The 57,671-nt window shown below is 61.0% G+C and carries 51 protein-coding genes and 3 pseudogenes (1 of these 54 running past the window's edge); 45 read left to right on the forward strand and 9 right to left on the reverse strand.

The window, feature by feature from the left end; translation table 11 throughout:
• Positions 1-82: 82 nt before the first annotated feature.
• From KJA79_RS10250 to KJA79_RS10280, 4 genes and pseudogenes are all read right to left on the reverse strand, one after another.
• Positions 83-895 carry a restriction endonuclease subunit S gene (locus tag KJA79_RS10250; protein ID WP_213041950.1) on the reverse strand — a complete coding sequence of 271 codons (813 nt, stop codon included), beginning with the start codon at positions 893-895 and terminating at the stop codon, positions 83-85.
• Positions 892-2,502: a class I SAM-dependent DNA methyltransferase gene (locus KJA79_RS10255; RefSeq protein WP_213041951.1), complete on the reverse strand. Its 1,611-nt coding sequence runs from the start codon at positions 2,500-2,502 to the stop codon at positions 892-894. The genes KJA79_RS10250 and KJA79_RS10255 overlap by 4 nt, the downstream gene beginning before the upstream one ends.
• A 638-nt stretch (positions 2,503-3,140) precedes the next feature.
• Positions 3,141-4,296 (reverse strand): annotated as a pseudogene (locus tag KJA79_RS23155) (IS3 family transposase).
• 136 nt (positions 4,297-4,432) lie between these two features.
• Entirely contained in the window at positions 4,433-4,753 is a 321-nt protein-coding gene (locus tag KJA79_RS10280) for a Na-translocating system protein MpsC family protein (RefSeq protein ID WP_213041956.1), read from the reverse strand.
• Between the two features lie 680 nt (positions 4,754-5,433).
• Here KJA79_RS10280 and KJA79_RS10285 point away from each other — a divergent pair.
• The 17 genes from KJA79_RS10285 (at position 5,434) to KJA79_RS10365 (ending at position 22,967) form a co-directional block, all read left to right on the forward strand.
• Positions 5,434-6,576, forward strand: a complete 1,143-nt coding sequence (locus KJA79_RS10285; protein WP_213041957.1) for a 4Fe-4S dicluster domain-containing protein — start codon at positions 5,434-5,436, stop codon at positions 6,574-6,576.
• On the forward strand, positions 6,573-7,775 hold the full coding sequence (locus tag KJA79_RS10290; RefSeq protein WP_213041958.1) for a Re/Si-specific NAD(P)(+) transhydrogenase subunit alpha: 1,203 nt from the start codon (positions 6,573-6,575) through the stop codon (positions 7,773-7,775). The genes KJA79_RS10285 and KJA79_RS10290 overlap by 4 nt, the downstream gene beginning before the upstream one ends.
• Positions 7,775-8,068 (forward strand): NAD(P) transhydrogenase subunit alpha part 2, encoded by a 294-nt coding sequence (locus KJA79_RS10295; protein WP_213041959.1) that lies wholly within the window; start codon positions 7,775-7,777, stop codon positions 8,066-8,068. Before KJA79_RS10290 ends, KJA79_RS10295 begins: the two co-directional genes overlap by 1 nt.
• Positions 8,065-9,453 (forward strand): NAD(P)(+) transhydrogenase (Re/Si-specific) subunit beta, encoded by a 1,389-nt coding sequence (locus tag KJA79_RS10300; protein ID WP_213041960.1) that lies wholly within the window; start codon positions 8,065-8,067, stop codon positions 9,451-9,453. The genes KJA79_RS10295 and KJA79_RS10300 overlap by 4 nt, the downstream gene beginning before the upstream one ends.
• A gap of 28 nt (positions 9,454-9,481) precedes the next feature.
• The gene (locus KJA79_RS10305) at positions 9,482-10,348 is read left to right on the forward strand and encodes an FAD/NAD(P)-binding protein (protein ID WP_213041961.1); all 867 of its coding nucleotides are present in this window, start codon (positions 9,482-9,484) and stop codon (positions 10,346-10,348) included.
• Between the two features lie 100 nt (positions 10,349-10,448).
• Entirely contained in the window at positions 10,449-11,294 is an 846-nt protein-coding gene (locus KJA79_RS10310) for an NADH-quinone oxidoreductase subunit B family protein (RefSeq protein ID WP_213041962.1), read from the forward strand.
• Positions 11,295-11,336: 42 nt separating this feature from the next.
• Positions 11,337-12,644 carry a Ni/Fe hydrogenase subunit alpha gene (locus tag KJA79_RS10315; RefSeq protein WP_213041963.1) on the forward strand — a complete coding sequence of 436 codons (1,308 nt, stop codon included), beginning with the start codon at positions 11,337-11,339 and terminating at the stop codon, positions 12,642-12,644.
• A gap of 3 nt (positions 12,645-12,647) precedes the next feature.
• Positions 12,648-13,139 carry a hydrogenase maturation protease gene (locus tag KJA79_RS10320; RefSeq protein ID WP_213041964.1) on the forward strand — a complete coding sequence of 164 codons (492 nt, stop codon included), beginning with the start codon at positions 12,648-12,650 and terminating at the stop codon, positions 13,137-13,139.
• Entirely contained in the window at positions 13,139-13,474 is a 336-nt protein-coding gene (locus KJA79_RS10325; RefSeq protein ID WP_213041965.1) for a hydrogenase maturation nickel metallochaperone HypA, read from the forward strand. The genes KJA79_RS10320 and KJA79_RS10325 overlap by 1 nt, the downstream gene beginning before the upstream one ends.
• Positions 13,471-15,801, forward strand: a complete 2,331-nt coding sequence (gene hypF / locus KJA79_RS10330; RefSeq protein ID WP_213041966.1) for a carbamoyltransferase HypF — start codon at positions 13,471-13,473, stop codon at positions 15,799-15,801. The genes KJA79_RS10325 and hypF overlap by 4 nt, the downstream gene beginning before the upstream one ends.
• A gap of 61 nt (positions 15,802-15,862) precedes the next feature.
• A complete protein-coding gene (locus KJA79_RS10335) occupies positions 15,863-17,593 on the forward strand; it encodes an HAD-IIB family hydrolase (RefSeq protein ID WP_213041967.1) in 1,731 nt (576 codons plus the stop codon).
• A gap of 144 nt (positions 17,594-17,737) precedes the next feature.
• Positions 17,738-17,962, forward strand: a complete 225-nt coding sequence (locus tag KJA79_RS10340; protein WP_213041968.1) for a HypC/HybG/HupF family hydrogenase formation chaperone — start codon at positions 17,738-17,740, stop codon at positions 17,960-17,962.
• A gap of 15 nt (positions 17,963-17,977) precedes the next feature.
• Entirely contained in the window at positions 17,978-19,102 is a 1,125-nt protein-coding gene (hypD, locus tag KJA79_RS10345; protein ID WP_213041969.1) for a hydrogenase formation protein HypD, read from the forward strand.
• 35 nt (positions 19,103-19,137) lie between these two features.
• Positions 19,138-20,190 carry a hydrogenase expression/formation protein HypE gene (gene hypE, locus KJA79_RS10350; RefSeq protein WP_213041970.1) on the forward strand — a complete coding sequence of 351 codons (1,053 nt, stop codon included), beginning with the start codon at positions 19,138-19,140 and terminating at the stop codon, positions 20,188-20,190.
• Positions 20,191-20,591: 401 nt separating this feature from the next.
• On the forward strand, positions 20,592-21,044 hold the full coding sequence (locus KJA79_RS10355) for a cupredoxin domain-containing protein (RefSeq protein WP_213041971.1): 453 nt from the start codon (positions 20,592-20,594) through the stop codon (positions 21,042-21,044).
• Positions 21,045-21,064: 20 nt separating this feature from the next.
• The gene (locus tag KJA79_RS10360) at positions 21,065-22,345 is read left to right on the forward strand and encodes an MgtC/SapB family protein (protein ID WP_213041972.1); all 1,281 of its coding nucleotides are present in this window, start codon (positions 21,065-21,067) and stop codon (positions 22,343-22,345) included.
• A 76-nt stretch (positions 22,346-22,421) separates the two neighbouring features.
• Entirely contained in the window at positions 22,422-22,967 is a 546-nt protein-coding gene (locus tag KJA79_RS10365; RefSeq protein ID WP_213041973.1) for a hypothetical protein, read from the forward strand.
• A gap of 458 nt (positions 22,968-23,425) precedes the next feature.
• On the opposite strand, the gene nhaR is transcribed toward KJA79_RS10365, so the two are convergent.
• The gene (nhaR, locus tag KJA79_RS10370; RefSeq protein ID WP_213041974.1) at positions 23,426-24,325 is read right to left on the reverse strand and encodes a transcriptional activator NhaR; all 900 of its coding nucleotides are present in this window, start codon (positions 24,323-24,325) and stop codon (positions 23,426-23,428) included.
• 988 nt (positions 24,326-25,313) lie between these two features.
• On the opposite strand from nhaR, the gene KJA79_RS10375 reads away from it, so the two are divergent.
• From KJA79_RS10375 to KJA79_RS10455, 17 genes and pseudogenes are all read left to right on the forward strand, one after another.
• Positions 25,314-26,312: a sugar phosphate nucleotidyltransferase gene (locus KJA79_RS10375; RefSeq protein ID WP_213041975.1), complete on the forward strand. Its 999-nt coding sequence runs from the start codon at positions 25,314-25,316 to the stop codon at positions 26,310-26,312.
• A gap of 215 nt (positions 26,313-26,527) precedes the next feature.
• Positions 26,528-26,748: pseudogene (locus tag KJA79_RS23160) on the forward strand (Si-specific NAD(P)(+) transhydrogenase); the annotation flags it as partial.
• A gap of 451 nt (positions 26,749-27,199) precedes the next feature.
• Positions 27,200-27,667 carry a cytochrome c nitrite reductase small subunit gene (gene nrfH, locus KJA79_RS10385; protein ID WP_213041977.1) on the forward strand — a complete coding sequence of 156 codons (468 nt, stop codon included), beginning with the start codon at positions 27,200-27,202 and terminating at the stop codon, positions 27,665-27,667.
• A gap of 14 nt (positions 27,668-27,681) precedes the next feature.
• Positions 27,682-29,058, forward strand: coding sequence for an ammonia-forming cytochrome c nitrite reductase subunit c552 (locus KJA79_RS10390; RefSeq protein WP_213041978.1), 1,377 nt, complete (start codon positions 27,682-27,684; stop codon positions 29,056-29,058).
• A 46-nt stretch (positions 29,059-29,104) separates the two neighbouring features.
• Positions 29,105-29,554 (forward strand): annotated as a pseudogene (locus KJA79_RS23165) (hypothetical protein); the annotation flags it as partial.
• Positions 29,518-30,399 (forward strand): hypothetical protein, encoded by an 882-nt coding sequence (locus tag KJA79_RS10400; protein WP_213041979.1) that lies wholly within the window; start codon positions 29,518-29,520, stop codon positions 30,397-30,399. The pseudogene KJA79_RS23165 and the gene KJA79_RS10400, both read left to right, overlap by 37 nt.
• A complete protein-coding gene (locus KJA79_RS10405; RefSeq protein ID WP_213041980.1) occupies positions 30,396-32,885 on the forward strand; it encodes a phosphoketolase family protein in 2,490 nt (829 codons plus the stop codon). Before KJA79_RS10400 ends, KJA79_RS10405 begins: the two co-directional genes overlap by 4 nt.
• Before the next feature lie 155 nt (positions 32,886-33,040).
• A complete protein-coding gene (locus tag KJA79_RS10410) occupies positions 33,041-33,925 on the forward strand; it encodes a YihY/virulence factor BrkB family protein (RefSeq protein ID WP_213041981.1) in 885 nt (294 codons plus the stop codon).
• Positions 33,922-36,342 carry a phosphoenolpyruvate synthase gene (gene ppsA / locus KJA79_RS10415; protein WP_246507569.1) on the forward strand — a complete coding sequence of 807 codons (2,421 nt, stop codon included), beginning with the start codon at positions 33,922-33,924 and terminating at the stop codon, positions 36,340-36,342. The genes KJA79_RS10410 and ppsA overlap by 4 nt, the downstream gene beginning before the upstream one ends.
• A gap of 91 nt (positions 36,343-36,433) precedes the next feature.
• On the forward strand, positions 36,434-37,315 hold the full coding sequence (locus KJA79_RS10420) for a universal stress protein (protein ID WP_213041982.1): 882 nt from the start codon (positions 36,434-36,436) through the stop codon (positions 37,313-37,315).
• Positions 37,312-38,820 (forward strand): potassium/proton antiporter, encoded by a 1,509-nt coding sequence (locus KJA79_RS10425; protein WP_213041983.1) that lies wholly within the window; start codon positions 37,312-37,314, stop codon positions 38,818-38,820. The genes KJA79_RS10420 and KJA79_RS10425 overlap by 4 nt, the downstream gene beginning before the upstream one ends.
• A gap of 41 nt (positions 38,821-38,861) precedes the next feature.
• Positions 38,862-41,735 (forward strand): cation-transporting P-type ATPase, encoded by a 2,874-nt coding sequence (locus KJA79_RS10430; protein ID WP_213041984.1) that lies wholly within the window; start codon positions 38,862-38,864, stop codon positions 41,733-41,735.
• A gap of 341 nt (positions 41,736-42,076) precedes the next feature.
• Positions 42,077-42,505 carry a cupredoxin domain-containing protein gene (locus KJA79_RS10435; RefSeq protein WP_213041985.1) on the forward strand — a complete coding sequence of 143 codons (429 nt, stop codon included), beginning with the start codon at positions 42,077-42,079 and terminating at the stop codon, positions 42,503-42,505.
• A 54-nt stretch (positions 42,506-42,559) separates the two neighbouring features.
• Positions 42,560-43,744, forward strand: a complete 1,185-nt coding sequence (locus KJA79_RS10440) for a site-2 protease family protein (RefSeq protein WP_213041986.1) — start codon at positions 42,560-42,562, stop codon at positions 43,742-43,744.
• A 2-nt stretch (positions 43,745-43,746) separates the two neighbouring features.
• A complete protein-coding gene (locus tag KJA79_RS10445) occupies positions 43,747-44,655 on the forward strand; it encodes a universal stress protein (protein WP_213041987.1) in 909 nt (302 codons plus the stop codon).
• Positions 44,656-44,825: 170 nt separating this feature from the next.
• Positions 44,826-47,501, forward strand: a complete 2,676-nt coding sequence (locus tag KJA79_RS10450; protein WP_213041988.1) for a calcium-translocating P-type ATPase, PMCA-type — start codon at positions 44,826-44,828, stop codon at positions 47,499-47,501.
• On the forward strand, positions 47,498-48,154 hold the full coding sequence (locus KJA79_RS10455) for a DUF2459 domain-containing protein (RefSeq protein WP_213041989.1): 657 nt from the start codon (positions 47,498-47,500) through the stop codon (positions 48,152-48,154). The genes KJA79_RS10450 and KJA79_RS10455 overlap by 4 nt, the downstream gene beginning before the upstream one ends.
• A gap of 135 nt (positions 48,155-48,289) precedes the next feature.
• Here KJA79_RS10455 and KJA79_RS10460 read toward each other — a convergent pair whose 3' ends face one another.
• A complete protein-coding gene (locus KJA79_RS10460; protein ID WP_213041990.1) occupies positions 48,290-48,754 on the reverse strand; it encodes a hypothetical protein in 465 nt (154 codons plus the stop codon).
• Between the two features lie 262 nt (positions 48,755-49,016).
• The gene (locus KJA79_RS10465) at positions 49,017-49,511 is read right to left on the reverse strand and encodes a hypothetical protein (RefSeq protein ID WP_213041991.1); all 495 of its coding nucleotides are present in this window, start codon (positions 49,509-49,511) and stop codon (positions 49,017-49,019) included.
• A 336-nt stretch (positions 49,512-49,847) separates the two neighbouring features.
• Here KJA79_RS10465 and KJA79_RS10470 point away from each other — a divergent pair, with 336 nt between their 5' ends.
• Positions 49,848-49,988 (forward strand): hypothetical protein, encoded by a 141-nt coding sequence (locus tag KJA79_RS10470; protein WP_213041992.1) that lies wholly within the window; start codon positions 49,848-49,850, stop codon positions 49,986-49,988.
• Between the two features lie 119 nt (positions 49,989-50,107).
• Here KJA79_RS10470 and KJA79_RS10475 read toward each other — a convergent pair whose 3' ends face one another.
• Together KJA79_RS10475 and KJA79_RS10480 are read right to left on the reverse strand one after the other, a co-directional pair.
• Entirely contained in the window at positions 50,108-50,245 is a 138-nt protein-coding gene (locus tag KJA79_RS10475) for a hypothetical protein (RefSeq protein WP_213041993.1), read from the reverse strand.
• A 600-nt stretch (positions 50,246-50,845) separates the two neighbouring features.
• On the reverse strand, positions 50,846-51,163 hold the full coding sequence (locus KJA79_RS10480) for an RNA-binding protein (protein WP_213041994.1): 318 nt from the start codon (positions 51,161-51,163) through the stop codon (positions 50,846-50,848).
• A 692-nt stretch (positions 51,164-51,855) separates the two neighbouring features.
• On the opposite strand from KJA79_RS10480, the gene KJA79_RS10485 reads away from it, so the two are divergent.
• From KJA79_RS10485 to KJA79_RS10530, 10 genes are all read left to right on the forward strand, one after another.
• Positions 51,856-52,077 carry a hypothetical protein gene (locus tag KJA79_RS10485; RefSeq protein ID WP_213041995.1) on the forward strand — a complete coding sequence of 74 codons (222 nt, stop codon included), beginning with the start codon at positions 51,856-51,858 and terminating at the stop codon, positions 52,075-52,077.
• Positions 52,078-52,091: 14 nt separating this feature from the next.
• Positions 52,092-52,718, forward strand: a complete 627-nt coding sequence (locus KJA79_RS10490) for a hypothetical protein (RefSeq protein WP_213041996.1) — start codon at positions 52,092-52,094, stop codon at positions 52,716-52,718.
• A 66-nt stretch (positions 52,719-52,784) separates the two neighbouring features.
• Positions 52,785-53,672, forward strand: coding sequence for a universal stress protein (locus KJA79_RS10495; protein ID WP_213041997.1), 888 nt, complete (start codon positions 52,785-52,787; stop codon positions 53,670-53,672).
• A 47-nt stretch (positions 53,673-53,719) separates the two neighbouring features.
• On the forward strand, positions 53,720-53,980 hold the full coding sequence (locus tag KJA79_RS10500) for a DUF2934 domain-containing protein (RefSeq protein WP_213041998.1): 261 nt from the start codon (positions 53,720-53,722) through the stop codon (positions 53,978-53,980).
• A gap of 77 nt (positions 53,981-54,057) precedes the next feature.
• Positions 54,058-54,294 carry a YgaP family membrane protein gene (locus KJA79_RS10505; protein ID WP_281412677.1) on the forward strand — a complete coding sequence of 79 codons (237 nt, stop codon included), beginning with the start codon at positions 54,058-54,060 and terminating at the stop codon, positions 54,292-54,294.
• 69 nt (positions 54,295-54,363) lie between these two features.
• Entirely contained in the window at positions 54,364-54,729 is a 366-nt protein-coding gene (locus KJA79_RS10510) for a c-type cytochrome (RefSeq protein ID WP_213042000.1), read from the forward strand.
• 61 nt (positions 54,730-54,790) lie between these two features.
• Entirely contained in the window at positions 54,791-56,185 is a 1,395-nt protein-coding gene (locus KJA79_RS10515) for an NfeD family protein (protein WP_213042001.1), read from the forward strand.
• A complete protein-coding gene (floA, locus tag KJA79_RS10520) occupies positions 56,182-57,174 on the forward strand; it encodes a flotillin-like protein FloA (protein WP_213042002.1) in 993 nt (330 codons plus the stop codon). The genes KJA79_RS10515 and floA overlap by 4 nt, the downstream gene beginning before the upstream one ends.
• Positions 57,171-57,515, forward strand: a complete 345-nt coding sequence (locus KJA79_RS10525) for a hypothetical protein (RefSeq protein WP_213042003.1) — start codon at positions 57,171-57,173, stop codon at positions 57,513-57,515. The genes floA and KJA79_RS10525 overlap by 4 nt, the downstream gene beginning before the upstream one ends.
• A 15-nt stretch (positions 57,516-57,530) precedes the next feature.
• Positions 57,531-57,671, forward strand: the beginning of a protein-coding gene (locus tag KJA79_RS10530; protein WP_213042004.1) for a hypothetical protein. 219 nt of this gene lie beyond the right edge of the window; 141 of the gene's 360 nt are visible here — the first part of the coding sequence; the start codon lies at positions 57,531-57,533; its stop codon lies beyond the right edge, outside the window.

Genomic DNA, 57,671 nt, shown 5'->3' on the forward strand with positions numbered 1-57,671 from the left:
TAACAAACGGGGGAAGGTCACAGGAAAGTGCAATCAGGACTGTATTTCTCGGGAAAATCTTCGCTGATGACTCCCTGAGTGCTTACTCGGTAATTCGTTCCTCAGTCGACAAGATGAATCGATCGAGCAATTCCTGGCTCTTTACCCAATCAATTGTTCCATACTCGAAGTAGTCAGGCCGCGTGCGGCTAGGGGTTCCGCCAGAACCGGTATTGTAAAGTTCTCCAAATGTTGTCACCTCCCAGCATTGGGGGATTGGGCCGAGGGAAGAGGGAACCATTTTGACTTTCTCGTGGCCTGGAAAACGGAAGTGAACGAACCACTCGCGGTAGAGGGATCGGGCCATCTCTTCTAGAATCTTGATGCGTCGCTGGTTGTTCTCGATCAGGTCGTCATAGGCCGACAGGATGCCCGCGATTCGGCGTTGCAGAGAAATCGGTGGAACGCGGAAGTCGAACGTCAGCAACTTGTCTACACTCAGGTTATCTTGTGTAGTGCCGCGCGAGACACTCTGCATCTGAAGCTTGAGGGTGTCGATGTAGTATTTAACAAATGCGACATCAGCTTTATCGGGGTCTGGGATAAAGCCGACGATGCTATCTGGGAAGCATCCAGGAATACCGAGAATTGCGGTCTCTGCAATGTTTGCGGCTATGGTGATGCAGAGGGTGCCAGGCTTCCAAATTTTGCTCTGAGCGAGACCTTTCTCATTGTAGGTCTGTGAGTATTCAGTCAGGTGAAAGTTGGCAGCCTTGATGTCTCCGGTCTGGAAGAATGGATAGATTCCACCGTATAGCGACTCGTCATTTCGCGGACGATGTTTTGACTTTCCACGGCCAACGGAGCCGAGCTCGTCCAGCTTACATGCACGCCATTTTGTTGCGGCCTTCGTCACAGCTCTAATATCTCCGCCACATTACGAGCGATGATTTGTTCGAGTTCGCGGGCCTGCGCGTTCAACGTTTCGAGTTCTTCATTCAGCGTTTCGAGCTGTTCCTTGAAATCCTCATCGCTCACAGCTTCACCGGGAGCCACTCCGACGTAGCGGCCAGGATTCAGGCTCCAACCCTGCGCTTCGATTTCTTTGATCGTGGCGGCCTTGCAGAGTCCAGGCACATCGGAGAACTTCAGCTTCTTACCGAAGACTTCTTTCAACTTGGCTTCTGCATCAGGCCCACCAAGGGTGAAGTCTGGCTCTTCGCTTCGATAGAGCCGCACGACGTTCGCCAAGAAGCCAATCTGGCCTTCGGTCCAGTCACGGTGCGCCCGATCCACCTGCCGGTAGATATGCCGCGCATCAAGAAAGAGAACTTTGTCCATACGAGGCGTTTGCTGCTTTCCCTTATCGAAGAACCAGAGCGTGCAAGGCAGCGTGACGGTGTAGAACATGTTTGGTCCGACGGCGACCATGACATCGACGGCACGCGCTTCGATGAGCTGCTTACGGATATCCTGCTCAGATGATCGTGCATCGGAGGCGGAATTGGCCATAACGAATCCGGCCCTACCATTTGCGCTCAGCGTCGAATAGAAGAGCTGAATCCAGAGATAGTTTGCATTGTCCGTGCGCGGCAGGCCGAAGGGATAGCGGCGGCCTTTGCCGACCTCTGCTTCCAGCCGTTCTTTGTCGACCGCGTTCACGTTGAACGGGGGATTGGCCAGGACGAAATCGAACCGGCCGGTGCTGTTGTGCAGATCGTCGTAGTAGGTGATGGCTTCTTTAATATCCCCTTCGAGGCCGTGCATGGCCAGGTTCATGCGGCAGAGGGCGACGGTGGCCGCGACTTTCTCCTGTCCGTGAATGGCGAGTTCCGAGGACGGGTTCTTCTTATGTTCAGCCACGAAGCGGCCGCTCTGAACGAACATGCCGCCGGAGCCGCAGGCGGGATCGAGAATGCGGCCGTGATAGGGCTCCAAGACTTCGACCAGCAGACGCACGATGCCGGACGGCGTGTAGAACTCCCCGCCCTTTTGCCCTTCCGTTCTGGCGAACTCGCCGAGGAAGTATTCGTAGATGCGGCCGAAGGCGTCGTAGTCGATGGTGGCCGGAATTTCGGAGACACGCTTGAGGAGTTCTTTCAGCAGCGTGCTGTTAAAGATTTCGTAGGTCTTGGGCAGCACCCCGGCAAGCTGGGGATTGTGCTTTTCAATCTCGCGCATGGCTTCATTGATCGCCTTGCCGGCATTGCTTCCCTCTGGGAGATGCAAAAGTTTCTCGAAACGGGCGTTCGGCGTGAGATAGAGCACCCCTTCGGCATGGTAGGCGGCTGGCTCGTCCACACGAGAGCCGCGCCGTGACGAGGACGCCATCTTCTCCAGGCCAGAGCGGATCTTTGCAAAGCGGACATCGGCAAAGCGGAGGAAGATGAGACCCAGGACCGGGGTGGAATATTGCGCGGCATTGAGACCGCTGTTGGCTCGCAGTTGGTCGGCAGCATCCCAGAGACGCTTTTCCAGCGCGTCCGTCGCAGTGTCTTTTTCCGATGGGGCAATCCACTGCATGCAGTCACCTCGGTATCCAAGCCTTCAGGCCACGGCAGTGTACCTGAAAACGATCTTTAGCTCGACCCCTTCGGAGGAGGGAAGTTGCAGCACTTTATGGAATTTTAGACGGCGATCGGGAGCTACGGCATGTTGTGCTGGTGATTAGGGGTAGCGACGAGGAGAGGAGTGGACTGAAAAGATGAATCGGGGTTTGAAACGGGGTTCTTCTTGAGTAGAAAAATGACTGGATATGAGCCTCTGATGCCGTTTTACTGCGGTTGGTTTTGGACAACTACTTGGACAACCAATCGGGCGAAACAGGCTGAAAAATGCTGAAATCGTGGTTTTTGGAAGGGGCCGAATGAAGCTGGATTTCAGTAATATTATGAAGGGGATGTGGTGCCGAGGGACAGAATCGAACTGTCGACACCAGCCTTTTCAGGACATGGTTGGTTTTTGTAATGAACTGAAATTGTTGGTCTGTTTCTGTTGTAGTGAGCGTGGACAACCAAATGGACAACCGAGTGGGGAGCTGAGGGACCAATCTTCCATGTGCTTCCTATTACGGTGGAGTATGCGAAGCGCCCGTCAGCGCCGTCTTCTGGCCGTCTATCGAGCCCGTGTGATGACCTTCCCCCAACTCCGTGGACACCGGGTTAGGCGACGGCCGCCCTCGCTTCGTACTCAGCCGGGGAGTGATAGCCGAGCGTCGAATGTCGTCGGTGGCGATTATAGAACACCTCGATGTATTCAAAGATATCCTGCCTTGCCTCTTCACGGGTCACATAGCGCCGTTGGGATACCAGCTCACGCGTGAGTGTCCCGAAGAAGCTTTCGACACCGGCATTGTCCCAGCAATTGCCTTTGCGACTCATGCTGGGAATGAGACCGTATTCATCAAGGCCACGCTGGTAGCTCGTGGCGGCCTACTGACTCCCACGGTCCGAATGGTGGAGAAGCCCTGCCGTGGGAGCCCGCTTCGCCAGCGCCATGGTGAGCGCCTGCTCGGTCAGCTCGACAGTGATCCGCTGGCTCATTGCCCAGCCGACCACTCGGCGTGAGTACAGATCCAGCAGGACAGCCAGAGACAGCCAGCCTTCCAGAGGCCAGACGGACGTGATATCACCCGCCCACACCCGGTTGGGCGCCTCGACGGTGAAGGCCCGCTCAAGGGTATTCGCGGCTACGGGGAACCGATGCTGGGATGGGGTGGTGGCCCTCCACTTCTTCACCGTCTTGGCTCGAATACCGTCTGGCGCATCAGCCGGGCCACGCGATGCTCACCAATGCGGTGGCCCTGTTTAACGAGGGCGTCCCAGATGCGGGGACTACCGTAGGTCTCGCGGCATTCTCGATGGATCACCCGGATGACTGAGAGGGGCGTCCGGTCCGACACCGACCGGGCACTCTCTGGCCGTACACGCCATGCATAATAGCCCGCTGCCGAGACGGCCAAGGCCCGGCACATCAATCGGATCGGATAGCGACGGTCGTGTTCCTGAATGACTCGGTATCTCATCGCGACTCCTTCGCGAAGAACGCCGCCGCACGTTTTACAAAATCCCGTTCCTGCTTTAAGACAGCGTTTTCACGTCGCAGCCGGACGAGTTCCGCCTGTTCGGCCCGTGCCGATTGGCGTGTTTGGCCCTGCCCCTCCGCGTGCGGCTGCTCGGCCCGCCAGCGGTAGAGCAGGTGATCGGCAATCCCCAGATCCCGCGCCACGTGGGTCACAGGCTGTCCTGATTCGCGCACCAGGCGCACCGCCTCCTCTTTAAACGTCTCCGTATACGATCGGCGTGTCTTCGTGCTCATGTGGTCCTCCGATTTCAGAATTCTCCCACGTATGGAGGCGTCTGTGAAATCGGGGGAAGGTCAGTGATGCCTTTTGAGGACAAGATCGACAGGTTCTCCATTATCGAGAAAAGATGGAAAAGGCAGGAGCCATTCATTATATTAAGCTTTCGCTCGCTTCAACGAGCCTGATGACCATCATGCTTTTTCCCGTAAGCGGATCCAGGTCGGTGCGCATTTCATAAATGTGTCCGCCAAGTATTTCAGTGAGCTCTTTAAGCAAACGGTCTTGTCCCGTAGCGAACAGCGCCTGGTGCGTCTGTCTAAGTTGAACGCACCCTTCCTGGGTTTGAGCGAGCCGCACGTCCGCCGGAATCGGCGAGCTTCTGGTCAGGTCCACCTCGATCACATTCTTAAGAAGCCGAACCTGGATGTGCGAATAGTGCGATTGCACGAACTCTTTTTGGAAGTTCAGCACGGCAGCATAATCGCATATTCGACATTAGCCTTGTTCCGAGTCGTGTGTGTCATGGGAGCCTCCAGAGATCATTCAACGAACCCTGCGACCGGTGTGTGGGTCTTCAAGCTTCGTGCTGAACCAGTGCGGTGTTCTGCCCCCGTACAGTTTCTTCGCTGGGGCTAAATGTCCCTCTTGTCTCATGGTGAGCACACCGAGTTACATGAAACATCAGGAAAGTCTCCTCCCGGTTGCTGCGGAGCCAGTAAGGCATTGCTTTTGCTGCTGATGATTGTGCATATCTGCCGGCGCGGCGTTCATGTAATGGCCTCAGATCAAAATGAAGCGGTTGCGGCGGCAAGGTGTCGTGTACGAGGGTCGACAGCTCGGATGATTGTGCAAGCCAGGCGCCGAATGGCCGACCGCTCCGCGCTATCTCGTGAACGCGCGGTCCATTATCGTGTTGCAGCGGCCCACGGTGTACCCGTCATCGTCTTGACTTCAGGAGGGGAGCAGCATGACGAATGGCACACCGTTCTCTGCGGCATGATCTTCCTGGCTCCTGTGGTATGCGTGGCTCGTCACGCTGGGTCGGATGACAGGGACACATGTCAGCGACAGACGCACGTGAGCCGCTGCCGTGATCGTGTCGCCCGACACGATTGTGTTGGATGCGGAGGAGATCGTGATGAAGGAGATGCATGAAGTCCGGGAGTGAGCAGGCCCTAGCGCTTTTGCCGACAGCCTCGTTGCAGCGCCTGATCGATCTGTTGCAGGCCAGGGGCTATCGCGTCGTCGCTCCGACGGTCCGCGACGGGGCGGTCCTGTGGGACACGATCCGGCAGGTTTCGGATCTGCCGATCGGCTGGCGTGATGTGCAGGAACCGGGACACTATCGGCTGGAGAACACCGGCTCAGGCCAAATGTTCGGGGTCGTGCATGGGCCGCAATCCCTCAAGCCCTTCAGCTTTCCCCCGCGCGAGCTGCTCCTCCAAATCGAACGGACCACGAACGGATTCTCCGCTCGCCCGACGCTTCCTCTGCAAGAGAAAGTTGCCATCGTAGGGGCTCGCGCCTGTGACCTCGCCGGGCTGGCCATCCAGGATCAGATTTTTCTGAAAGATGCCTACCGAGACCCCTACTATGAGGCCCGTCGTGAAGGTCTCTTTCTGGTCGCGGTGAACTGCACTCGCGCGCTGGCCACCTGTTTCTGCGCCTCGATGGACACTGGTCCCCAAGCACGAGCGGGCTTCGATCTGGTACTGACTGAATTGGATGAGGTGTTTGTGGTGGAGGTAGGCAGTGCGGCGGGCGAGGAGGTGCTGGGTCAGCTGTCGCTCGCGTCGGCTTCGACGACGCTGGTTCGTCAGACCGAACATCAGATCGAGGCGTGCGCCCGCAGCCAGACGCGGCAGTTGGACCGATCGCATCTCCCACAGGCCCTGTATGACGCCCATGAGCATCCCCGCTGGGACGACGTGGCGAGCCGCTGTCTGGCCTGCGGGAATTGCACGATGGTCTGCCCGACCTGCTTCTGTCATACCGTTGAGGAGACGCCGGATCTCACGCACCAACGAGCCGAGCACACCAGGTTGTGGGATTCCTGTTTCACGCAGGACCACGGCTATATCCATGGAAAAAATATTCGCCCGACGATCAAGGACCGCTATCGCATGTGGCTCACGCACAAACTCGCGTCGTGGATTGATCAGTTCGGGACCTCCGGCTGTGTCGGCTGTGGCCGGTGCATCACCTGGTGCCCAGTCGGGATCGACCTGACCGAAGAGCTGCCGGCTTTGCTGGGGCGTTCGACCCATACCAAGGGGAAGCCGAGCCAAGCATGACGCATACGAAGCAGACCGTCGTCGGAGTGCCGAAGGAGACGTATCCGGGGGAAACGCTGGTGGCGCTGACTCCCGCTCACGTGCCGCTGCTCACCAAGATCGGCTTGCACGTGCTGGTTGAATCCGGAGCGGGAGAGGCAGCGGGATTCGAGGATGAGGAGTATCGGATAAAAGGCGCGCGAGTGGCGAGTGATCGCTCTGAGCTGTTCGCCTCGGCAGAGATCCTGCTCCAGGTCAGAACGCTGGGCGCCAATCCCGACACAGGCCGTCACGATCTGCCCCTCCTGCGCGCGGACCACGTGCTGATCGGGCTGGCCGATCCATTAGGGCGGCCTGAGGCGGCGACGGAGTTAGCCCACCTGGGCGTAACCGTATTTGCCATGGAACTGATGCCCCGGATCGCCCGCGCGCAAAGCATGGACATGCTCTCCTCGCTCGCCACCATCGTGGGTTATAAAGCCGTGCTGTTGGCGGCGGCCAGCCTGTCGAAGTTGTTTCCAATGCTGATGACCGCGGCGGGAACCATTCCACCGGCGCGGGTTCTCGTCATCGGCGCCGGCGTGGCCGGGTTGCAGGCGATCGCCACGGCGCGCCGTTTGGGGGCGGCCGTGGCGGCCTACGATGTGCGTCCGGCGGTGAAGGACCAGATCCAGAGTTTGGGGGCGAAGGTCATCGACGCGCCGGTTGAGGCGGGCGAGGTCGAGGAGTTAAGCGGCTATGCCAAGACATTGGGCGAGCACATCTATCGGAAGCAGCGTGAACGATTGACGCCTGTCGTGGCCGCGAGCGATGTCGTGATCGCCACGGCGGCGGTGCCGGGCAGACCGGCGCCGAGGCTCATCACGGCCGACATGGTGGCACGCATGGCGCGTGGGTCGGTCATCATGGATGTGGCCGCCGAGCGCGGCGGCAACTGCGAACTCACTCGTCCGAACGAAGTCATCGTGCATCATGGTGTCACCGTGCTGGGACCGACCAATCTGCCGAACACGGTGCCGATGCATGCGAGCCAGATGTGTGGAAGGAACCTTGCCAATGTCCTTCTCTACCTGTGTAAAGACGGCTTCTTGCACGTCGATGTGGCGGATGAAATCACGCGTGAGACGCTGGTGACGCGAGGTGGAGCAGTGGTCCATCCGAGGATCGGCGCATTGCCCCGTGCCACACATTATGACGTCGCCGAAGAAGGAAATGCGTGATGGAGACCGCCGTGATCGGGTTGACGATTTTCGTGCTGGCCCTCTTTGCGGGATTCGAAATCATCACGAAAGTGCCGCCCACGCTCCATACGCCGCTCATGTCAGGAGCGAACGCGATTTCAGGGATTACGCTCGTCGGGGCATTGCTGGCTGCCGGGTCCGAACAAGACATCCTTATTAGCGCGCCGGGATTTGTCGCCGTGGTGTTTGCCACGATCAATGTGGTGGGCGGGTTTCTCGTGACGCATCGGATGCTGGCGATGTTCAGACCTCGCCCGAAGAGGGTACCATGAACGCCGCATTCATCAATCTCGGCTACCTGGGCGTCTCGGTCCTCTTTGTGGTGGGGCTCAAGGGGCTCGCGCATCCGCGCACGGCGGCCCGTGGGAATGTGCTGGGCTCGCTGGGAATGTTCCTGGCCGTCGTACTAACGCTGCTCGACCGGCGCATTGTGGGCTTTCAGACGATCGCAGTTGCGCTGTTGATTGGATCGGTCATCGGCGCGACGCTGGCGCTGAAGATCCAGATGACCGCCATGCCGCAAATGGTCGCCGTGCTGAACGGGTTGGGCGGCGGCGCGTCTGTCTTTGTGGCCGGAGCCGGGCTGTTGGAGAACCAGGATGCGGCCATCGCGACGCTCAGCCATTTCACCGCGGCCGCAGTCGCCTCCGGTGTGATCGGCGCGGTGACGTTCTGGGGCAGTCTCGTGGCCTTTGCCAAGTTGCAAGCACTCATCACCGAGAGCGCCGTTCGGTTTCCCGGCCAATACGCGATCAACGCCGGACTGGCCATCGCCGCTGGGGGACTTGGACTCTGGCTGTTGCTGACACCTGCACATCATACCGCCTACTGGCTCGTCGTGGCCGTCTCGTCGTTGCTCGGGTTGTTGCTCGTGCTGCCGGTCGGGGGAGCCGACATGCCGGTGATCATCGCCTTGCTCAATTCCTGCTCCGGGCTGGCCGCTGCTGCGACAGGCTTTGTGCTCAACAACAACGTGTTGATTATTGCCGGGTCGCTGGTAGGCGCGTCGGGATTCATTCTCACCCAGATCATGTGTCGGGCGATGAACCGATCGCTGGCGGATGTGATGGTGGGAGGCGCCCCGCCTGCGAAAAAGGGCCGGCAGGATGAGGAGATCTATACGGGGCGGGTGAAAGCCGGTTCGCCGGAACAAGTCGCCTGGCTCTTCGATGCCGCGCGTCGGGTGGTGATCGTGCCTGGTTATGGGATGGCCGTCTCCCAGGCCCAGCATAGCGTGGCGCACCTCGCCGAACTGTTGCGTGGCCGTGGCATCGAGGTCGAATTCGCCATCCATCCGGTGGCCGGACGCATGCCTGGGCATATGAACGTGCTGCTCGCGGAGGCGAATGTCCCCTACGAGTTGCTGAAAGATCTCGACGAAAGCAATCCCACGTTCGAGCAGACGGATGTGGCGCTCGTCATCGGGGCAAACGACGTGGTCAATCCGCTGGCACGAACCGACCCCACGAGCCCCCTCGCGGGCATGCCGATCCTCGATGTGGATAAGGCGCGGACGGTCGTGGTGATCAAGCGCAGCCTGAGTCCTGGTTTTGCGGGCGTTCCTAATCCGTTGTTCGCCGCCGACAAGACGATCATGCTGTTCGGCGACGGCCGAGCGATGGTGCAAGCGGTGCTGAAAGTATTGAGGGACGGCTGATGAAGCCAGGTCTCGTAGATAGGGAGCCATGATGTCATTTGTACCGACTGTCGACAGTCCCTGGGCCAACCCCTATCTCATCTATGCGGCCACCATTGTGGGCAAGATCCGGGAAGCGGAGGGGATCGACACGTATCGATTGCGCTTCGTCGATGAGCAGGTGCGGCGGCGCTTTCGGTTCGCCCCCGGTCAGTTCAATATGGTCTATCTGTTCGGGGTTGGCGAGGTGGCGATCTCGATCGTCTCGGACCCGGATGAACCACAGTGCCTGGACCATACGATCCGCGTCGTGGGACGAGTGACGAAATCGATTGCGCGATTGCAACAGGGCGACGAGCTGGGCATCCGCGGGCCGTTCGGGCAAGGATGGCCGCTCGATGCCGCGCAGGGCAACGACGTGGTGATCGTGACCGGCGGGCTGGGCTGCGCGCCGGTGGTCGGCGCCATTGAATATATCTTCCGTCGGCGCACCCAGTATGGAAGCGTGAAGATTCTGCACGGGGTCAAGACGCCGCACGACCTGCTCTATCGCGAGCGGTTTGATGCGTGGCGGCGGCATCCTGATACCGAGGTATTGTTGACGAGCGACCAGCCCGACAAGACGTGGCGTTATCATATCGGCGTCGTGACCGAATTGTTCGAACAAGTCCGGGTGGATCCCGCTCGAACGATCGTCTTGATGTGCGGACCGGAGATCATGATGCGTTTGGGCGTGCCGATCTTGATGCAACGCGGGATCCCGGCGACCGCGATCTATGTCTCACTGGAGCGGCATATGGAATGCGGAATTGGCCTGTGCGGCCATTGTCAGATGGGACCATACTTTCTGTGCAAGGACGGCCCGGTGATGCGCTACGATCGGGTCGCGCCGTGGTTGGGGCAGGTGGGAGTGTGAAACCAGGGACCGTGTGTTTCGTTTGTCTGGTTTATCTCGTTCCCTCAAACAAACCAGACGAATCACACAAACCGGAACACAGAGAAGGCGTCTGATAACAATGGGCCAACGTGTACACCAGACAGGGGAGACGAAGAAGGCCGCGCGGCCCAAGCTCGGCATCTTCAAGTTCGCCTCGTGCGACGGCTGTCAGCTTAGCATCTTGAATTTAGAGGATGATCTGCTCGCGATAGGGCAGGTCTTGGACATTGCCTACTTTCCCGAAGCCTCCAGCGACATGAGAAAGGGTCCCTACGACATCGCGTTGGTGGAAGGCTCCATCACCACGCCGGAGGATGCGCATCGGATTCTGTCCGTGCGAGAGCAAGCCACGGTGTTGATCACGATCGGCGCCTGCGCCACGGCGGGCGGGATTCAAGCGTTGCGCAACTGGGCGGATGTCGACGCTTTCAAGCGGGCGGTTTATCCCAGCCCGCAGTACATCCAGAGCCTGAGCACCTCGACGGCGATTTCGGAACATGTGCGCGTCGACTTCGAACTGTGGGGCTGCCCCATCGACAAAGCACAATTGCTCCGGGTGCTCACCGATCTATTAGCCGGTGTGCAGCCACGGCTGCCGACACATAGTGTGTGCATTGAATGTAAACGCCGTGAGATCGTCTGCGTGATGGTCGCCAAGGGGATCCCCTGCCTCGGGCCGGTGACTCGAACCGGGTGCGGCGCGATTTGTCCGAGTATGGGCCGAGACTGTTACGGCTGTTTCGGCCCGGCCGAAGGGATGCATGAAGGTCCCGGACTCCCTCCGAATACGGCCTCGCTGGCCAAAGAGTTTCACCAGAGACTCAACCTCATTCCGGTTGAGGTATTGCGCCGGTTCCGCGGCATCAACGGTGCGGTGAAACCGTTCAGGGAGGAAAGCCAGGCGTGGGAACGCAACGAAGCGTGAAGCATCCCTTGTCGAACCATATGTGCATGTGAGTCTGTAAGTATGAGTGAGTCAAAAGAAACCAAAACCAGAACCATCGCGGTCGACTTGATTGCACGCGTCGAAGGCGAAGGTGCGCTTCGTGTCACCGTGAAGGACGGTATCGTGCTGGATATCGAGCTGAGGATCTTCGAGCCGCCGCGGTTCTTCGAAGCCTTTTTGGTAGGCCGGCATTACGACGAGGTCCCGGACATCGTTGCGCGGATCTGCGGCATCTGTCCTGTGGCCTACCAGATGAGCGCTGTCCATGCGCTGGAGCAGATCTTCGCGGTGAGCGTGGAGGGGGCGCTGCGGGATTTGCGGCGGATGATCTACTGCGGCGAATGGATCGAGAGTCATACGCTCCACATCTACATGCTCCACGCGCCGGATTTCCTCGGCTATGCCAGCGCGATCGCGATGGCCAAAGACCATCCGGAGATCGTGACCCGTGGCCTGCGGCTGAAGAAAGCCGGCAATGCGCTGATGACCCTGCTGGGTGGGCGCTCCGTGCACCCGGTCTCGGTGAAGGTCGGTGGGTTTTCGCGCGTGCCGCTACGCCGTGAACTGGAGGGTCTGAAAGAAGAACTCTTGTGGGCACGTGACGCGGCGGTGGAGACCGTCCGCTGGGTTGCGGGATTAGACTATCCTGATTTTGCACAGGACTATATCTTTGTCGCGCTCCGTCCTCCCGATGAGTATCCCTTCAACGAGGGACCGATCCTGTCCAGTGGCGGAGTAGAGATTTCCGCAGTGGAGTTCGAGCACAATTTCAGGGAAGAGCAGGCGCCCTATTCTACGGCGCTCCAATGCAGACTCAACGGAGCCAGCTATTTGGTGGGGCCGTTGGCGCGCCTGAACCTCAATCACGACCATCTGTCGCCCCTGGGGAAGCAAGTATTGGCGGACTCGAGACTGTCTCTGCCTCTGCGGAATCCCTTTCACGCGATTGTCGCCCGCTCCGTCGAAATCCTGTATGCGATCGAGGAGACGCTGCGGATCATCGACAGGTACGAACCGCCACCCAGCCCTTCGGTTCCGGTGACCGTGCGCGCCGGCACCGGCATGGCTTGCACCGAAGCGCCGAGAGGAATCCTCTATCATCGGTATCGGGTGGATGGTGACGGCCTGATCCGCGAAGCCAAGATCGTTCCGCCCACCTCGCAGAACCAGCGCCGGATCGAAGAGGATCTGCGGGCCTATCTGCCGAGGGTGTTGGATCTCTCGAATGAGCAAGCGGCTATGGGATGCGAAAAAGTCATCCGCTGCTATGACCCTTGCATCTCCTGCGCGACGCATTTTTTGAAGTTGGATATACAGCGTGACGAGTGACGCATGACAAGTGTTGGAATACGACACCCCGTGCGCATCATCGGAGTCGGCAATCTGTTCAGGGGGGATGATGCGGCGGGGCTGCTAGCCGCGCGGCGATTGAAAGCCCTGGTGGGGGACCGCGCCGACGTGATTGAAGCGGAGCTGGCCGGTCTCGATGTGCTGGACTTGATGGCAGAGGCTTCAGCCGTCATCCTGATCGATGCGGCAAGGAGCAGCCAGCCTGCGGGAACGATCCATCGTCTCGATGCGTCTGCCGGGCCGATCTCAGCGGACCTGTTTCCTCATTCGACGCATGTCCTCCATGCGGTGGACGCGATTGAGCTGGGCCGTACATTGGGGCTCCTTCCGCCCCGCGTGATCGTCTACGGGGTGGAGGTTGGTGACACTACGGCCGGCAACGATCTGTCTCCAGCGGTTGCTGAAGTATTGGATCAGGTTGTCGAGCGAGTCTTGCATGAGTTGGAGGGGCTCTCGTGCACGAGTGGCAGCTGATGGCCCAAGTAGTCAAGATGGTGGAGGAGGCGCTCCGCCAAGCTCCCTCTGCGAGACCGTCGGTCGTGAGGCTCATGGTCAGCACGCAGTCTCATTTCTTCGAGCACGATGCGGCGGCGTTGCAGTCGGTCTTTGCTGCGGCCGCAGAGGGGACGGTTGCCGAGCGGGCCATGCTGGAGATTCTGCCGGTTCCCGTCACCGGCCACTGCCGGCTGTGCGGGACTGCCTGCGAGATGAAAGCGCTGCTGCAATGTTGCCCAGGTTGCGGGTCGGCAAACTTGGATGCGGAGCCAGTCCCCGAAGTGGTGCTTCACGAGGTGGTGGTGGAAGAATGAAACAAGAGACCGTGGTTCGCCTGCGTGTCACCGTGGAGGGAACGGTTCAGGGGGTTGGATTCAGGCCGTTCACTTTCCGTGTCGCGCAACAACTTGGCGTGGCCGGGTGGATCACAAACAGCTCTCGTGGTGCGCTGCTGGAACTGGAGGGGCCGGTAGGTGCCGTAGAGACATTTCTCGTGCGCCTGCAGACGGAAGCGCCAGCGACAGCGAAGGTCGATCGGCTGACCGTAGAACCGGCGAGCCCGATGGGAGAGACTGTCTTCGGGATTCGAGACAGTGAAGGCGCGGGCGCGCGGCGCCTAGTGGTGCCGCCCGATCTCGCGATCTGTGCCGATTGCCTGCGTGAGCTGAGCGATCCAATGGATCGGCGCTATCGCTATCCTTTTCTCACCTGTACCCAATGTGGCCCACGCGTCAGCCTCATCACGGACATTCCCTATGATCGCGCCAACACCACGATGAGCCGGTTCGAGCTATGCATGAGCTGTCGAGTCGAATACGAAGATCCGACGAACCGTCGCTTCCATGCCGAACCGATCGCCTGTCCGGCTTGTGGCCCTCGGTTGGCCTTGTGGGATGTCCAGGGACACGAGGTGGCTCGTGAACAGGAAGCTTTGCAGCAGGCCTGCGAGATCATTCGACAGGGTGGGATTGTTGCGGTCAAAGGAATCGGCGGATTTCAGCTGTGGGTGGATGCCCGCTCGGATACAGCCGTGCAACGGTTGCGCCTCCGCAAGACAAGACCGGACAAACCCTTCGCGGTCTTATTTCCATCTGTTTCCGCGGTACGAGAATCATGCCGTGTTGCTCCGGAAGAAGAAGTCTTGCTGCTCTCTCCGGGAGCGCCGATTGTGCTGCTGCGGCAGCGCAATCATTCTGGGCTGGTCCAATCGGTGTCCTCCAACACCCCCTTCGTCGGTGCCATGGTGCCGTCCAGCCCGCTCCACCATCTGCTGATGACGGAGTTGCAAGGTCCGGCAGTCGCCACCAGCGGCAACCGCTCTGACGAACCCATCGTGATCGACGAGCAAGAGGCGCTGGTTCGACTTGCCGGGATCGCGGATGCGTTCCTCGTTCACGATCGAGCGATCGCGCGGCCGGTCGATGATTCAATCGTGCGGGTGGTGGAGGGCGAAACGCTGATACTCCGGCGAGCAAGGGGCTATGTGCCTCGCTCGATCAGAGTGCAGGCGCCCCTTACGAACGGGAGCGCGATGGTTCCGATTCTCGCGGTCGGGGGCCATCTCAAGAACACGATCGCGTTGGCGTATGGCGATCGGGTCATGCTGAGCCAGCACCTTGGCGATCTGTCTACGCTGGAGGCTTTCGAGGCGTTTCGCCGCGCCGTCGATGATCTGCAACGGCTGCTTGCTGTCCAGCCCCAAGTGGTAGCCTGCGATCTTCACCCAGACTATCGGTCGACAATTTTCGCGCAGGAATTCGCCGAGCGCCACGCGGTCCCGCCCGTTCGGGTGCAACATCATCATGCGCATGTGGCCTCCTGTATGGCCGAGCACAACTTAGACGGCGAGGTGCTGGGCGTGGCCTGGGACGGGGGGGGCTCTGGTTCCGACGGCACGATCTGGGGAGGCGAATTTCTCATCGCGGGGTATCCAGGATTCAGGCGTCTCGCCCATCTTCGACCGTTTCGCCTGCCTGGCGGAGAGGCGGCTATGCGTAAACCCTGGCGCTGCGCCTTCTCAGTCCTCTGGGAGACCTATGGAGAGAAGGGAGCCGTTGAAGCGTGTGCTGCCCGGCAATCTGTGAAAAAGGAAGGCGACGCTCTTGCGGCCCTGCTGCACAGAGGGATTGCCTCACCCTGGACCACTAGCATGGGACGACTCTTCGATGCGGTGTCGTCGATAGCTGGCTTGTGTGATGAAGCCAGTTTTGAAGGGCAGGCGGCCATGGCTCTGGAGTTCGCGGCGGAACGGTATGAAAAGAATGTTCCCGGTGACGAAACAGGCTATCCGTTCGCCGTCATGCGAAACGACGGCAACCAAGCCATGTGGGTGGCAGATTGGCGACCGCTGATCGAGTCGCTTATCAAGGAGCGGCGTGAAGGAAGTAGTTCCGAGCGGATCGCGTATCGGTTCCATCTTGCGTTGGTGGATCTGATCGGTCAGATTGCGGAACACGCTACGTTGCCGCGTGTGGTGCTGACCGGCGGATGCTTTCAGAATGTCCTGTTGCTTCGGCTCGCGCGTCGCCGGTTGGCGCGAGCGGGGTTTACCGTCTACAGCCATCGCCAGGTGCCGCCCAACGATGGGGGGCTCTCGCTGGGCCAGGCGATCGTGGCGGCACACAGGTCCGGTGAGAAGTGAAGCGTGAGGAGTGAGGAGCGGAAAAGCTTCATGAAAAGTTGGCAGATGTGAGGGATGACACATGTACCGTCGTGTGATGGCGTTTGATTTTGATGGAACGCTTGCCGTGAATGGGGTGGTGCCCCGTGAACTTGAATGTGCACTCGAGCGATGCCGTGCGGCAGGCTATGCGCTGTTTCTTGTCACAGGCCGGCGGTTTGAAACGGTTTCACTTGGTCGTCTGGGCGACATGTGCACCGGTGTGGTGTGGGAGAATGGCGCGGTCTTGGTGCATACCGCCACCGGTGAGGTCTATTTGCCATTCGGGCAGCTCGAGGAGCGCCTCGTGAAAGCGCTTGTGGAGGCCATGATCCCACTCGAGCGGGGGTTGGCCATCGCGGCGACCTGGGTGCCGCACGACCAAGAGGTGTGGCGCGTGCTCAGCGCCCACGGTGGCGGGGCGGCTGTCGAGTATAACAAAGGGGCGGTGATGGTGCTGCCGTCTGGAGCGGCAAAGGGAGCGGGTTTAGAGCGGCTCCTGACCATCTGCGGGTTCTCGGCACACAATCTTATGGCGTTCGGCGATGCCGAGAACGATGGTTCGATGCTGCGGCTGGCCGAAATCGCGGTGGCTGTGGGGGACGCCCTGCCGGCGGTTCAAGAGATGGCCGATGTCGTCGCGTCTCGTCCCGGGCCGGCGGGCGTGCTGGAGATTCTGGACCGCTACCCTTTGGCCGGTCAGTATCCAGACGCGCTCTTGCGCCGCGAGCGGCGCATTGTGATCGGCCGGGATAAGGGAAACATCGAGGTGTCACTGCCGGGGTCCCGCCTTGCTGGACGGAACCTGGGCGTGTTCGGGGACTCAGGCACTGGCAAATCCTGGGTGGTTGGACTCTTGGCCGAAGGGCTGCACCGCGAGGAGTATCAGGTCCTGCTGGTGGACCCTGAAGGAGACTTCCGGGGTCTTCGGGCGCTCCCGCGATTTGTGGCTCTAGAGGGAGATCGTGTATCCATGCCGGTTCCTTCGGCCGTGGTGGCATTGCTGGAGACCGGCGGTGTGTCAGTCGTGGTGGATCTCAGCCGATATCCCGCCACCTTGCGCATCCCGTATGTGGCCGAGTTGGTGCGCGCCCTCCGCCCGTTGCGTGAGCGCAAGTACCGGCCCCATTGGATTGTCTTGGATGAAGCCCAGCAGCTGTATCCGCCGAGCGGGGGAGAGGCGGCGGACGAGGTAGTCCCTCTGTTGGAACAAGGTGGATGGGCTTTCGTTTCGTATCGACCTGATCGCCTTGATCCGAGGGTGCTCCGTTCAGTGCACCATTGCCTGGCGACTCGACTGGTTGAGCCTGAAGCGGTCCGGGCGGTGCAAGAGCATTGTGGAGAATGCGGACTTCGAGAGGTGAACTTCGCGGAGATCCCGCCCGGCGAAATTCTCTTATGCGAGGGGAAAGTCGCCCGTTTGCGACCGGCCCTCCGTCGGGTTCCGCATATCAGGCACTTCTATAAGTATCTTGAGGGGCCGCTGCCACTCGGCAAGCGCTTCTGGTTTCGGGACGCGCAGGCGAGTGTGGGGCAGGAAGCGGCCAGCCTGTATGAGTTTGTACAGCTCATCCAGACGGTGCCGTGTGCAAGTTTGGAGTACCACGACCGTCGAGAGGATTTCTCACGGTGGGCGGAGGGGGCCTTGGGCGATGCGGACCTTGCCGCGCGTCTGCGTAAGCTGGCACATCGGCAACTCGAAGGGAAAACGCTTCGGGAGGCCCTCCGGCAGACGGTTGCTGGCCGGTACGAGGAACTGAATGCGCTACGCTAAGCGGTCACGACAAGAGGACCACACGAGTCATGCCTGCTCGCCTCTCCCGAGTTCACTTCGCCAGGTGCCGCCCAATGACGTGGGACTCTCTCTTGGACGGGCGGTCGTGGCGGCGGCTCACTTTTCAAACAGAAGGTAATAGGAATGTGCTTAGCGGTTCCCGGGCAAGTCCTCAGTATCACGGATGACCAACTCCGTACCGCCACGGTGTCCTTCGGCGGCGCCATGAAAGAGGTCTCGCTTGCGCTCGTGCCAGAAGCTGACGTCGGGGACTATGTGATCGTGCATGTGGGATTTGCCATCAGCAAACTGGATGAGGAAGCGGCCCAGCGGACGCTAAGAATGTTGCGGATGATCAGTGAGGAGTAAGGAGCGTCTCTCACGATGAAATACGTCGATGAATACAGAGAGCGTGCGACCGCCGCGGCATTGGCCGAGACGATACAGCAGATGGTGCGCCGTCCCTGGACGATCATGGAAGTCTGCGGCGGACAAACTCATGCGATTGTGCGGTTCGGTCTCGATGCCTTGTTGCCGCCGAACCTCACCCTAGTGCATGGGCCTGGCTGTCCCGTCTGTGTTACGCCGATCGGCTTAATCGACCACGCGCTCCACCTCGCGTCGTTGCCGCGAGTGATCTTCTGCTCTTTCGGGGACATGCTGCGCGTGCCTGGCTCGCAGGGGGATCTGTTCGGCGTCAAGGCTGCGGGGGGAGATGTCCGCATCGTGTATTCGCCGCTGGATGCGTTGGAGTTAGCCCGCGCGAACCCTGATCGCGAGGTCGTGTGTTTCGCGGTGGGGTTCGAGACGACTGCGCCGGCCTATGCGATGGCGGCGATCCATGCGCGGCGCCTGGGTCTCACCAACTTCAGTCTGCTCGCGGCCCATGTGCTCGTGCCGCCGGCCATGGAAACCATTCTGTCCGCTCCCGGCTGTCTCGTGCAGGGATTTTTGGCGGCCGGGCATGTCTGTACGGTCATGGGCTATGAAGAGTACGAAGACCTGGCGCGCCGCTATCGCGTGCCCATCGTGGTCACGGGGTTTGAGCCGATCGACATCCTGGAAGGGATTGCGATGCTGGTTCGCCAATTGGAAGAAGGACGGGCGGGCGTCGAGAACCAGTACAGCAGATCCGTGCGCCGCGAGGGCAACGTGGCGGCGCAAGCGGCCGTGCGAGAAGTCTTCGAACCGACGCTGCGGGCCTGGCGTGGCATCGGCGACATTCCTCAGAGCGGTCTGAGACTCACGCCGGCCTATGCCGGCATCGATGCGGCGGCGCGATTTCGTGACGCGCTCGCCCAAGCCGGGTCGGTGGGTGCAGAAGATCCCGACTGTCGGAGCGGTTTGGTGTTGCAGGGCTTGCTCAAACCGCCGGACTGCCCGGCCTTTGCCACGCGCTGCACGCCGGAGCAACCGCTCGGCGCGCCGATGGTGTCCAGTGAAGGAGCCTGCGCCGCGTATTACCGCTATAGACGGGGTGCGGGGCACGGGGCGAGAGGCGAGAGGTAATCAGCATAGCAAAAGGAAATGGGAGAAAGGAATCCATGGCAGACCACCAAGCACTGCACCTGCATTGTTCCGTGCCGGTGAGAAGCGCGACCGTGCAGCTGGCGCATGGCGGGGGCGGGCGCCTCATGCAGGAGTTGATCCGGGACATATTCGTCCGGGCTTTTGACAACCCGATGCTGGCGCAATTACATGACGGCGCGACCTGGCCGGTGGCCGAAGGCACCCTCGCCTTTACCACGGATTCCTACGTGGTATCTCCATTGTTCTTCCCCGGCGGGGACATCGGGAGCTTGGCCGTGCATGGGACGATCAATGACCTCGCCATGTGCGGCGCCATGCCGCTGTATCTGAGTGCTGGGTTTATCCTGGAAGAAGGCCTCAGCATGGAGACGCTGCAGAACGTGGTGGAGTCCATGGCCAAGGCGGCGGAAGAGGCGGGGGTGCAGGTCGTGACCGGAGATACGAAGGTGGTGGATCGGGGCAAAGGCGACGGGGTTTTTATCAACACTGCCGGGATTGGAGTCGTGCCGCCTGGTATTCGGATCGGGCCGGATGAGGTGAAATCAGGTGATGCCATCTTGCTGAGCGGAGATCTGGGGTCTCACGGCGTCGCGGTCCTCAGCGTGCGTGAAGGGTTGCGCTTCACCGGCGAAATCGAAAGCGACTCGGCGCCGTTGCATCGGGTCGTGCGGGACCTGCTGGGAAGTGGAGTGCCTGTCCATTGTCTGCGCGATCTGACTCGCGGCGGCCTGGCCAGTGCGCTCAATGAACTCGCTGTCGGGGCGAACTCGGGTATGACCATTGAAGAATCGCTCATTCCTGTGCGCGAGTCTGTGCGCGGCGCATGCGAACTGCTGGGGCTCGATCCCTTGTATGTCGCGAACGAAGGACGGTTTATCGCCTTCGTGCCGGAATCGCATGTGGATGAGGCGTTGGCCGCCATGCGCCGACACAGGGTCGCGCATCAGGCGGTTCGCATCGGCTCGGTCACGGATGTCGGCTCTCCCATCGTTGCGTTGCGCACGGTGCTGGGAACACACCGCATCCTCGATCTGTTGTCGGGCGAGCAACTGCCTCGCATTTGCTAACAGGTGGCAGGCAGGAGAGGCCGCTCGCGCGAAAGGAAATCGTATGGATAAAGTAGGCCTTGGGATTGGTAGCGGTCATTGCGGGGCTGGTGGGGGCTTTTGCCCTCTATTAAGGGGCGGCAGAAGGGACAATAGTTCTTTCATCAGCCATGCGGGAAGCCACGGCTGTGAAGCCGTGGAGGAATGCGTAGCGGGTGTCCGCCGAAGCCTTGGTGAAGGCGGACATGGTTCGGCGGGTTCGCCGAAGAAACCAAAGGGACCACGGCTGTAAAGCCGCGGGGCTCCGACGTGGGGGAGAATAAGGATGTAGAAAAAGGCGACGACCGAGGACGTCCGCGTATCGTGACGATAAGTCGAATGATAGTCACAATAGGCACATACAGACGAGAGGGAGGTGATGCATGGTGGAACGAACACGTCAGATCTCTAGTTTTTTCAGCCGAGGGCTCGTCGCGCTCGCGTGCCTGGTTGTATTCCAAGTCGGTCTGGTTCAAGCCACTGACTCCACTGAGGTGGCGCAAGAGCAACGGATTGAGATCGTCATTCGAGATTCGGCCTTCCTCCTGACCAAGCCCGCCCCGATCCGGCCCGGGCTATCCACTGTCATCGTTCTCCGAAACGAAGACATCATCCGGCACGGCTTTACCTCGCCGATGTTGTTTGGCTTGTTGGTGCATGCGGAAGGCGAAGGGATCGCTTCCTATGGCAAGGGTATTGAGGGGGTTTATGTGGATCCCGGGAAAACGCTTGTGATCCGGTTTACGACGGAGCGCCCCGGAAGTCATCCCTTTCGCTGCGATCTCCATCCGCAGATGAAAGGGGAGTTCCTGATGTTGGAAGTTCTGGCGGTCTAGCCTGGATGAGCAATCATGAGATGGCTTTTGACGAGATCTTCTGGGGGTTTCTGATCGCGCTGGGCGCTGGAGCGCTCATCGGCCTGCAACGCCAGCAGTCCAGGGATGAGGAAAAAGGCCCCGGCGTCGGCGGCCTTCGGACCTTTCCGCTCATTGCGTTGGCCGGCGCCCTCTCCACATTTATCGCACATACGATGGGGATGTGGCCCATGCTGGGTGCCATGGTGGTGATCGGCGTTTTCCTGGCCGTCTCGCAGTATCAAGAGTCGAGCCGAAGCGCGGACCCGGGGATTACCACGCAAGTGGCGGCCCTCATCACCTTTCTCCTGGGGGTCCTGGCTCTCTCGCCTGGGATTCCCTTGCCTGTCGGAGACCGCTATCTCCTGATTGTCGCCAGTGCCGGTGTGGTGATGGCCCTGCTGTCGTTCAAGGAGCCGCTGCACCAGGCGGTGGCCCGCATCTCCGATGACGATCTGTACGCGACGGCGAAGTTTGTGGTGCTCGCGGTGGTCGTTCTGCCGTTGCTGCCCAACCGCACCTACGGTCCCTTCAATGTCGTAAATCCCTTCCATGTGGCGCTCATGGTCGTGTTGATCGCAGGGATGAGTTTCCTCGGGTACATCGCGATGCGGATTGCCGGTCCGCGTCACGGCCTCCTGGCGACCGGCATGCTGGGGGGACTGGTGTCCTCCACGGCCGTCACGATCAGCCTGGCGACGCGGGCGCGGGAATCACCGCCGATGGTTGCGCTCGCCGCCGTCGCGACGGTGTTGGCGTCGAGCACCATGTTTCTGCGTATGCTCGTCGTGATCGGAGTCGTCGCTCCCAATCTGCTCACGAGTCTGATCTGGCCGTTGTGGATCATGGCGCTCGGCGGCTATGGGACGGCGCTGCTGTTCTATCTCAAGTCGCGTGCGATTCTCCACGAGGTGCCCCCTGTTCTTTATTATAATCCGCTCGAACTGGGCACGGCGTTGAAGTTCGGCCTCTTTTATGCGGTCGTGATTGTCGTGGCCAAAGGCGCGCAGATCGTCCTCGGCGACCAGGGACTCTATGCCTCCAGTGTGCTGGCCGGGACAACCGATGTCGATGCGATCACCCTCTCGGTGGCTCGGTTTCACCAGGAGGGATTGGATACGCGGACCGCGGCGACCGCGATCACGGCGGCGGCGATGACGAACACGATCACCAAAGCGGCTCTTGCCGCCTGGTTCGGCGGCAAACCGTTGGCCTGGCGGGTGGCGCTGGGCTTGGGTGTGGCATTGGCCGGCGGCGCTGTGACGCTGGTCTTCACCACATAGCCCATAGCGCAAAGTGGCTGGGAACAATCATGGGTGGCATTGTGTTCCGCTTGTACGCACAGAAGACACTATGTAGGTGCTCGTCCTGAACTGCGGCAGTTCAAGCCTGAAATTCCGGGTGGTAGACATCCGCGATGAGACGTCGACCACCATGATCAGCGGAATGGTGGATCGCATCGGCGGTGAGGCGAGGCTGCGGCCGGCTCACGGTTCCCTGTCGGACGCGGAAGTCCGGTCGGACATTCGCAACCACGACCAGGCTGTTCGGTGGGTGCTCGACCGTTGCCAGCGGTGTGCGGTCGAGGCCGTCGGCCATCGCGTGGTTCATGGGGGCGCCAACTTTCAGCAACCCGTCCGCATCGACGCGACCGTCACGGCTGAGATCGAGCAGCTCGGCAAGCTGGCGCCGTTGCACAACCCGGCGTGTCTGGCTGGGATCACCGCTGCCCAGCGCGTACTGGGTTTCGATGTGCCCATGGTGGCGGTCTTCGACACGGCCTTTCACCGCAGGATGCCGGAGCGAGCGGCCATCTATGCGATCCCACAGGGCCTGGCCGCGCAGTATCGCATCCGGCGCTATGGGATCCACGGGATCGCCCATGCGTCGCTCTATCGTTCATGATCGTGTCCGCCGTGGAAATCCGATGACGGAGAATCGCTTTTTCTCACCCCGCCAGGTCATCCCCCAGTAGTCTCACGCCCGTACGTTGGTTCCCGTGCAGACTCATGCGGATCGCGACTCGACCCTCACGCAACCACTGTGCGTGGCACAGATTCCGAGTGAATGCAGTTGCGCTGTCGCCATTCGCATCACTGACCTCGTACCTTCGCGACCGCATCATTCCGAGGGGATCGTGTGCCAGCGTGATGCGTTTCCCGATGTCCGAACCCGTGCCGTATCAAATCAATACTCACGCCTGCGCCCCTTTATGACCCACCGGTTCACAGCGCCCCCACGGGGCCAGAACCTCCATGCACGGAGCACTTCATGAGCCGCGACCGCACGGTCCGTGGACTGGATGGTCAGAATAGGGCGCGGGGTCTATCGAGGCGCATACCATCGTCCGTTGTTCAGGGGTCCTAGGTCAGGAGTTCCCGGCGTGCTGCCTCGAAGATCGTTCGCACAGCGGGATGCTCCAGCTTACGCTCCACCGTGATCGCGTAAAAACGCTGTTTGACGCCATCCACTCGGCCCAGCATGCGCACCTGATACTGCCGGCAGATTTCCTTCTCCATGACGGTCGAGCCCGGAAAAATCCCGTACCCATCGTGACCGATCGCCTTCAAGGTCGCGCTATCTTCAAATTCTCCGATGATGTTGGGGTGAAGTTCCTTGCGAACCAGCCAGGTATCTAAGAGCCGGCGGAGTGTCGCGTGAGAGGTCGGCAATAAGAACGGGGCACCTTCCAATGACTGCGGGAAGTTCCGGCGATAGCGCGTTGCGAGCTTCGCTGTGGCAAAGAGAGTGATGGTGGATTCCCCCATCAAGTGGCTATAGGCTTGGACGTTGACGGTCGAAGGCGCCTGCGTGTCGCCGATGACGAGATCCAGCCTGTGAATCGCGAGGTCGGCCAAGAGCCGGTCCAGTGTGCCTTCCAAGCAGACGATGCGTGCGAGGTAGGAGAGCGTGAACGCGGGCTTCAGAATCCGGGTAGCGAGCAGCTTCGGCACCGCATCGGCGATACCGACGGTAAGGCGCATGGATCGCCCGCCGCTACGGCCTTTGACCGTGTTCATCAAGTCTTGTCCCAGGGAAAAGATATCTTCTGCGTAGCCGAATACGACTCTCCCCATCTCCGTCAGGATTAAGTGTCGCCCCGATCGAGCGAACAACCGTTCGCCCAGAGCTTCTTCCAAGACCCGTATCTGCGCGCTGATGGTCGGTTGAGCCAGACGGAGCTCTTCACAGGCTTTGCGCACGCTTCCGTGTTTAGCGACCGACCAGAAATACAAGAGATGGTGATAGTTCAGCCATTCCATGGCTGGAGAGTATACATCGAAATAACCGATGGCTCTAGCGTGAATTATCTATTTTTCAATGCGGCGATTGATTGCTATCGTGGGGCTGTCGAGAGAGAAAGGAATCCACAACCGAACAGGAGGCCCCATCATGGTCACGACGCAACGATTGAGGATTCTGTCTCCGCTGGGGCTCGGTGTTGTCCTCTTCGTGGCGCCCGCGTGGGCAGAGATAGACCATCGGGTTGGTTTACCGCCCCTGCAGGGCCGGCCGCCTGTGGTCGTAAATGAAGGACAACTCCATGGGACGGGCTCGATAACCACTCATCGTGACGGTCTGTCGCCGGGTTCACACAACGCGGGGCGTCTCAATTGGGAGCGCGTGGAAGGGAGAGTGGCTAGTTCACGCACCACTACCAGCTTGCACTTTGATGTTTACGTCAGGCCGGGCCAGATCCCAAAACATGTGTGGGAGGCGCAGGCATCCCGGTGTGGCGCTGGTAAAGTCGGCCGGCACGGCGGATGCGATCGAATTTCGGAACCGACCTTGATGACCGATCAACGACTAGAAAGAGGGAGCGGTGAAACAGGCAGTCGCCCGGTGTCGCGAGGGACGCGGCCATGAATTCAACGGCGCGTGCCAGCCCAGCTTGCGGAGCAGTGGAGGTCGAGGCGGTACGATCCCGATGAGCCGAACGCAATCTGAGTCTACAGGGGCAACCGGGCAGCACATCTGCCCACGTGGCCACGGGCTCATGGTGCCAGTCTGTATTGATGGTGTGCTGCCGAGCATCCTCGATGAAGGTATATTGCTCTCGCGGCGTTGCGTGAATTGCGGCGAGTGGATCGATGCAACGGTGATGGCCAATCGACGAGCCGGACCAGAGGGAACTGTGGCCGTGGCGCGGCCCCGGCGTCGATAGCGACGAGTGATCCGGCCATCTCCAGTCACGGCTCAGGTGACCAGACACAACAAACCGGCGGAAGCGCCAGGGAAAGGACGACGATCATGACCGATCAAAGAGATGCGGGTCGGATGGTGTCGAATATCGTGTTGGCCGGCGGGGAAGGGGAACGGGTCAAGCCTCTGGTGCAGCGATGGTTGGGGCGGCCTCGACCGAAGCAATATTGCGCCTTCGTCGGGACCCGGTCAATGTTTCAACACACGGTGGACCGTGTTACGCAGCTCTCGCCGGCGGACTGCGCCGTCGTTGTCGCGGCTCGCCACCATCGGCCCGATGTGGAATCCCAATTGCGCGGCCGGCCGATTGGCAAACTCCTGTTGCAACCCGCCAACCGCGATACGGCGGCGGGTGTGTTCCTGCCGCTGTCCTACGTATGGGGGCGCCATCCTCAAGCGACGGTTGTGGTGCATCCGTCGGATCACTTCATTTTTCCGGAACACCGATTTCTCGATACCGTGCGCCACGCGATCGCGTCTGTCGACGCCACCCCGGATCAGATGCTCTTGTTGGGCGTTCAGCCGGATCGGTTGGAGACTGAGTACGGATGGATTGAACGTGGCCCGGCATTGACCGGGGCGCCGGGTCATCCGGTCCATGCGATGTCGTCATTCCTCGAAAAGCCATCGGCTGAGCTAGCGGATGCGGCACTCCGGGGGGGAGCCTTGTGGAACACGCTGGTCCTTGCCGCCAAGGCGGACACGTTGTGGCAAGCCGGGTATGCCTGTTTCCCCGACATGATGCCCCTCTTTGAGCGGCTGGCGTCCGCCTGGGACCGTCCGGGCGAATGCGCGGCGTTGGAGGGGGTCTATCAGGAGATGCCGGCCTATAACTTTTCTTCGCACCTCCTGCAACGGCTGCCGGACCATGTGGCGGTCATGGAACTGGCCGGTGTGCTGTGGAGCGACTGGGGCAAGCCGGAACGGATCGCAGAAACGATTCGCCGTATCGGCAAGACTCCGGCGTTTCCTTTGGACTGCCTTGATCGGCCGTTCGCCCCACACCCGGTTCCGGAGCTTGCACGGCAGGTGCCGGTGTTTGCCTAACGGGGGGTCACGATGGCGACTCCCAGATCCGTTTCAGGCCAGAGGCTCCTAAGGAGGCGCCGGCCAAAAGGAAGAGCCCGAGTGGGCGTCGAACGCCCACTCGGGCACGGCGCGCATCGTGTGGCGGCCACGCTGTAGGACGGACATCGCCGACCCTGGCCCTCATGGCGCCGAGCGTCCCACTGCTGCAAACGACGGCGCCGATCAATTCTGGCAACAGCGACCTCTTGAAGATGCTCTTCTATCGGGAGGACCGGCGTCTTCTTGGGGTACATCTGATCGGGACCGGCGCGACGGAGTTAATCCATATTGGTCAGGCTGTCTTGAGGCTGCAAGGCGGCCTGGATTATTTCCTCACCACGGCCTGTAACTATCCGACCTTGGCGGATGCTACAAGGTGGCCGCGCTGGATGCGCACAACAAACTCGCGCGTTAAGAGCGCCCGCCGATGCCGGGCGCATGCGATGACAATCATGGGCCGGTGGATAGACATCAAACGAGCCGAAGGAGGCAAACATCCACAGCCGGCCTCTTAACCATGTGGTGTATTGCGACAGAGCAAACGACCAGGGTGAAGGGAGCAGGAGCGTGAGAAGTAAAGGCACGTCGTTTCACTGTAAGTGAAGCCTAGTAAGCCGAATGTGTACAGGTGGCTCGTGGAGGCATGGAAGTTGCCAATGTGAAGTTTGATGCAGGACTGAGCGTCACATCCGATCAGATGAGGAGTTGCGTCCGAACATGGGGCAATTTGTTCCTACGATAGGTGCGGGGAAGGCTGATGTGAGCGAAATCCGGAGAAGGAAAGACGATAACCAGACCGGGCAGGTGAGCTCCCGCGCCGCTGTTGCGGAAGGACACTTATCGAAATGGAGATGGACGGTCGCCGCATGACTCCTTTCCCTCAACAGGCTTCGCCGGGTGCCGCCGGATGGTTCCTCGCCGCCGCTCTTGGTTGCGTCGTGGGGATCGGATTGTACACCTTCGTATACGCCCGAGGAGCGTCGTACCTCACCGATGATCCCAAGGCCTGTGTCAACTGTCATGTGATGAATCCACAGTATGACGGGTGGGTCAAATCGAGTCATCGGACGGTCGCGGTCTGTAACGATTGCCACACGCCTGAGGGGTTCGTTCCCAAATATGCCTCGAAAGCGTTCAACGGGTTTCTTCATGCGGCGGCTTTTACCGCGGGACGATTTCCGGACGAGATTCAGATCAAGCCGCACATGCGGGCCATCGCCGATCAGGCCTGCATGAAGTGTCACGCGGAGATCGTGCAGGCCATCAATGTGTCGGATGACCGCGCGGGACAGCTGTCCTGTGTCCGCTGTCATCACAATGTCGGGCACCAGTAAGGAGCGGGGGCGTCATGAATGAGAAGGGCCGAATCTCGCCGAAGCTTGTATTTCTTGTGCTAATCGCGGCGGGTGTCGTCTTTGCCCTGGCCGCGCTCCTGGTAAACATTTTCCAGCGCCAGCAGGAGGCCAAGAACACGTTCGTCCGCGTCGTTGAGTTGACCGATCGGACCGAGGACCCGGCAGAGTGGGGCAAGAACTTTCCGTTTCAATTCGATGCATACCGCCGGACGGTCGATCAAGTGCGCACGCGCTTCGGCGGGAGCGAAGCGGTGCCGCGCACGCCCACGGATGCTGATCCCCGCTCGGTGGTCGCCCAGTCGAAGATCGAAGAAGACCCGCGACTGAAAACCCTGTGGGCCGGCTATGCATTCGCCCATGATTTCCGCGAGGAGCGCGGCCACGCCTTCATGTTGGAAGACCAGGCCTATACCGGACGACAGGCTGTCGTGCCGCAGCCGGGCACCTGTCTCCAGTGTCATTCGTCCGCCTATGCGCCCATGATGACCCTCGGAGAGGGCGACCTGATGAAGGGGTTTGAGAAGATGAACCAGTTGCCGTATGCCGAGGCGAGAAAGCTCGTGAATCATCCCGTCACGTGCCTCGACTGCCATGCACCGGACACAATGCAGCTTCGCATCACCAGACCGGCCTTTATCGAAGGCATCCGCGCGCTCAAGGCGCGCGACGGCATCAAGAACTACGATCCCAATACCATGGCCACCCGTCAGGAGATGCGCGCATTTGTCTGCGGCCAGTGCCATGTGGAGTATTACTTCAAGGGCCCGGAGAAGCGCTTGACTTTTCCCTGGGCGAACGGTCTGCGCGCCGATGAGATGCTCACGTACTACGAAGAGACCCGGTTCAAGGACTGGACCCACGCCGACAGCGGCGCGCCGACGCTCAAGGCTCAGCATCCGGAATTCGAACTATGGAGCCAGGGGATTCACGCCCGCTCGGGTGTGTCCTGTGCCGACTGCCATATGCCCTACAAACGTGAAGGCGCGATGAAGGTCAGCGATCACCATGTGCGCAGCCCGCTCCTCAACATCAACCGCGCCTGCCAAACGTGCCACAAATGGCCGGAGGCTGAACTCAAAGCGCGGGTCGAGACCGTCCAGCACCGGACGTTCGAGCTGAGAAATCGAGCCATGGACGCAGTGGTGGCCTTGATCAGCGACCTAAAGGGAGCGCGCCAACGCGGAGAGACAGTCGCCGACATCTCCGCCGCCCAAGGGTTTCAGCGCCAGGCCCAATTCCTGTTGGATTTCGTCGAGGCGGAAAACTCCACCGGCTTCCACGCGCCGCAGGAAGCGGCCCGCGTGTTAGGGATGTCGATCGACTTAGCCCGTCAGGGGCAACTCGCGCTTCGTGAACGGAAAGGGCCCTAGCTCCACACGCTTGCTTAGCGGAACACCGTCCCTCTGATCCGGAGCTATGTGCCTCTACGGGTTATCCGAGGCAGCCTCAGCGCGTTCGGGAGAAAGGGCTTACCGCGTGCGTGTCCTCGTGTTGAACTGCGGCAGTTCAAGCCTGAAATTCCGGGTGGTAGACATCCGCGATGAGACGTCGACCACCATGATCAGCGGAATGGTGGATCGCATCGGCGGTGAGGCGAGGCTGCGGCCGGCTCACGGTTCCCTGTCGGACTCGGAACTCCAGCAGGACATTCGCAACCACGACCAGGCTGTTCGGTGGGCGCTCGACCGTTGCAAGCGGTGTGATGTCGTGGCCGTCGGCCATCGCGTGGTTCATGGGGGCGCCAACTTTCAGCAACCCGTCCGCATCGACGCGACCGTCACGGCTGAGATCGAGCAGCTCAGCGAGCCGGCGCCGTTGCACAACCCGGCATGTTTATTCGGGATCAACGCTGCGCGGATGGTGCTGGGGCACGAGATGCCCATGGTGGCGGTGTTCGAGACGGCGTTTTTCTGTACGATGCCGGAGTACCCGCCACCTACGCGCTTCCACAGGACCTGGCGGCGCAGTATCGCATCCGGCGCTATGGGTTCCACGGGATCGCCCATGCCTCGCTCGTGCATGGCTATGCGACGCAGACGGGACGATCGGTGGACACCGTTCGCGCCATCACGCTGCATCTCGGGAACGGGTGCTCCGCCGCGGCGATCCAGGGAGGCCGATCGGTGGATACCTCCATGGGGTTTACCCCGTTGGAAGGCTTGGTGATGGGCACGCGCTCCGGTGACCTCGATCCGGCGATCGTGGGCTATTTGTCTCGCCGGGAACGGGCGTCGGTGGAGCAGATCGAGCAGTGGCTCAACGAACGGTCCGGTCTCTTGGGCCTGTCGGGCTTGTCGCACGATGTGCGGGATTTGCTGGCGGCTGAGCAGCGGGGAGAGGCGCGCGCCGGGTTCGCCCTCGAGGTCTTTTGCTACAGAGTGCGCAAATATATCGGCGCCTACCTGGCGGTCCTTGGCGGCGCGGACGCGGTGGTGTTCGGCGGAGGCATCGGCGAACATTCCGCTGAAATCCGTGCCCGCGTCTGCGACGGGATGGCCTGGTGCGGGCTTGTGTTGGACCGGGACCTGAACGATAAGACCGTGGCCCTGGCGTCGGGCAGTGCGGCCCGCATCAGCCGGGACGGTGCCAAAGCGGACACCTACGTCGTGGCTGCCGACGAAGAAACCTGGATCGCGCGTGAAACCGTGCGATGTCTGTGCGAGGCCAATCATCACCACGACACACCGAAACCTGGCAAAGGAGCAATATGAACACCGACTACGACCGAGATGACCATCAGCTGGCGCAGCAAGCCGCGCAATATCGCCACGACGATCCCCAGTTCGCCTGTTGGGCGCAGGGCTATGGCGTCATCCGCCATACCGATGAGACCCAGGCGCGGATCCACGACCTCGCGACCAGGCTCGCGGATCAGGCCCGACAGGGAGACGGAGTCGCGTTCTACGAGTTGCTGGCCTCGTTGGATCGACTCACGAGCGCAGGACTCTGGATGGTTGTGCATCAGACGTATGCGAGGAACGTGTATCTGGACGGTCGTCCGTTGGACGTCGAAGATTTCAAGGTCCAACCCGATGGCCATACCGGCGGCTCGCTCAACATGGTGCCTGCCTACGCCGCGTATCTGGCCGCCAACGTCCTGACCGGCCACACACGTGCCTGGCTGATGGGACAGGGGCACTGCGTGGCGGCCGTGGACTCGCTGAATCTGTTGGTCGGCAACATGACGGAGGCGCATGCGGCCAGGTATTCCGTCAACGATGAAGGGCTGACCCGCTACGTGCGAGATTTCTATGCCTATCGCCTTCGGGAGGATGGCCGTCAAGACTCTCCGCTGGGCAGTCATGTGAACGCTCACACGGCGGGAGGGCTGGCGGAGGGCGGCTATCTGGGCTTTGCCGAGTTGCAGTACGTCCATATGCCCTTGCCAGGCGAACGACTCGTGGCGTTCCTCTCCGATGGTGCATTCGAAGATCAACGGGGCAGCGATTGGGCGCCGCGCTGGTGGCGCGCCGAGGATTCCGGTCTCGTCATGCCGATCATGATCAAGAACGGGCGGCGGATCGATCAACGCACAACCATGTCCCAACAGGGCGGCGCGGCCTGGTTCAGCGACCACCTGACACTGAACGGGTTCGACCCGATCCTTTTCGACGGGCGCGATCCCGCGGCGTTCCTGTGGGCGATTGTCGAGATGGAACGCCGGATTGAGGAAGCGGTCGAAGCAATCCGATCGGGACAGAGCACGTACCCGATTCGCTTGCCTTACGGCATTGCGCTCGCGCCGAAGGGAGCCGGCTTTCCCGGAGAAGGCACGAACCTGGCGCATAATCTGCCGTTGATGGCGAACCCGCGCATGGACGCGCGGGCGGCAGCGCTGTTCAATGAAGGCGCGAAGCGACTGTGGGTGGCTTCGACGGAACTTGGCGATGCCGTCAGCGCAGTTCAGCACCATAAGAACGCTGGCCGTCCGCTGGAACGCGACCACGCCTTGGCGCATCGCTCGGCCTCCGTGGACGAACATCCTTCGCCACCGTTCCGGTCCGTGTCGGTGGAGGGGAGGCCTCATCCGGATTGCTGGACCAGAACGTCCCCGATGGCGGCGGTCGATGAGGTGTTTGCCGCGCTGGTGCACGCGAATCCGCATCTGCGCCCTCGCGTCGGCAATCCCGACGAGATGCGCTCGAACCGATTGCTCAGGACGCTGGAGCTGTTGAAGTTTCGGGTGACGGACCCCGAGCCCGGGATTCCTGAATCCGTACAGGGCGGAGTGATCACCGCGTTGAACGAAGAGGCTGTTGCATCGGCCGCTCTGGCCAACAAGGGCGGGATCAATCTGATCCATACCTACGAAGCCTTCGGGAGCAAGATGCATGGAGCGATCCGACAAGAAATCATCTTTGCCAACCATTGTCAGGAAGCCGGTCGCCCGCAACAGTGGCTGTCCATCTCGTTGATTCTGACGTCCCATACCTGGGAGAACGGCAAGAATGAGCAATCTCACCAAGATCCCAGCATGGCCGAAGCGATGTTGGGTGAGTCGTCGCACATCTCGCGCGTGGTCTTTCCGGCCGACTTCAACAGTGCCGCGGCCGTCATGGAGCAGGTCTATCGGACGCAGGGACAGCTCTGGACCCTCGTGGTGCCGAAAGCGGACGTGATTCCGGATCTGTTCACGGACGCCGAAGCCAGATGTCTCGTCGGCGACGGCGGTATGCGATTGGACTGGGCGAGCTATGAACCGGATCGCGCGCGGATCGTCCTCACGGCGGTCGGGGCCTATCAACTCGGTGAGACCCTGACCGCCGCGCGGCGCTTGCGTGAACGTGAGGTGCCGCATGTCGTCGCGTACCTGCTTGAGCCGGGCCGCTTTCGTCATCCACGCCACGAGGGAGAACGGGCGCATCAGGCGTCGCCGGCACTGGTTGAACGATTGTTTCCCTCCACGATTCACGCGCGTGTGTTCCTGACTCATACGAGGCCGGAAGCGATTCTCGGCGTCGTCGGGCCGCTCCATACGGGACCGCGCACGAGAGGACTGGGGTACACCAATCAGGGTGGGACCTTGAACACGTCGGGGCTGTTTTTCCTCAACCGCTGTAGCTGGGCACACGTGCTGGCTGAAGCGGCCGAATTGCTGGAGGTGCCGCGAGCGCGGCTCCTGAGCGCGGAAGAAATCCAGGCGCTCGATGGGCAACGAAGCCCGCACGGCGTGATCATTCCAGAGGTGGAGGGGTGAGCGTGCATCACACGTTCGGTACAGGGAGGGGGGAGAAGACACCCAGGGCAGGACCGCATGCAGGCAGGATCGGTCAATCGTCTCGATGCAGAACGTGGATCGACCATGCGTATGCCGGGCACAGCCCATCGGGTCCCACCCAGTGAAAGGTGCCAATGGAGGAGACGCTCCAGTTCCCTGCCCAGGCGACTCGCACGATGTCCGTCCTCCGAGCGTTTCAAGGAGCGGCGTGGAACTTTTGGCATCATGGCTGCACGACGTTGGCCGCGTCGCTCGCGTTCTTCTCCCTGCTGTCGTTTTTTCCGCTGGTGTTTTTGCTGCTCTCGCTGGCCGGCGGACTACGCCACCAGATGAAGGGGCATGAGTATTTGCTTGAGCTACTGCAGGGCTTCATGCCGGAGTTGGGCGATCAATTGGCCATGGAGGTAGGGGGGGTGGCGGGGGAAGACACCGTGCGCTGGGTAGCCGGGATCTCCTTTGTCTGGTTCGGGTTGCTGGTGTTTTACGAAGTGGACGACGCCGTGAACATTGTCTTTGGCACCGCCCATTTGCGGCATGCCTTGGGCACCACTGCCATAGCCGTCGGGCTGCTCGGAGTCGTCGGATTGTTCTTCACGCTCTCGTTTCTCGTGACGCAGATTTTTCGTATGCTGCTTCATCAGGCCTCCCGGATCGGCAATCTCAACTTTGAGGAGCTGCTCGTGAACCATTTTATGCTCTCCTATCTGCTGCCGTTTGTGCTCGTCTTCGCCGTTTCGACGGGCCTCTATCGCTATGTGCCGAGAAGCCTCCCGGCATGGCGGGAGGCCGCCATCGGAGGGATCACGCTGACGCTCCTGTGGGAAGCGGCCAAGCACATCTTCAGTCTGTATCTGCAGACGCTGTCTATCTACAGTCTCATGTACGGCTCGTTTCTGGTAATGGTGCTCTTTCCGCTGTGGGTCTATTATTCGGCGGCATTGCTGCTGTTCGGCGCGGCGGTCGCCATGAAGGGAACGCTGAGGAATCTGGGACTGAACGAAGTGAGGTGGAAATCATGATGGCTCGTCTCGTTTCACCGGGTGTGCTGGTGCGCTGGTTCGAAGACATCGGCATCGAGGATGTGCCGGTCGTCGGGGGCAAGAACGCATCATTGGGGGAAATGTATCGGGAGTTGGCCGCCCAAGGAGTCAAGGTCCCGAACGGGTTTGCAATTACGGCGCAGGCCTATCGGGAGTTTGTCCGCGAGGCCGGACTTGAGGCGGTCATTTCGGATGCCTTGAAGGACTTGGATGCGCGGGATCTGGACAACCTCCGCCGGCGGGGCAGTCGCATCCGCCAAGCCATGCTCGCGGCGACCTTGCCGGACGCGCTCGCGCGTGAGATCCTCGCGGCCTACGCCCGGTTGGGCGAGGGAGCCCAGGAGCCGGTCGATGTCGCCGTGCGGAGCAGCGCCACCGCGGAGGATCTGCCGGATGCCAGTTTCGCGGGGCAGCAGGAGACCTACCTGAACGTGCAGGGGCCGCTGGCGCTGCTCGACACCTGCAAGCGGTGTTTCGCGTCCTTGTTTACCGACCGCGCGATCGCCTATCGGGTCGAGAAAGGCTTCGATCATCGGAAGATTGCCCTCTCCATCGGGGTCCAGCGCATGGTCCGCTCGGACCTCGCCGCCGCCGGCGTCATGTTCTCCATCGATACGGAGACGGGGTTCGAGCAGGCCGTCTTGATCAATGCTTCCTACGGTCTCGGTGAGAACGTCGTGCAGGGCTCGGTGAACCCCGATGAATTCTATGTCTTCAAGCCGACGCTCAAGGATGGTTACCGCCCTATCTTAAGTAAACGCCTGGGCAGTAAGGAGTTCAAACTGATTTACGATGCGGGCGGGAACAAGATGGTGAAGAATGTGCCGGTGCCTCCCGACGACCGGGCGAGATTCGCCATTACGGACGATGAAATCCTCACGCTTGCCCGTTGGGCGTGCGTGATCGAAGACCACTATCGCGCCAAACGCGGCGTCGCCAGTCCGATGGATATGGAGTGGGCCAAGGACGGGCGCACCGGCGCACTCTTCATTGTGCAGGCAAGGCCCGAGACGGTGCAGTCGCAGAGGGATCTCGATGTGATCGAAACCTATCGCCTCACCCAGCGCGGCCGCGTGCTCGTCAGCGGGCGCAGCGTGGGCGGCAGAATCGGCCAGGGGACGGTCCGGGTCATCAAGCAGGTTCAGCAGATGCAGGACTTTCGTGAGGGCGACGTGCTGGTGACTGATAAGACCGACCCCGATTGGGTGCCCATCATGAAACGGGCCGCGGCTATCGTCACGAATCGTGGAGGCCGGACCTGCCATGCTGCGATCGTGAGTCGCGAATTGGGCCTGCCGGCCATTGTGGGGGCGGAGGCCGCGACGGAACGCTTGATAGACGGCCAGGTCGTCACGGTCTCATGCGCCGAGGGCGAGACCGGATATGTGTACGAGGGCCGGTTGCCGGTCGAGGTCGACCGGGTGAGCCTCAAAGACCTGCGCCGCCCCAAGACCGCGATCATGATGAATGTGGCCAATCCGGAAGAAGCCTTTCGCCTGTCATTTCTCCCCAACGACGGGGTCGGGCTGGCCCGCGAGGAATTCATCATCGCCAACTCCGTCAAAGCCCATCCGCTTGCCCTGCTCGATTATGAACGTCTCGACGATCCATCCGTGAAGGCCGAGATCGACCGGATCACGCTGGGTTATCACGACAAAGCGCAGTTCTTTGTGGACAAGCTGGCACAAGGGGTAAGCATGATCGCGGCAGCCTTCTATCCGAAGGACGTGATCGTCCGGCTCAGCGACTTCAAATCAAACGAGTATGCCAACCTGATTGGTGGCCGTCGGTACGAACCGAACGAAGAGAACCCCATGCTGGGTTTCCGGGGCGCCTCCCGCTACTACGATGCACGCTACCAGGCAGGCTTTGCCCTGGAATGCCGTGCATTGCGTGACGTGCGGGAGACGATGGGCCTGATCAACGTCAAGATCATGATCCCCTTCTGCCGGACGATTGACGAGTGCCGGCGGGTGCTCGGCGAAATGGCGCGGCACGGATTACGGCGCGGCGAGCGCGGTTTGGAGGTGTACCTCATGTGCGAAATTCCTAGCAACGTCATCCTCGCCGAAGAGTTCGCGGAGTTGTGCGATGGATTCTCCATCGGCTCGAACGATCTGACGCAACTGACCTTGGGAGTGGATCGGGACTCTGACCTCGTGGCCCCGCTGTTTGACGAGCGCAATCCGGCCGTCACCCGGATGATCTCAATGGCGATTCGCGCCACCAAGACCACAGGTCGGAAGATCGGCATCTGCGGGCAGGCGCCCAGCGACTATCCGGAGTTCACTCGGTTCCTGGTCGAGGAAGGCATCGACAGCATTTCGCTCAATCCGGATGCCGTCGTACGCACCACGGAAGCGGTCTTGGCGATCGAACAGCGCCTGGTGAAATGATCGCTGCCCGCAGAAAAGCGGCGGCCAGGAAGAATGGTTCATCATAATGGGGAAAAGAATGCGAATGGCGTCGAGGAGGACAACGGGCTGCGTGTTGTTGCCCACCGACTTTCAGCAACCGGCTCGGCGGGCGTTTAACTACGCCTTGAAACTTGCAAACGTATACGGCGTCAAACTGGAAATTGTCCATGTGATCAAGACTGTGTCCGAATCATCGCAGGTGTCCCCTGAGAGCCGCTCTCTGGATTCCCTCAAAACTTCCGCGTTGCTTGAGCTGGGACGGTTGACGAGCATGGCGAAGGACGCTGGAATCAATGCACAACCTCGCCTGCTCTTCGGCGGTCCCAGCGACTGTATCCTGGAGTCCGCGGCCGCTTATCATGCGGGGCTCATCGTCATGGGAACACACGGACACACCGGATGGGATCGATTGCGGCTCGGCAGTACCGCGCAAGCGGTCGTGCGGGAAGCCTCCTGTCCCGTGTTGACGTTGCAGGAAGTCGTGGCGCGAGATTCGTTTCGACATCATGCCAAGGTCAGCCTGGATCGGTTACTGGTGGCCACCGACTTCTCACCCTGCGCCGATGCGGCCTTGCGCTATGTATCCGGGATGGCAGCACGGCTGAAGGCACAGGTCTGTATCGTGCACGCGGCGGATGAGGGGATGGCCCACAAGGTCGGACTGCGCAAGCTGAGGATCCTCACCCGGGAGCTACAGCAGAACGGCATCGCCGCAGAGAGTATGTCCGCTCCTGGCGACCCGGTCGAGATCATCCTGCGTCTGGCTGCGCAGTGGCAGGCCGACGTGATTGCAGCCGGCACCCAAGGTCGACGAGGACTGGCCCGAATGTTGCTGGGAAGTGTGGCGGAGGCGCTATTGGGCCGAGCCGGTTGTCCTGTTCTGATCCTTAGAAACGTTTCGCAATTCCTCCCCGCTGGTGATCGCCACGAAAGGCGACGCACAAGCTCATGACGCTCACTATTGAATATCTGCTTCTCGGGACTTCGGGGTTGCTGCTGCTGAGCGTGATCGCCAGCAAGGCGTCTGGACGATTGGGAGTTCCCGCCCTGCTGTTGTTCCTCGTCATCGGGATGCTTACGGGGTCCGATGGGCCGGGCGGCATCCACTTCGATAATCCCTGGCTCGCCCAGTCGCTCGGCGTGGTCGCGCTCGCGTTTATTCTGTTTGCGGGCGGCATGGATACGGAGTGGGCCAGCGTTCGGGCACAGCTTGGAAAAGGCATGATGCTTTCAACGCTGGGTGTGGCGATCACTGCGGGGCTGGTCGGATTGTTTGCCAGGACGATCCTCGGGATGTCATGGCTGGAGGGGCTGCTGATCGGCGCCATTGTCTCCTCGACCGACGCGGCCGCCGTCTTCGCCGTCATGCGGTCACGGCATGTGAGTCTTCGCAGCCCGTTGAAACCGCTGCTCGAACTTGAATCCGGCAGCAACGACCCGATGGCAGTGTTCCTCACCATCGGGCTGATCAGTCTGCTCACGGGGGCCTCCACGTCGGTGACCGACTTGCTTCCCATGTTTGTGCGCCAAATGGTGCTCGGCGCCGCCATCGGGTACGGCATCGGCAAGGTGATGGTGTTGCTGATCAACCGGCTGCGGCTCGAATATGACGGACTCTATCCGGTATTGACCTTGTCCCTGGTCCTCTTGACCTACAGCGGCAGTGCCTGGCTGGGCGGAAACGGATTTCTCGCGGTGTACCTCGCCGGACTGATGATGGGCAACAGCGAGTTCCTCCACAAGCGCAGCCTCACGCGGTTTCATGACGGACTGGCGTGGCTGATGCAGATCGCCATGTTTCTGACGCTCGGACTACAGGTGTTTCCCGTGCAACTGGTGCCCGTCGCCGGAACGGGACTGCTCCTGGCGCTGTTCCTGATGGTCGTCGCTCGTCCGGTCGCGGTGTTCCTGACACTGGCGTTCACCGCGCTCAGTCTGCGCGAAAAGACGATGGTCGCCTGGGTCGGTCTGCGCGGAGCCGTGCCGGTCATTCTTGCCACGTTTCCGCTCCTCGCTGGCATTGCGCAGGCCACGATGATGTTCAACCTGGTGTTCTTCATCGTTCTAACATCCGTCCTGCTCCAGGGCACGTCGATCCCGCTGGTCGCGCGCTGGCTCAAGGTGGAAGCGCGGCTGCCGAGGCGTCTCGAGGCCTCGCCGGTTTGGAATGCGCCAACCGGTCTCAAGAGCGGGTTGGTCGAAATGACCATCCCCGAATCGTCCGTGGCGGTCGGTCAACGGCTTCTCGATCTCGGCCTGCCCAAGTCCACGCTCGTCATCCTGATCGGGCGGAAGGGGCAGTGTTTCGTCCCGGACGGCAGCACTGTGCTGGAGGCCAACGACTCGTTATTGCTTTTCACCGATCAGGCCTCTTCCTTCCGGCTCCGTGCCCTGTTGGAAGCCAGACATTCCTTTGAGGGAAAGAATGGGTCGGCGGGGGCTTTATCAACCGGTTAATAAGGAGTCACCGCCTCGTGAAAGACAAAAGGAGAGAAACAATGGAGAACGCTCAGCGCGAACGTGATGCGCAGTCACAGGACTCGATGGGCAGCCATCACCATCTGCCCACCCACGAGGTGGTGCTGTTGCTCGAAACCGACCTGGCGAAAGGCCTGTCCTCCGAGGAGGCGGCGCGGCGGCTGGAACGATTCGGCCCAAACATCCTTCCGAAATTCAGGCGCCATGGCCCGCTGCTGCGCTTTCTCTTTCAGTTTCACCATCCGCTGATCTATGTACTGCTCGCGGCGACCGTCGTCACGGCATTCTTGGGCGAATGGGTCGATGCGAGTGTGATCTTCGGAGTCGTCTTCGTCAACGCCGTTATGGGATTCATTCAGGAGTCTCGCGCGGAGGCGGCGCTGGACGCCCTTGCGTCGATGATGAAGACCGAAGCCAGAGTCCGGCGGGACGGACAGACGGTCCGGGTGCCCTCTGAGGATCTTGTGCCGGGGGAGGTGGTCCTGCTGGAGTCCGGCGACAAGGTCCCGGCCGATCTGCGGCTGGCGAAAGTCCGCGAGTTACGAGTGGACGAATCCGCTCTGACTGGAGAATCGGTGCCGGTGGAGAAGGCCGATCTGGTGCTTCCTCCCGAGACGGTTGTCGCGGACCGCAAGAACATGGCGTTCTCCGGCTCGCTGGTCACCTATGGGCAGGGGGTTGGAGTGGCGGTCGGGACCGGCGTGGCCACGGAGCTGGGGCGCATCCATCAGTTAATGGGCGAAACGACCCAGCTTGCGACGCCGCTCACGAAGAAGCTGGCTTCCTTCAGCACGGGGCTGACGGTGGCAATCCTCGGGATGGCGGCGCTCACGTTTGCGCTGGGGCTGTGGCGGGGACGGCCCGCTACCGAGGTCTTTATGGCGGCCGTGGCGTTGGCCGTGAGTGCGATCCCCGAAGGCTTGCCGGCGGCGGTCACCATCACCCTGGCGATCGGCGTCGGCCGGATGGCACGGCGCCATGCAATCATCCGCAAGTTACCCGCGGTGGAAACGCTCGGCAGCACCACCGTGATCTGTTCGGACAAAACCGGCACGCTGACGAAAAACGAAATGACGGTCCAAGCGATTTCAGCAGGAGACTGGGTGTTCGATGTTGACGGCGCCGGCTATGAGCCGGTCGGGGAAATCCGAGAAAGAAGTGCTGAGTCCCAAGGGCTGAGTGCTGAGGCATCACTTGAGGGAAGCGTTTCTCGATCCGACAGCCCAGCACCCGCCACTCCGCACGTCGCACTGCCTCCGGCTCTGCGTGAGCTTCTGGCGGCCGGGGCGCTCTGCAACGACGCGCAGCATCTCGAGCGCGACGGCCGCTGGACGATCGTGGGCGATCCAACCGAAGGCGCTCTGCTGGTGGTGGCAAAGAAAGCCGGGATCGATCTGAATCGGCTCCACGAGCAGTTCCCGCGTGTGGAGGCGATCCCGTTCGAGTCGGAGCGGCAGTTCATGGCCACGCTGCATCGGGTGAAATCGGGCGGGGACTCGGTGCTGTATCTCAAAGGCGCGGTGGAAAAAGCGATCCGCTTGTGCAGGCGGATGTGTGTGGCGGACGGGACGGAGCAGGTGCTTGATGCTCAGGCCGTGCTGAGTCAGGTGGATGCCTTTGCCGGGCGGGGGCTCCGTGTGCTGGCGCTGGCGCGCAAGGCATTTCCGGCGGACACCGCCACAGTGACGGAGTGTGATGTGGAAGACGGCCTGACTTTTCTCGGGCTCCAAGCCATGATGGATCCTCCGAGGCCGGAGGCCGTGGCGGCCGTGCGCGCCTGTCAGCAGGCAGGGATTGCGGTCAAAATGATCACGGGCGATCATGCGCTCACGGCCCGGGCGATCGCACAGCAAATCGGGTTAGACGGGCGGAAGCATCACGAGAACGGGGCACTGATCGCGATGACCGGCCAGGAGTTGGCGGCCATTCCCCAGGCGGAGCTTGCGGAGGTCGCCGACCGTACGGCGGTCTTCGCGCGGGTCTCGCCCGAACAGAAGTTGCGGCTGGTCGAGGCCTTGCAATCGCGGCGTCATGTGGTGGCCATGACCGGCGACGGCGTCAACGACGCGCCGGCTTTGAAGCAGGCGGATATCGGCGTGGCGATGGGGCGCGGCGGGACCGAAGTGGCAAAGGAAGCGGCCGACATGGTGCTGACCGACGACAACTTCGCGTCAATCGAGGCAGCCGTCGAAGAGGGTCGCTGCGTGTTCGACAACCTAACCAAATTCATAGTCTGGACGCTGCCGACAAATGGAGGAGAGGGTCTCGTGCTGCTGACGGCCATTGCATTTGGGACGGCTCTTCCGGTGTTGCCGGTGCAAATTCTCTGGATCAATATGACGACGGCAGTGGCGTTGGGACTGATGCTGGCCTTCGAACCCACGGAGCCAGGCATCATGATGCGGCCGCCGCGCGATCCCGGCCAGCCGATTCTGACGGGCGTGCTGATCGAACGGATTGTCCTGGTGTCGTTCTTGGTGCTGGCCGGCGCCTACGGCGTGTTTCTCTGGGAGCTGGATCGGACTGAATCGATCCTCCCGGCCCGCACGGCGGCGGTGAACGTGATCGTCATGGCGGAGCTGTTTTACCTGTTCAATTGCCGTTCGCTGGAGCTCACCATGTTCCATGTCGGCCTGTTCAGCAATCCCTGGATCTGGCGCGGGGTGACCGTCATGACGGTGCTGCAACTCCTGCTGACCTATGTCCCGGCCATGAACCGGTTGTTTCATACGGCCCCGATCGACGGGTTCGCCTGGGGGCTGGTCCTGGCAGCGGCCGTGACCGTGTACGTTGTGGTAGAAGTGGAGACCTGGCTGCGGTTGCAGTGGAAGCGCCGCATGCGGTCGGCCGCATCGACAAGGAGGAGCGCGTATGACCATCGAAACGATGCATGAGGTTGTGTGATGGACGCCGTGCTCAATTCCGGTCGAACCGCATGAACAGACCCACATGAAATCCCGCGCCCTTCGGCAAGCTCAGGGCGAATGGATTATCGCCGGATTCTAAGGGACCCAACACTACTGCGGCGCGCCGACATCGTAAAAGAGGGGAGCACGGACATGGACTCATTCTTGCTGCTCGGGAGCCTGGCGGTCGTCATTGGCGTCGTCGGCGTGATTGTGCTGATGAAAGGCAGGAAGAAGAAAGACCGGTGATAGATTCTTCCTCTGTACGTATCTCTGCGCGATTAGAAGGAGGTCTGATATGGGGAACCATGAACGGCTGAGTGTTCGTCATGCCCATAGCGGGTGTCGTGTGTGGGGCGATTTTGGCCGCCGTGCTGTGGATTGGCGCAATGCCGGGGGCTGTGCCGGAAGCGACATCGGTGCAAGAGCAGCGGATCGAGATCGCCATTCGCGATTCGGTCTATGTGAGCACCAAGACCACGCCGATTCTTGCGGGGGTGCCGACTTTGCTGATCCTCCGCAACGAAGACCCTGTCCGGCACGGTTTCGTCTCGCCGATGTTTGCCTCGCTCCCCGTGCGCGTTGAGGGCGAAGGCATCGAAGTCTTTGGGAAAGGCATCGAAGGGGTGCATCTCGATCCCGGCAAAACTCTCGTGATTCGACTGACGCCGGAACGGCAAGGCAAGATGACCTTCCGATGCGATCTGCATCCGAACGTGCAAGGCGAGATCTATCTCTTGGATGTTCCTGTCGGATGAGTCTCCACGGGAAGGAGTGGCGGTGTTTCAACCCCTGTCAGCCGGAGGTGATGCATGATCGGACAATCGGTCAAACTCACGACGATTCGAGGCATCGAGGTCGGTCTCCACTATTCCTGGTTCATCATCTTCTCCCTGATCACCTTTTCCCTCACGACGCGCTTCGCCTCGGAGCATTCCCACTGGACATCGGTCGAGCACTACACCGTGGCGATTGCTACCAGTCTGCTGTTCTTCTCCTCGATTCTCCTCCACGAATTGGCCCACAGTTTCGTGGCACTGGCCAAGGGCATTCCGGTCCGCTCGATCACGCTCTTTGTGTTCGGCGGCGTGGCGCAAATCGGACGGGAGCCTGACCGCCCGCTCACCGAGTTCCAGATCGCGATTGCGGGACCGATCGCCAGCGCGGTGCTTGCCGTGGGATTCGGGTTTGTGTCTCATCTCGCCGGAGATCAATTCGAGCATGTCGCGGCGCTCGCAGGGTGGCTGTCGTCGATCAACCTCATGCTGGCGCTGTTCAACCTGGTGCCGGGCTTCCCGCTCGACGGGGGACGAATCTTAAGAGCGGCCCTCTGGCGCTTGACCGGAAACTTCTCGAAGGCCACGCGCATCGCGGCCGGCTCCGGGCAGCTCGTCGGGTATGGAATCATTCTTGGCGGGATCTGGACAGGGTTGGTCACCGGGAGCTGGTTCAGCGGACTGTGGCTGGCCTTCATCGGCTGGTTCTTGCTCAACGCGGCACAGGAAAGCGTCCTGCAAATGAGCATGCGGTCGGCGTTGAGCGGCCTGATGGCCGAAGATATCATGGCCCGGGACTGTCCCACTGTGCCTGGCCACCTGAGTCTCGTGGACCTGGTACACGAGCATATTCTCAAGACAGGGCAGCGATGCTTTCTGGTCTCGCAGAACGGACGACTTGAGGGCCTCGTGACGCTGCACCAGGTGAAGGCCGTGCCCCAAGAACGATGGGGGGACAGTTTCGTGGTGCAGGCGATGACGCCGATTGACCGGCTGCATGCGGTGGCGCCGGAGACGGCGATTCTGGACGTCTTGAGAGTCATGGAGCAACACGATGTCAACCAGGTCCCGGTCACACAAGACGGCCGGTTGCTCGGCATGATCACGCGGGATCATCTGTTGCGGGTGCTCTATGCCAATCTCGAGTTAGGTGCTCACAAGGGGGTCGCTATCGGCGCAGGAGATCCGAAGACGCAACCGGGCTTGAGCAGGAGGACCTGACCATGAAAGTCGTACTCGCGGTGGATCAGCCGCGCGATGCCACGATAGCTGCGCGGTTCTTGGAGGTTGTCCGGCTTCCCCGCGGCACAGCCTTGTCGGTCATGCATGTGATCGAGGTCCCGCATAGGGCGCTTCGTTTCCCGGGTCAGCAAGGCATGCTCGCAGATTGGCGGAAGGAATCGGTCATGAGCGCGCGCCGGCTCATCGACCGTCTTGTGCCACCCCTCCGCGCGCAAGGGCTACGGGTGCGCCCAGTGGTGAAGGAGGGGTTGCCGGGGCCGGTGTTGCTGGATACCGCGGAGCGCATGCGGACGGATCTCACCATCCTGGGACCCCATGGCTCCTCACGTCTCAGGCGGTTCCTGCTCGGTAGCGTTAGCGAGCTGCTCCTCAATGAAGCGCCCGGTTCGATCCTGATCGTGCGCGGTCGGTCACGAGGCCGCCGAGATCGCGGGATGAGTGTGGTGCTTGCGATGGATTGTTCGACGGATGCCAAGAGTGCCGCGGGGTTTCTCTCCAAGCTGCGCCTTCCGCGCGGGTCACACGTCATACTCCTGCATGTCGAAGAGGATGCGGATCGTGAGTTGGCTCGCATCAGCGGCATGGGGCGGGTCGACTTGACGCAGGCTGTCGAGCGGGCGATGCGTGAGCGCAAACGCCGGACCCTGCTCATGCTGGAGCGGATGGGGCGGAAGTGTGCACAGCAGGGACTCGCCGTCGATCACGTCTTCGCGGAGGGATCTCCAGCTGAAGCAATCCTTAGTGCCGCGGAGCGCCATCGTGCGGATCTGATTGTGATGGGCTCGAAAGGGCTCACAGGGATCGATCGCTTCCTCATCGGCAGTGTGTCCCGCAAGGTGGCGCGGCATGGGCCCTGTTCAGTGCTGGTGGTGAGGAAGCGAAGACGATGAGCGTCTAGAGGAAAGGGAACAGCACATGCTGTGGGAGGCTGTGTGTTTTCAGCGAGCCGGAGCGCGTACTGATAATCGCGGGCTATGCATTGGGGATGAGCTTGTTGTATCGGATCAGCAGGGAACGGGTCAGGCGGTACCGATCGCACGAGTTGGAGTAGGAGAAGGATATGATCTCTGACAACGTGCATATGCCGACATCAGAGGCTACTGATGTGCCCCCGGCTGCCTGGCATGCGCTCACGACATCGGACGTGGCGCAGCAACTGACCGTTGATCCTCGGGCCGGCTTGTGTGCCGACGAAGTCGCTCGGCGCCGGTCGACCTATGGTCTGAACGCCATCCAGGAGCATCGCGCCCGTAGTCCCTGGCGGATGCTGCTCGATCAATTCACGGACGTCATGATTCTCGTCCTGATTGCTGCGGCGATCATCTCGGGCATGATCGGGGAGCCGCCGGATGCAATCGCCATCATGGTCATTGTGCTGCTCAACGGCGCGATCGGGTTCATCCAGGAATACCGGGCGGAGCGGGCAGTCGCCGCGCTCAAGTTGCTAGCGGCGCTGAACGCCAAAGTGTTGCGCGAGGGGAAACAGGCGACGATCCTGGCCGCCCAGCTCGTCCCGGGCGATGTCGTCGTACTGGAGGCCGGCGACGGAGTCCCGGCGGATATGCGGTTGATGGAAGCCGTCCAGCTCAAAGTCGAAGAGGCGGCGCTCACCGGGGAATCTGTGCCGGTAGACAAACAGGCGAGATCGCTGACCGAGGTGCAGCTCCCATTGGGCGACCGTCTCAACATGGCCTACAAGGGGACGCTCGTGACCTATGGCCGAGGAGCCGGTCTTGTCGTTGCGATCGGCATGCACACGGAACTGGGTAAAATTGCTGCGCTGCTGCGGGAGGAAGAGGAAGTCAAGACGCCGCTCCAGAAACGACTGGCGCAATTTGGACAATGGCTCGCCCTGGCGGCGCTCGCAATCTGCGCCATCGTGTTCCTCGTCGGGGTCCTCCGCGGCGAATCGGTAATTCTTATGTTCCTGACTGCGGTCAGTCTTGCAGTCGCCGCGATCCCTGAAGCGCTGCCGGCTGTCGTGACCGTGGCCTTAGCACGGGGTGCCCGCAAGATGGTGAAGAAACAGGCCTTGATTCGGCGATTGCCTGCGGTCGAGACGCTCGGGTCTGTTACCTACATCTGCTCTGACAAAACCGGGACCCTGACGCAGAACAAGATGCAGGTCGAGCAAGTGGCTGTGGCGGGTCAGCTCGCGGCGCGGGTGCCACGAGTTGGGGAACGGGGAGAGGCAGGAAGGTTGTTCGGTCAGGCGCTGGCGCTGAGCAACGATGCCGTTCATCAAGACAATGATCGCGTGCTTGGCGACCCCACGGAGGTGGCGCTCTATGTCGCAGCGCGTCAGGCTGGTTACGACAAGGAGCGACTGCAGATCGCCTCGCCTCGGCTTGCCGAGCTGCCCTTTGACTCGGATCGCAAGTGCATGACGACGTTCCATGGCGAAGGGCCAGGCATCGTCGCGTTCACCAAAGGCGCGCCGGAGCGGGTTGTTGGATTGTGTGAGACGATCCACGACGGAACCGGGCGCGTGTCGCTCAAGCAGGACGTTGTCCTCGACCAGGCGGAGCGGATGGCGGCCGAGGGGCTGCGGGTGCTCGCGGTCGCGTTCCGGCAGTGGCCCGCAGTACCGAGCGAACTCTCGGCCGAACAGGTCGAGCGTGATCTCGTGTTCCTGGGATTGGTTGGGTTGCTGGACCCCCCTCGGCCGGAAGTCCACGAGGCGGTGAAATTCTGCCAAGCAGCCGGCATCACTCCGGTGATGATCACCGGCGATCACCCTGCCACCGCCCGTGCGATCGCGAAGCGGCTGGGAATCATGTCGAGCGACGATGTGGTCATGACCGGGGAGGAGCTGGCGCGCCTGCCGCTGGAGAATTTTGTGGAGCAGGTCGAGCAGATCAGGGTTTATGCGAGAGTTGCGCCTGAGCAGAAGATCAAGATTGTGAAAGCCCTCCAGGACAAGGGGGAGTTTGTGGCGATGACCGGCGACGGCGTGAATGACGCCCCGGCACTTAAGCGGGCCGACATCGGTATCGCGATGGGCGTGACCGGCACGGATGTGGCGCGCGAATCTTCGCACATGATTCTCCTGGACGATAATTTCGCGTCGATCGTGAGCGCGGTGCGGGAGGGGCGGCGGATCTTCGACAACATCCGCCGGTTTATCAAATACACCATGACCAGCAACGCGGGCGAGATCTGGACCATTTTTCTCGCGCCGTTCTTGGGATTGCCGATTCCGCTGTTGCCCATCCACATTCTCTGGATCAATCTTGTGACCGACGGATTGCCTGGACTCGCGCTCGCGGCGGAGCCGGAAGAACGAGGGCTCATGCAACGACCGCCGAGACCGCCGAACGAGAGCATCTTCGCGCGGGGCATGTGGCAGGACATCATCTGGGTGGGCCTGCTCATGGGCGGCGTATCGTTGTTGACGCAGGCCTGGGCCTATCGGAGCGGCCATGCTCATTGGCAGACGATGGTGCTCACGGTCTTGACCTTGTCGCAGATGGGTAACGTGTTGGCGATTCGCTCGGAGCGCGAGTCCTTCTTTACGTTGGGACCGTTGACGAATCGTCCCTTGCTGGCTGCCGTGCTCCTGGCCTTCGCGCTGCAGATGGGTACCATCTACATCCCCGCGCTCAATCCGATCTTCAAGACGGAGCCGCTGGATCTGGATGAATTGCTGCTCTGTCTGGTCCTGTCGTCAGTGGTCTTCCTTGGCGTTGAACTCCAGAAATGGATGATCCGGCATGGATGGCTGATGCGAGCATGAGACCTCGTCGGACGACGCGCCAGCGCGTAATGCCGGCAGTCGCTGACCTTGTGTTTGCCTGCACGCTGCTCTGGGGATGCGCTTCCCCCATCCCGGATCTGTGGCCACCCACGCCAGATGTGCCTGCCCGGACCATCTACGTGTCTCTCGATATCTGGCATGCGATGATTGCGTTTCCGGTCGGCACGCCTCACACATATGAAGAGTGGGGCTATGCGGAACGCGCCTGGTACCTAGAGGATCGACGAGGTCTGACGGGAATCCTGCGGGCGCTTTTCTGGCCCACCGAGGGGGTCGTCGAAGTCGGGCAGTACGATCGCGTGTGGGCGGATCGCACACCGCAACCGCCTGCGGAGCTGTTCGTGTTTCGCGTGAGCGAGGAGGGCTATCGGCGATTGCGCCGTCATTTGCGCTCGACGTTGTCAGGCGATACACCGGTCGCCTCTCTCGGTCAGTCGAGGTTTTATCCCGCCGTCCGCTCCTACCATTTGTTTCATACTTGCCATCAGTATGCGGCGTCTGCGTTGCAGGAAGCCGGCTTGCCGATCTCAGAGTTCTGGGCCTTCAACCGGACCAGTCTCGCCTGGCAACTCCATGGTGCGGCACGGATCGCCGCTGAAGACGGCGGGCGCTCTTCTCCAGTGACGCGATAGCACGCCATTCTTCCTCTGCACGAGACTCACCTATCTGCTGGGTTGCGTCGCATAACTATTGAACAAGCGTCTCTGGCATGTGTATGGACCGATGAACCACATGTGCCGGCAGGGTATGTCAGAAGACGGAGCGGGCTAGTAGATCACTCGGATGGTGCCTCCCGGATCGTTGTCGCCTCGATGCAGAGGACAGTAGAACCGGTAGCAGGATGCGCCTTCCGCGCACTGCGTCTCGGAGTTTGCCTCGCCCTGGGCGAAGCGGACTCGGACTTCTACTGTCTCTCCGGGCGCTACCGTAACCCGTAAGGGTCTGGTGATGACCTCACGGTTCCCGGCCACGATCTGTTCAAGCACGCCGGGAGCTTCAAAAGCATGGGTCCGGGTGGTGGGATTGTCTAGGACAAACAGAACCCCTGCCTCAGTATCGTGGCTACGATCAATCACCACGTCTTGCGGTGTCCAATTCGCCTGCTGATTTTCCAGTTCCTGGGCACTGAACCGGGATGTCTCCGTGGCGCCGACGCGTGGAGAGAGCACAATCCAGGCGATGAGTGACAGCGCGGACAGGGCTTGAATGATATGAGATACGGACTTGCTCATGGCGCTCACGAGCCGGTAATGACCGATTGATGCCCTCTGAAGCCGAATCTGTGAACTTTCTGCCAAGTAGACCACACGAAATTATACACCCCGTGGCCTGTCAGGTCCCGTCCTGCATCGCAAACAGCTGGGCGCCAGCGCGGCGAGACGGAAGCCATGGCGGGGATGCGAGATCCCACACCAGAGCTTCCGTCGTCGCGGTTTCGTCTTAGGAATGTCCATCGGCACGGCTGCAGCATGCGCTGTCTAGCCGGGCATCGACTCATCCACCGCCGATTTCACCATGTGTTTCGACGATATGGAGCTCGCCCTTGGCTTGCGGATGGATATCACACCACACCATATACCACTGGTGCTCGGGCTGCCCGGTCTCAGAATGTTTCTTTGCGGGCGCCGTGAAGTGGAGCGTCATCGTTTTCCCTGGCTCGAGATGGAAGGATTTGAAGTGCTTCCCGCGGACTTCGACGCCCTGTCCCTCCATGCGTACGGGAATCTCGTTGAACAAAGGCGATGTGAACCCATGGGTGACGTGGTTCTTGTTTCGGACGATGACCTTCACCGGGTGCTCGCTAAAGGCCCAGCCCTTGGCATCAAATCCTTTCTCCGTCTCGGTGATCTCGACCTCGAACTGAGTCGGGTCCGCGAGCATCGGCTTGTCCGCTGCGGAGACCCATTTCGCAGACAGACCGGCGGCCGTGATCGCCGCCAGCGCGACGGGAACTCCCCACAGACTGAGTTGGCGCACACGATTCCCCATGACCTACCTCCCTGGTTGGAATGAATTGCCCTGTCATCCGATGGAGCAGTTCTCATGCCAACAGGCGCTGAGCCTGCAGTTTTCAACGGATGCGCAGGTTTAACCGGCGACCGATCCACTGCGCCATTACCGTGCTGAGGTGTGTTGCGACACCCCCGCACGGGTTCCGAGTCAAAAGTCCACAGCGGAGTCAGGAACCGCATTCGCGATGCGCTGGTTTTTTGACGTGGACGGACAGAGGGCGAGTTGATGAGCGTTCCCGTTCTTCCAGCATTCAATCTGCATAGTTCCTCTGATACCCGAGATCGTTCAGAGGCTGCGACCGGAGGGAGTGCCATGGCACGGAAAGCGACGGCGGCGGAAGAAATCTTAGAGGCGTTAGTGGTCGCCCAAGGAACAGGCTGCTTGTTCGAGGAGTTGATCACGGTCTGTCCGGGTCTCACCTGGAACCAAATCTTCTCCGAAGTGGACCGTTAAGCCGAGAGGGACGGGTCCAACTCAGCCAGGAGAAACCGGGAGTCTACCGCGTCAGATTGGCGAAGCCGGCAAGTTTCACGCCGACACGCTCAAGTGAAGGCATAGGCATAGGACATGAGTTAGCCGACGAGAAGCGGAAGGAACACGGTGGACGCCGCCGCTGCGGGGGATTGCTGGTCCCGGAGCAACTGCCCGAAGTCTTGCTCGACACCGGTCCGGTCGAGGTCTGGGGCTGGCGTTGCGTGCAGTGCGGACATGTTGTGGACCCCGTTGCTCAGGCGCGGTGCGCAGAGCAGGCCCACGCGACTCGCCGATCTACGTCACCACGGCTGCCGCAATAGTGGCAGACTGCTGGAGGGCTTATAAGGCTCATATGGAATGCGAATGTGCACCTCTTCGCTTCTGCGGCCTCTCTTTTTCGCTTCGCAGACAAGCTGGAGCCAAAGGCTTCGGCGCTGCTGCTTGTGTATCGCGGCCAAGCGGCGGTCGTTCTCTCGGTCGAACCGGAGTGAGGCCGTCTTTTTAGACACGAGCTCGCAGCAAACAGCCGACAGCTCTGAGCGACTCGCTACGCGCTGCCCGCTGAGAGGTGGGGTGTATTTTCTAGGTCGGCAACCACCGCTTCGCATTCGACGCACCGGAGCGTGCTCGTAGGACGGTCCTCCGCGCCATGCAGGTGGTCGACGAGACGCTGCTGTGTGCAGGGTTGTTGAGTGACCTCGCCGCGAATCTTCCGACCGGGCTCGTGAGATTCTATCACCATAAGATGGATCTGCATTGTGCTTGAGTCTTCGGTGCGGTAAAAGGCCCCTCATAGCCCTGATCAATAGAGGCAAAGGGCTCTACCCTCACGGGGTTCAGGCTGTGCGGCCAGCGGCATAAGTCTTCTGCGCCGATGGTTCGGCTTCATGCCCGAGACCGCGTTCTTGTGGCGGGCCTTCCAATCGGGAAACGCGGATCGCTGTTCCGGCAATCTCGATTCCATCCATAGTCTGAATGAGCCGATGCGCATCGTTCGGATTCGAGACTTCGATGACGGCAGATCCGACCGACCGGCCCTGGGCGTTGACGACCAGCGCACTGCGGAGAAAGCCGGGACACCATGCGAAGAGGGTGGCCACATCCTGATGGGTCAGACATGAGGGCAGAAGATCGACTGCCAAGAGAGTAGACATCGGACGCCTCCTTTGGTGGGTCATACGTGCTGGCGAGGACTACGCGTCATAATGCAATGTCGATACCGATCACGGGTAGCGCCGCGGAGGTCACGTCTCGCGGATTGTATAGATCTGCGCCTGGAACGGGCTGGCGAGCCAAGAACCCGCAGCCGGTCATGTCCTAGCCCGGCGAGTGCGATCAAGATCTTGTGCGGGTCGCAATCCGGAACAGTATGAAATGCCGTCCCTCCTGTTATGGGGTTTACGGGGCAGTCTGCGCCAGTAAGAAGTTCTTTAGAAGGACGAATTGGTCCACAGACGGGATAAAGAGATTATCCCTCACATCTAATTTCTTGGACAGGGAAGTCGCAGGAAGGAACAACAGAATAACGCAGTGCGCGGACACACGGGCATGGTGCATGAGCGCACAGAATTTGAAGGCATCTTGCTCAACATGATGCTTGTGACTGTTTCCAGAAGCCTGGGGCGTTTGTCGTCAGGCCGCACAGCATGGCTGACGCTTCCCTCCCCACAGAGTTGAACGCACGTCTTCAGCCTGGTGACGATCGTGCGCGTGCCACCTTGTTCTATCTGTTGTGCCCCAACCATTTCGCGCTCCCGCTGCAACCGGCATGCTTGCTGCACTGTCTTATTGCGACATCGCTGCAACGGTCCTGGGGGGAAACAAGAAGGACATACGAGGCCTATTTATGGGGCTCGTCCTCGATTTGAAGCTGCCGGCCACGCTGCTCCCGGCTTCGGCCTTGGGAGGAGGGACCGAACAATCGAGCTCTCTGGGGACGGGGAGCCCAGAAGCAGGACGGCTCAACGCCCATCACGGACAGACCGTCCTTCAACACGGAGCGGAGTCAGGCTGGCTGACGCAATGGAAACGATGCAAACGGGTACATTGTCAACAGATTGCTGAATGATCGGGAGGATGGATATGGAACGAACCATGCGCGGACCACATCGATCTCATCGCGGCGCCGGAGCTCACCTAACTGCGCTGTGTGTCCTTGGGTATGTTCTGGCTGCATGCAATCACATCGTCCTGGAGCCGATTCCTGTTGTGCCGACAAACCAGCCATTGCCCTATTCGGCGCGAGTCGAGATCACCGAGGTGGGCGTCTATCTGGTGCAGCCCAGCGCGACCATGATCGCGGACCCTCGCCTCCAAAACTATGTGACCGGGCAACTGCCCTCTCTCGACCGAGCCAAACCTCAATGGGCGCAGGCCGTCCTCGACTACCTCGCCGCGCGCAAGACTTTCCGACAGGTTGTGAATGAGGTACCGGCCGATCTGGCCATGACGCTCAGGTTGTTCGTATACGTCGACCCGAGCGTGTCCTTCAAGTTCAATCACGTCTATGTCGCCAAGGTAGACGGTGTGCTGCGGGATCCTCGCAACGGCAGAGCGCTCAGTGAGTATGTCGGCAAGGGCAAAGCGATCGGCGCGGTGAGCCGAGGCGGGATGGACGATGATCGAGAGCCGATCAACCAAGCCGTTCGTGCGGCTCTCAACGACTTGTTCGGGAAACTCGAAGGGGATAAACGGCTGGAACATTTGTAAGAGGCGATGCGTCCGGATGATCCGTGGACGTGGGTGCCTCCTGTGCGACGAAGGGGGGGCGGTTCGATGAAAACGAGTCCTTCGCTCCACGTGTTGTGGGCCACGGATGGGTCCCCCGCGTCCCGCATGGCGCTCGAACTGGTTCAGCACTTCCGCATGCCCGCAGCCTCGACCCTCAGGGTGTTGTCTGTGTCAGAATTTGGAGTGCCCTATCCCACAGGGCTGGCCGCACTGGAGCTGCCGGAGGATCGCGGGGAAGCGGTGCTAGAGAGCGTGAAGCGGGGGGTGGTGTCATCGGATTGGCAGGCTGTCCACTACGAATTGCTCCGTGGCCGCCCGGCCGAGACGATTCTCCTGGCGGCCAATCGACACCATGTCGATCTGGTCGTGGTCGGGGCGCACGGACGCTCAGATATCCAACAATGTCAGTTGGGGAGCGTGTTGCGCCGGATCGTCTTGTATGCGTCCTGTCCCGTGCTGGTGGTCAAGCAGCCGGTTGCAGCGTTACGGCATGTCGTGATCGGCGTGGATGGCTCCCAGGAGGCGGAGGCCGCCGCTGAGTTTCTGCTTCGGCTCTCGTTGCCTGACAGCACGCGGGTCACGGTCGCATCGGTGATACCCCCGCTGCCTTACGGGCAGGCGCCGATGATGGAGGACCACGCGGCACGGCTCCAACAGATTCATGGGCAGGTGGAGGAAGAAACACGGAAGAGCGTGACCCGCGTGGTGGAGAAGATCCGCGCACAGGCCTGTCTGGCCGACGGTACGGTAGTTTCCGGTCACCCGGCCCGTGAGTTGCTGAAGCTCATTGAGGCCGTGCAGCCTGATCTGGTGGTCGTGGGGTCTCGCGGGTTGACCGGCGACACGCGGTATCTCATGGGGAGCGTGTCCGACAGCGTCGTGCTGTATGCCCCCTGCGCGGTCCTGGTGTTCCGGCAGCAGGAACGGCAGTGACACGAGTCGAGTGAGAGCGAATTGATACTTGAGGAGGTGATGACGTGATGGCCAAGGCAAACGTAACCAAGGACGTGAAGAATCCGAAGACAAACGCGACGCAACAGGGCGCCTTGCAGGCCCGTGCGACCCTTGCCGGAGGCGCGATGGGAACAGCTATCGAGCTGCCGAACGGCATGAGGGACCGAATTGCGCAAAAAGCCCACGAGTTGTGGGAACAGCGCGGCTATCGAGAGGGCCATGATCTGGAGGATTGGCTTGAAGCCGAAGCGATCGTGATGGACGAGATCCACGAGGCCCGCGAGTGATCAGCCTGTCGCGGTTTCAGTAGAAGCGCCGTACATGGGAAGTCTGATCCATGGTCGGGATATGAGACGAAGCCATGATGCGTAATGTCGGTGCCGTGGAACGAGGGAGCAGAGTTTTCGGAGGAGTAGCGCTGATGACTCTGGGACTCACGCTTCCCATCCCGTTTTGGGCCGAGGAGGTGGCGGAGACGATCGGATTGCTCGCTGTGGTCACCGGCGCCGTGGGGTATTGTCCGGTGAAACATCTGTTCACGCGCTGGGGGCACGAACCAGGGGCATCAAGCCGGGGTGGCGGCACGGCGGAACGGGGGTGACGGGTCCTCCCCTTCGGTGCGCCTGCAATGGGTGACGTGATCACCAGATTGACAGGCGAGGAGGAAGTGATGCGCAAGAAGCTCGGTATCATCATAGCGGTGCTTACCGTCGTCCTAGCAAATTCATGGGTCGCGGCCCAGGTCGGGCCGGGGCATCCTGACCGAGGCGAGGCGTTGTACAAGGAACATTGTCTGCGGTGCCACGGCAGGATGGGCGAGGGCGATGGGCCGGACGCGCAAGGCCTGATCGTGCGGCCGGTGGATTTTCATACCGCACGGTCTCGCGCCAAGACCGACTTCGAACTCCTGATTGCCATCTCCAACGGCGTGCTATTCAGCCCGATGCATTCTTGGCGAGGCCGCATCGCCGACGAGGACATGGTGCATGTCATCGCGTATGTGCGGGCCCTGGCACCCGAGTACCCGCATTTGTGAAGGAGATGGTTGCCAATGACCCATCGGTGAGAACCTGAGAATGGATAAGGGAGCGTCTGCAGTGAGAGCGATTGCGGGCAGAGGCTGGGCGATGCGATGGGGGCTGGCCCTCCTGTGGGTGCTCGCCCTGGTCATGCCAGGCGCGTCGTTCGCCGCGCTTGCACGGCCTGTGGTCTATGTGGTGCCGATAGAGGGCGTCATCGATCTGGGGCTCGCTCCTTTCGTCGAGCGTGTGTTGCAAGAGGCGACGGGCGTCGGTGCGGCAGCGGTCATTCTGGAGGTCGACACCTTCGGCGGACGAGTGGATGCGGCGGTGCTGATCCGAGATACCCTCTTGCGGGCCAAGGTGAAGACAGTCGCGTTCATCAACAAGCGCGCGATCTCGGCGGGCGCGCTGATCAGTCTGGCCACCGAAACAATCGTGATGGCCGATGGCGGCACGATTGGCGCCGCCACCCCGGTTCAGATCGGCTTGCCCGGCGCGCCGGCGCAGCCGGTCGAGGAGAAGACGGTCTCGTATATGCGGAAGGAATTTCGGGCGACTGCGGAGAGCCGTAAACGACCGCCGGAGTTGGCTGAAGCGATGGTGGATGCGGATGTGGAGATTTCCGGCGTGATCGCGAAAGGGAAACTGCTGACGCTGACGACTGAAGAAGCATGGCAGCACAAGCTTGTCGACTTTCGCGCGGACAACATGGAACGCGTACTTGAGTTGTTGGGACTGGCCGACGCGGAGCTTCGCCGCGCCTCGGAAACCTGGGCAGAATCGCTGGTGCGGATTTTTACGCATCCGATTGTTAGCTCCATCCTGATCGCCGTCGGGATGCTCGGTATCATTGTGGAGATTCAGAGCCCCGGGTTCGGGGTGCCGGGCGTTGTCGGGCTGACGAGCCTCGCGCTGTTCTTGTGGGGCCATTGGTTGGTCCGTCTGGCGGGATGGGAAGAAGTGCTGCTCATCGGGATCGGGCTCATCCTGTTGGTGGTCGAAATATTTCTTCTGCCGGGCTTCGGACTATTCGGGGCGATAGGCATTGTGGCGCTGCTCGGGGGACTTGGACTGAGCCTCGTCGGGACAGGGGCGACTTGGGCCGTCGTCCTCTATGCGCTGGGGCAGGTGATCGTCGCCGTACTGTTGGCCGTCGTGCTGGCGCTCGCGCTGCTGCGAGTCCTTCCACGTCTGCCGTTCGGGCGGCGGCTGATCCTGGAAACTGAATTGCCGGCACAGGCCGGTTATGCCTCCGCGCTGGACACCGATCGCCGCTGGCTCGGTAAACGAGGGATCGCGGCCTCGACGCTGCGGCCGGCCGGGATCGCCCATTTCGACCACGAACGCGTGGATGTCATCACGGAAGGCGAATTCATCGAAGCCGGGGATCCCATCGAGGTGCTGCGAGTCGAGGGGAATCGCATCGTCGTTCGGCGCATCGATCAAGATCCTGAAAGGAGTGAGTCATGAATGGAGTCGAAACCGGCCTGTTGGGCATCCTGACCACCTTGATACTGATCGTGTCGGGGACGGCGCTCCTGTTGTACCTGATCCCGCTCAGGTTGTGGATCGCCGCCTGGGCATCCGGTGCCTACGTCGGGCTGTTGACCCTGATCGGGATGCGTCTTCGGCGCGTGCCGCCCGGGACGGTGGTGACTGCGCGCATCAGCGCGGTGAAGGCAGGGCTCACCATCTCGCTCAACGATCTAGAAGCCCACTATTTGGCGGGTGGCAACGTGGGAAACGTCGTCCTCGCGTTGATCTCCGCCGACAAGGCGAATATTGCGATGCCGTTCAAGCGGGCGGCGGCGATCGACTTGGCCGGGCGCGACGTGTTGGGAGCGGTCAAGATGTCGGTCCTCCCCAAGGTGATCGAAACGCCGCGGATCGCCGCGGTCGCCAAGGACGGCATTCAGCTCCATGCGATTTGCCGGGTCACGGTTCGCACGAATCTTGACCGGCTGGTCGGCGGCTCGGGAGAGGAGACGGTGCTGGCGCGGGTCGGCGAAGGGATCGTGAGCACGATTGGCTCGGCGGTGACCCACAAGGACGTGCTGGAGAATCCGGATCATATTTCCAAGCATGTGCTGAGCAAAGGCCTCGATGCGGGAACGGCGTTTGAAATCCTGTCGATCGATATCGCCGATATTGATGTCGGCGAGAATATCGGCGCCAAACTGCAGATCGATCAAGCCAATGCTGATAAGCAGATCGCGCAGGCGAGAGCTGAGCAACGGCGCGCCATGGCCGTGGCGCTGGAACAGGAGATGCGCGCGAAGGTGGTCGAGGCCGAGGCCGAAGTGCCAAAGGCCATGGCCGAGGCATTTCGCCAAGGGAACCTGGGGATCATGGATTATTACCGCATGAAGAACGTGCAGGCGGACACCTCCATGCGCGACGCCATTGCGGGGACGGGCGAAGAGCCGCCAGCCGGTCCGAAGAAGGAGGATCGCCGATGACTCCGGAACAATGGGTGATCGCTATGCTCCTGGTCCTGGCCCTGCTGGTGGAGTTCATACGCAGACTGAAAGGAACTGTTGAGGAAGCGCATGGTGATGAGGCCGAGGTGGTGAGCATTCCCGTGGCAATGAAAAAACGGATCCCCATCCGGGCATTGCGTGGCCCCATCGAATTGCCACGCGTTGTACGGCCTGCCATGGAAGCAGACCCTGCCGCGCGGCGCGAGCGCCCTCGCATCACCGCCAATGCGCGAGCCATGCGGCGCGGCATCGTGTTTATGGCGGTGCTCGGTCCCTGCCGTGGGCTTGAGCCACCAGATTGTTCGAATCGAATCGGATAAACGGCGGAGGATCCTATGACACCCTTGTTGCGCACGAGGCCGCTTCGCCTCGTTGGAACGTTGATCGCGCTCTACCTGTTCGCGTCGACCGGCTGCGCGCAGCCGGTCGTGATCGATATGGCCTCTTTCGATCCGGGGCAGGATCAGATGGCCATT

Source organism: Nitrospira defluvii (assembly GCF_905220995.1).
In the GTDB taxonomy this organism is placed as follows: domain Bacteria; phylum Nitrospirota; class Nitrospiria; order Nitrospirales; family Nitrospiraceae; genus Nitrospira_A; species Nitrospira_A defluvii_C.

Bases quoted from the DNA above. Each gene is read 5' to 3' on its own strand.
- KJA79_RS10255 (WP_213041951.1), bottom strand. From the start codon at position 2,502: ATGCAGTGGATTGCCCCATCGGAAAAAGACACTGCGACGGACGCGCTG.
- KJA79_RS10285 (WP_213041957.1), top strand. From the start codon at position 5,434: ATGAAGTCCGGGAGTGAGCAGGCCCTAGCGCTTTTGCCGACAGCCTCG.
- KJA79_RS10290 (WP_213041958.1), top strand. From the start codon at position 6,573: ATGACGCATACGAAGCAGACCGTCGTCGGAGTGCCGAAGGAGACGTAT.
- KJA79_RS10295 (WP_213041959.1), top strand. From the start codon at position 7,775: ATGGAGACCGCCGTGATCGGGTTGACGATTTTCGTGCTGGCCCTCTTT.
- KJA79_RS10300 (WP_213041960.1), top strand. From the start codon at position 8,065: ATGAACGCCGCATTCATCAATCTCGGCTACCTGGGCGTCTCGGTCCTC.
- KJA79_RS10305 (WP_213041961.1), top strand. From the start codon at position 9,482: ATGATGTCATTTGTACCGACTGTCGACAGTCCCTGGGCCAACCCCTAT.
- KJA79_RS10310 (WP_213041962.1), top strand. From the start codon at position 10,449: ATGGGCCAACGTGTACACCAGACAGGGGAGACGAAGAAGGCCGCGCGG.
- KJA79_RS10315 (WP_213041963.1), top strand. From the start codon at position 11,337: ATGAGTGAGTCAAAAGAAACCAAAACCAGAACCATCGCGGTCGACTTG.
- KJA79_RS10320 (WP_213041964.1), top strand. From the start codon at position 12,648: ATGACAAGTGTTGGAATACGACACCCCGTGCGCATCATCGGAGTCGGC.
- KJA79_RS10325 (WP_213041965.1), top strand. From the start codon at position 13,139: ATGGCCCAAGTAGTCAAGATGGTGGAGGAGGCGCTCCGCCAAGCTCCC.
- hypF (WP_213041966.1), top strand. From the start codon at position 13,471: ATGAAACAAGAGACCGTGGTTCGCCTGCGTGTCACCGTGGAGGGAACG.
- KJA79_RS10335 (WP_213041967.1), top strand. From the start codon at position 15,863: ATGTACCGTCGTGTGATGGCGTTTGATTTTGATGGAACGCTTGCCGTG.
- KJA79_RS10340 (WP_213041968.1), top strand. From the start codon at position 17,738: ATGTGCTTAGCGGTTCCCGGGCAAGTCCTCAGTATCACGGATGACCAA.
- hypD (WP_213041969.1), top strand. From the start codon at position 17,978: ATGAAATACGTCGATGAATACAGAGAGCGTGCGACCGCCGCGGCATTG.
- hypE (WP_213041970.1), top strand. From the start codon at position 19,138: ATGGCAGACCACCAAGCACTGCACCTGCATTGTTCCGTGCCGGTGAGA.
- KJA79_RS10355 (WP_213041971.1), top strand. From the start codon at position 20,592: ATGGTGGAACGAACACGTCAGATCTCTAGTTTTTTCAGCCGAGGGCTC.
- KJA79_RS10360 (WP_213041972.1), top strand. From the start codon at position 21,065: ATGGCTTTTGACGAGATCTTCTGGGGGTTTCTGATCGCGCTGGGCGCT.
- nhaR (WP_213041974.1), bottom strand. From the start codon at position 24,325: ATGGAATGGCTGAACTATCACCATCTCTTGTATTTCTGGTCGGTCGCT.
- KJA79_RS10375 (WP_213041975.1), top strand. From the start codon at position 25,314: ATGACCGATCAAAGAGATGCGGGTCGGATGGTGTCGAATATCGTGTTG.
- nrfH (WP_213041977.1), top strand. From the start codon at position 27,200: ATGACTCCTTTCCCTCAACAGGCTTCGCCGGGTGCCGCCGGATGGTTC.
- KJA79_RS10390 (WP_213041978.1), top strand. From the start codon at position 27,682: ATGAATGAGAAGGGCCGAATCTCGCCGAAGCTTGTATTTCTTGTGCTA.
- KJA79_RS10400 (WP_213041979.1), top strand. From the start codon at position 29,518: ATGTTTATTCGGGATCAACGCTGCGCGGATGGTGCTGGGGCACGAGAT.
- KJA79_RS10405 (WP_213041980.1), top strand. From the start codon at position 30,396: ATGAACACCGACTACGACCGAGATGACCATCAGCTGGCGCAGCAAGCC.
- KJA79_RS10410 (WP_213041981.1), top strand. From the start codon at position 33,041: ATGGAGGAGACGCTCCAGTTCCCTGCCCAGGCGACTCGCACGATGTCC.
- ppsA (WP_246507569.1), top strand. From the start codon at position 33,922: ATGATGGCTCGTCTCGTTTCACCGGGTGTGCTGGTGCGCTGGTTCGAA.
- KJA79_RS10425 (WP_213041983.1), top strand. From the start codon at position 37,312: ATGACGCTCACTATTGAATATCTGCTTCTCGGGACTTCGGGGTTGCTG.
- KJA79_RS10430 (WP_213041984.1), top strand. From the start codon at position 38,862: ATGGAGAACGCTCAGCGCGAACGTGATGCGCAGTCACAGGACTCGATG.
- KJA79_RS10435 (WP_213041985.1), top strand. From the start codon at position 42,077: ATGCCCATAGCGGGTGTCGTGTGTGGGGCGATTTTGGCCGCCGTGCTG.
- KJA79_RS10440 (WP_213041986.1), top strand. From the start codon at position 42,560: ATGATCGGACAATCGGTCAAACTCACGACGATTCGAGGCATCGAGGTC.
- KJA79_RS10445 (WP_213041987.1), top strand. From the start codon at position 43,747: ATGAAAGTCGTACTCGCGGTGGATCAGCCGCGCGATGCCACGATAGCT.
- KJA79_RS10450 (WP_213041988.1), top strand. From the start codon at position 44,826: ATGATCTCTGACAACGTGCATATGCCGACATCAGAGGCTACTGATGTG.
- KJA79_RS10455 (WP_213041989.1), top strand. From the start codon at position 47,498: ATGAGACCTCGTCGGACGACGCGCCAGCGCGTAATGCCGGCAGTCGCT.
- KJA79_RS10460 (WP_213041990.1), bottom strand. From the start codon at position 48,754: ATGAGCAAGTCCGTATCTCATATCATTCAAGCCCTGTCCGCGCTGTCA.
- KJA79_RS10465 (WP_213041991.1), bottom strand. From the start codon at position 49,511: ATGGGGAATCGTGTGCGCCAACTCAGTCTGTGGGGAGTTCCCGTCGCG.
- KJA79_RS10470 (WP_213041992.1), top strand. From the start codon at position 49,848: ATGGCACGGAAAGCGACGGCGGCGGAAGAAATCTTAGAGGCGTTAGTG.
- KJA79_RS10475 (WP_213041993.1), bottom strand. From the start codon at position 50,245: ATGTCCGCACTGCACGCAACGCCAGCCCCAGACCTCGACCGGACCGGT.
- KJA79_RS10480 (WP_213041994.1), bottom strand. From the start codon at position 51,163: ATGTCTACTCTCTTGGCAGTCGATCTTCTGCCCTCATGTCTGACCCAT.
- KJA79_RS10485 (WP_213041995.1), top strand. From the start codon at position 51,856: ATGGGGCTCGTCCTCGATTTGAAGCTGCCGGCCACGCTGCTCCCGGCT.
- KJA79_RS10490 (WP_213041996.1), top strand. From the start codon at position 52,092: ATGGAACGAACCATGCGCGGACCACATCGATCTCATCGCGGCGCCGGA.
- KJA79_RS10495 (WP_213041997.1), top strand. From the start codon at position 52,785: ATGAAAACGAGTCCTTCGCTCCACGTGTTGTGGGCCACGGATGGGTCC.
- KJA79_RS10500 (WP_213041998.1), top strand. From the start codon at position 53,720: ATGGCCAAGGCAAACGTAACCAAGGACGTGAAGAATCCGAAGACAAAC.
- KJA79_RS10505 (WP_281412677.1), top strand. From the start codon at position 54,058: ATGCGTAATGTCGGTGCCGTGGAACGAGGGAGCAGAGTTTTCGGAGGA.
- KJA79_RS10510 (WP_213042000.1), top strand. From the start codon at position 54,364: ATGCGCAAGAAGCTCGGTATCATCATAGCGGTGCTTACCGTCGTCCTA.
- floA (WP_213042002.1), top strand. From the start codon at position 56,182: ATGAATGGAGTCGAAACCGGCCTGTTGGGCATCCTGACCACCTTGATA.
- KJA79_RS10525 (WP_213042003.1), top strand. From the start codon at position 57,171: ATGACTCCGGAACAATGGGTGATCGCTATGCTCCTGGTCCTGGCCCTG.